Genomic DNA, 57,671 nt, shown 5'->3' with positions numbered 1-57,671 from the left:
TCCGAAAAGGCAACATTGGCAAAACGTGCTGTTGAAATGTTGATAAACTGACTTTGCCGCATCAAAAACATTTCCATGATACGCTTAGAGCCCCCCATCATATTTACAGGATTGGCGGCTTTATCGGTAGAAACACAGAAGTATTTTTTCACCCCTTTTCCTATACTCTGTTGGATGGTTTTTTCGGTATTGAAAATATTCACCTCAATCATCCGCATTAGGGTGTAAGGATCTTTCTCGCTGCGTACATGTTTCAGTGCTGATAAGTTCAACACATAATCGTATTGACCATCCTGCTCAAAAAAAGCATTATATTGCCAAGAGCCAATATCTAAGGCAAAGGTTTTGAATTCGCCATCTATATAGCCAAAAGAACTGCGTATATCACGCACCAATTCTACCAGATTATTCTCGGAGACATCAACCACATGCAGCTTCTTGGGGTTCCGCTTGAAGATTTCTTTGGTTACTGCTTGGCCTATGGAGCCGGCTGCGCCTAGTACGAGAAAACGTGACGCTCTGACTTCATTAGCTAGAGACTCATGGAATTGGGTTTTATCTTCTTTGAATAATTCGTTTAATCTACCTATCAGTTTAAGCATTACTATTTTCTTACGGTTACTTGATGATCAACAACCCCAAGTTCTTGATTAGGTAATCCTAGGTTTTCAAAGAAATATTGAGGAGGCTCCATGCTCTGGCTTTAAATAATTATTCTATAATTCTTGTAATTCGACCATTCGCTTGAACACATGGGATTTCTCCAACAGTTCTTCGTAACTCCCTATGTTTTCAATTTGACCTTCCTTCATCACGACTACCCGGTCGACATTCTTGATTGTAGATAATCGGTGGGCAATAATGAGCATGGTGTATTGCCCTTTTAATTCATCAATATTTTCTTGAATAGCTTTTTCTGTCTCAGAGTCTAAAGCAGAGGTTGCCTCATCCATGAATAGAAAATCTACTTGCTTGTACAACTCCCTTGCAATTGAGATTCGTTGTTTTTGCCCTCCGCTTAGACTAATTCCATTATTGCCTAAACGCGTATTTTCCTGATGCTCGAGTCCATGCACAAACGCTAAAACATGGGCTTTTCTCAAGGCGTCTTCAAAGCGTCCTAAATTGGTTTTATTGTGTTCGGCCCAAAAGGTGACATTGTTAAAGAAGGTATCATCAAAGATGACTGGGTCTTGGGTAATGTACCCGATGTGCTTTTGCAGGGATTGGATATCTAAATCGTTGACCGGTAGACCGTCTATGAGGTACACCCCTGATTCAGGGCGAATAAGTCCGGTAATGATATTCAATAAAGTCGTTTTCCCCGATCCACTTTCTCCTACAAAAGCTACCGATTCATTCTTCTCAATGGTTAAATTGATCGCTTGAAGTATAGGTCTATTTTTCTGATACGAAAAACCAATGTTTTTTAATTCCAAGCTATGTTCAAAAGCCGTAAAAGGTTGCCTTCCTGGTGTGTTAGCATGGGCTACAAGCTCATTAAAAAAAGAACTCATATTATCTAAAGAACCCGAATACCCCAAAAACTGATTATAGGAAGTTTGCAATGCAGTCAAAGATGTTAAACCTCTGTAGAAAAAAAGCAAACTCAAAATAATAGTACTCAAGCCTCCTCCCAGAACATTAACTTGAATTAAGATAACACTCACCACTATCCCAATCATCAGGGGTTCTCTTAACCCCATCATGATACTATTCAATACACCCATTTTACGGTTGGTCGCTTCAATATCTAAGACTTTAAGTCTAAGAAATTCCGAATAACCCTGCATGGCTGCCGTAGCTTTAAGGTATTTAAAGAAAGCCACTGCTTGAATGATATAGCCCTGAAAAGTATGATTACGCTTCACCAGTTCGCTTGAAAGTATTTTTGTTTTCCGATATAACGCACTAAATAAAAAGTTAGAAAACACGCCACCAATAACAATTAGAACAGCAAACTCAGGGCTAGCCAGAAAAGCCAATGCCGCATAGGTGAGAATCATTACTAGTTGCTGTAGCATAGTGCTGTAGGTTCGGAATGCCTGCATAACGCGTTCCACTTCACCACTCATGGTATTTTGAATAGCTCCGGCATCAGCATGCACAAAGGCATTATAACTGTAGTTAGATAATGCCTGGATATTATCTAATCGAATTTTGGCAATAAAGAATTGCTGGTACACGACCCTCATGTAGCGCTCAAAAAAGGTAGCTATCCCTTTAAAAATAAAAAAAACTAGCATGGTGAGTAAGACTACATTCAAGTTGAGGTTTAAACCAAGTGTTCTTAGTCCATCTAATAAAAAAGCTAAGTTTCCTAATTTTTCTGAGGATGCCTGAGCATTCGGATCGGCGATAAGCTCTAGCAAGGGGAGAAACATAGTTAGTCCCAAGCCATCCAGAAGACCGACGAAAATACTGGTGATTAGCAGCACAGACATTCTATACCTCAGATGGTGATAGAAGTACGCTAAGTGCGGCAAGAAGTTTTTAAGAAGTCTTTTCATTGGCTTTTAAGCAGTCGACAAACATCAAAGTAATGATAGAAATAAGATAGGGCATAATAGAAACTGACCTACAAAGCATTATGATGAAGTAATCAAGTGAAATGGTCAACGACTAAACCACTTACGGCTTTTATCCTCTTCATAGTAGCCATACCCATTTCCATAACCGTATCCATAACCGTATCCATTCCCTTTGCCCTCCTTTACCCCATTCAAGACAATGGCCGGCTTCTTCAACTTACCTGCTGTTCTCATTCCATCTAGCCCGATCAGCATTTCCCGTTCTGTTTTTGCGTAGCGAACCGCAAAAATAGAAATATCGGTATAAGGAGCCAATAAAAAAGCATCCGCGACCAAGCCGATAGGGNCCGTATCAACAATGATATAATCGAAATGCTCCTTGAGATAGACAAACAATTCTTTCGTTTTGGGGCTACTCAGTAACTCTGCCGGATTAGGAGGTATTGGGCCACTGGGGATGATAAACAAGTTATCATGTACATAAGAAGATTGGATAATCTCTTCAATAGGAGATTCCCCGATCAAAAAATTGGTAACCCCAAGGCTTTCATGGTCCAAGTTCGAGGTCAGATATTCCGATAATTTAGGCTTGCGTAAATCCATCCCAACTACTACGACACGCTTATTGGTAAAGGCCAAGCTTAAGCTCAGATTGACCGCAATAAAGGTTTTCCCATCACCGCTTACCCCTGAAGTAATTAAAATACATTGCTTTGCTTCTCCCGTAGACAAATAAGTCAAATTGGTCCTCAGTAAACGAAACATCTCCGCAATAGCCGTACGACTATTCGCCTTTACCACCAGGCGATCGCCGTCTTTATTTTGCGCTATCGTACCTAAAACCGGCACCGTCGTATATTTATTGATGTCGCTCTCGCTGTAAATCTTATTGTCCAGCAATTCCCTGATAAAGATGATGCCTACTGGCAAGCTAAACCCGAGCATGAGGAATATCGCATAAATTTGCAGAGGCTTANGCTCTATTGGAGCAGGACTCGTGATGGCTGGATCAATCACCCGCGCATTGGGTACGGTGATGGCTGCGGATAAGGCCGTCTCTTCCTTTTTTTGTAGTAAAAACAGGTAGAGCGCTTCTTTGATATTTTGCTGGCGCTTAATCTCCAGTAACTCTCGCTCTTGTCGAGGAATTTGGTTGATCCGCTTTTGCAATTCGTTTAGCTTGCTCTGCGTTTCCCGAATGGACAATTGCAGGTTTTGTCGCAAAGCCTGTACACTTTGCGTGATGTTATTGCGCATCTCGCCCAGCTCCTGATTCAAACTCAATAACTGGGGGTTCTCCGAGGCGGCAGAGCGTTGCAAGCGCTCTCGGGTGAGAAGTAAATTATTATAAACTGTGATTTGCTCGTCCAGGCCTCCCGCATCTTCCAGAACAATGTTCGCAGGAATCAGATCGTAACTATCCGGGTTGGCGGTAAACATCTTCTCTACCGAGTTTAGCAATTCCAGTTTTATTTCCTGGCGCGTCAGTTCGTTGTCGTACTGGCTAATTTCACTCAAAATAAAATCCACCGCCGTAATCGCTTCCCCAGGAATACTGTTACGTTCTTTGTAGGTCTCCAAACCTCCTTCCACTATACTTAGTTCGGAAGTAAGCAAGCGTAGTCTTTCGTCAATAAAATCAAGCGTCTTTTTCGCTACCTGGTTTTTATCGTCAATAGCCGCCTGATTATACACTTCAATGAGGGTATTGATGATGTCAGAAGCTCTTTCCGGTACTGGATCTTCCATTTGAATCCGCAAGACACTCGAGTAATCTCCAATCGTTTTCACCTCTAGCTTCAACAGGTACTTCCCAGGACTGCCACCAATTCGAATATTGATGATACCACTGCTATTTATCTCACTTGCATTGTGACTCAGCCATAATGTATCCTTTTTCACCAGCAAGGGTTCGGCAAAATTATGGATAGTTGCCACTCCTTCCCCATCAAACAAAGTATAGGAGTGATCGTCCAGCAACTGTACTTCTAGTTGAATGCCTCTTTTCCCATCTTGCCAAGCTATCGAATCTACTAAAACAGGCGACGTTTGCCCGTAATATTCCGTGTCTTTGATTCTCCCAATCCCTGAATATCTTATTTCTAAATTCAGTTTATCCATCACCTCCTGCATGAGGCTGCTGGATTTCAGGATTTGAATTTCATTGTTGATGTTATTACCCGGCTTTAGTATCCCTATTTCCTGGAGTACAGCTTCTTCGGAGAGCCCTCCAATATCGCCGCCTCCCTCTTTATCTTTGATCAGAATAGTCCCTGAGGCCCGATAAATTGGAATACTGTAACGCAAGTTCAAACGGGCCAAAAAAAATGCCAGAATGACACACAGGGCGATCCAGTACCAGTTGCGTAAAATACTCATGACGAGTTCTTTTACGTCGATGGGGTCTAGTTCTTGCGAAGCAGGGTTAGGGTTAGGAGAATGTTGAGAGGTGTCCAATTTTTTTGTTCGTGGGTTACTTATACAAATAGGTAAAACGCCAATTAGTTACAATCGGCTTAAAGTGAGCGCCAAGGTCGTCAGGGAAGTTATCGCCGACAACCACGGTAATAAACGCTGCGATTGATCCCGAATAGAGGCCGTCTTTACTTTCAAGGGTTCTACATAGACCACATCGTTCTGTTGAAGGTAGAAAAACGGCGAAGCAAAGATATTCCTATCCTGGAGGTTTAAGCGAGCGGTCTGCCGTTGCCCATTTTGTTCGCGGATCACCAGTACATTGGTTCGATTGCCGTAGGAGGTAATGTCCCCTGCTTGCCCGAGGGCATCAAGGATGGTCATCCGTTCATTAGCTACAAAAAAAGTATTAGGGTTACCAACTTCTCCTAGTACTGTGATTCTAAAATTCAGGAACCGTACCATCACGACCGGGTCGTTCAGAAAAGGCACCAATTTTTCCTTTAAGGTATCGCGCAGCTCATCCGTGGTCAACCCAATTACATCAATCGTACCCAACATTGGAAAATCGATGGTTCCTTCTCTGGTCACCAAATAGCCGATCAAAGGGCGCATTCCACTACCTGCATTGAGGTTGGTCATTCCCGGCGGATCTACATTAAACGGCTCTACCGCCGAAAGCTCCAGGGCTTTTACACGAATAGATAGCAGGTCATCCGGCTGGATCTGCAATTGCGGCAAATTCGTAATATCTACGGGGGTTGCCGAAAAGGCTTCTCCCTGGTTGAAATTCAGTAGTTCTTCGTGCGTAACACAAGAAGCCAAGAGCAAAGGGAGTAGGAGGAGATAGAAGAGTTTTTTCATAAGCTGGGTTAGCTCGTTGGATGGTTCGTTGGTTGGATGGTGTAAAGGTGTAAATGTTGGGTTATCAAATACTTCTGACTTTTGATTTGGTTGGATTGTTCATGGTTCGAGGGTTCGATCGTTGGATGGTTGCGGCTGTTTATTAATGTGTGTTTGACTAAAACCATTTCAAACGTATCTACCTGATAACTCGTTTAAAAATTTCTGCGGGACTGTCTGCTACCAGGTAGGCTTTGACGGCGCTGCGCGAGTCACCTAATTTTGAACAAGCTCGCTACTAGGGAAAATCAAAACAACGCTTACACTTTTACACCTTGTAAAACATCTTATACCAATCAATAAACGCCTTAATCCCATCTTTAATCGGCGTTTCTGGCTTATAGCCCAAATCATCCATTAAATCATGAACATCAGCGTAGGTGGCGGGGACATCTCCCGGTTGCAGATCCATCATTATCTTTTTGGCCTCAATACCCAACTCCTCTTCGATAGCGGAAATAAAGTCCATCAACGTCACCGGGTCATTATTGCCGATGTTGTAGACTTTGTAAGGGGCTTTCGAGGTAGAGGGGTCCGGTTTTGCGCCCGTCCACTCTTGATTGCCTTGTGGTGGATGCTGGATAACTCGCACGATACCCTCCACAATATCGTCGATATAGGTAAAATCACGGACCATTTTGCCGTGGTTGAACACCTTAATGGGCTCCCCCTTCAGCATAGCGTCGGTGAAGAGGAAGAGGGCCATATCCGGGCGCCCCCAGGGGCCGTAGACGGTAAAGAAACGTAAGCCAGTAGTCGCCAATCCAAACAAATGGCTGTAGGTGTGGGCCATCAGCTCGTTGCTTTTCTTGCTGGCAGCATATAGCGAGATAGGGTGATCCACATTATCGCTAGTCGACAGCGGCATCTTCTCGTTCAGGCCATATACGCTGGAGCTAGAGGCATAAGCCAGATGCTTGACACCATTGTGGCGGCAGCATTCCAGGATATTGGTAAAGCCAATAATATTGCTATCGATATAGGCTTGTGGGTTGATTAAACTGTAACGAACCCCTGCCTGGGCAGCTAGGTTCACGACGGCATCGAATTGCTCGGTAGCAAAAAGCTTGTCCATCCCAGCACGGTCTACCAAATCCAATTGGATGAAGCGGTAATTGGGGTGGGTTGTATTTTGTACAAGTTCTCCTACCTTAATCGCATTCTTTGGAATTCCCGCACGTTCCAACCTACCGTACTTCACGTTTACATCGTAGTAATCGTTGATGATATCAAGGCCTACAATCTGGTGGCCATCGGCGATCAGGCGGTTCGCTAAGTGAGAGCCGATAAAGCCGGCGGTTCCAGTAATTAGAATTTTCAAGCCAACTTATTTTTTTACGTAGTTGAAACTACTTTCTTAAAATATTCATAGGTCTTACGAATTCCTTCTGCTCGATCTACCGTAGGTGCCCAATTTAATATGGATCTTGCTTTCGACAGGTCCGGCTGGCGTATTTTTGGGTCATCCTGAGGCAGTGGGCGGTAGACAATATGCGCTTTGGGGTTGTCCACCAACCGAAGTACTTCTTTCGCAAATTCCAAAATGGTCGTTTCGGCATCATTACCGATGTTCACTGGCTCAGCGCAGTCACTCATCAATAAACGATAAATACCTTCGACCAGATCATCTACGTAACAAAAGGAACGCGTCTGAGATCCATCGCCAAAAACGGTAAGTCCTTCTCCCCGAATAGCTTGGGAGAAAAACGCGGGTAATGCTCGACCATCATCTACACGCATTCGGGGCCCGTAGGTATTAAAAATACGGACGATGCGGGTCTCCAAGCCGTGGTAGGTATGATAAGCCATGGTAATGGCCTCCTGAAACCGCTTAGCTTCATCATAAACGCCCCGTGGTCCAATCGGGTTGACGTTCCCCCAGTAGGATTCTGGCTGGGGGTGAATCAATGGATCACCATATACTTCAGAAGTAGAGGCAATGAGCATGCGCGCTTTCTTGGCCTTGGCCAAGCCTAACAGGTTATGTGTTCCTAATGACCCTACTTTTAGCGTCTGGATCGGCATCTTCAAATAGTCGATCGGACTAGCAGGCGAAGCGAAGTGCAGGATGTAATCCAAATTACCCGGTACATGGACAAACTTACTAACATCATGGTGATAAAACTCAAAATGAGGATTAGGAAACAGATGTTCAATATTGGCAATATTTCCAGTCAACAGATTGNCCATACCTATCACATGGAAGCCTTCCAAAAGGAAGCGATCACAGAGGTGAGAGCCTAAAAACCCGGCAGCACCGGTAATTAATACCTTTTTCAATTCGATCTAATTGTTAATGAAAGTAATAGGTTATCGCGCAAACGGATGCTTCACCAACGGCAACTTCGCCAGCGGGTGATAATCGCCCTGCAAGCCCAATGGTTGCTGATGGCGGATAGCGTGTACCGCCTCAATGGCCGGACGAGCTGCATCTAACGGGAAACCCTCGCCAGCCAGAATCGCTTCATAACTACGGGTATGCAAAGCCTCAAAACCGCCACTAAACTCAAACTCCTCCCCTTCTATGGTTAAAGAACGATAAGTTCGGGCGCCGGCAGCTTGAACCGCTGCTGGGATAGTATCATAGTTTATACTGAGAAACCAGCGTACGCGGGCTTGCTCCAACTCCAGGAACCCTGCTGCACGATCGTGGGTGTGTATATGCACTTTACTCTCCTGGATATCTCCAAAAATCCATTGCAGCATATCGAAGAAGTGGACCCCGATATTGGTAGCGATACCACCCGATTTTTCCTCATCGCCCTTCCAACTGGTGTAGTACCAGTGACCGCGAGAGGTTAGGTAAGTCAGATCGATATCAAATTTATGGCCCTTGGGGGCTTTTTGCACGCGTTCTTTCAGCGCAATCACGCTGGGGTGCAGCCTCAACTGCAATATATTGTAGACCTCTTTTCCTGTCTCGCGGCAGATTTCCTGTAGGGCATCTACATTCCAGGGATTCAACACCAATGGCTTTTCGCAAATGGCATCGGCTCCCTGCCGTAAGGCAAAGCGGATGTGCGCATCGTGCAAGTAGTTCGGAGAACAAACGCTGACGTAATCTATCGGTGTTCCTTTTCGCTTTAATTTATCGAGATGCCGATCAAAGCGTTCGAATTCCACAAAGAAATCGGCCTTAGGGAAATAACGATCCATCACCCCTACCGAGTCACTCTTATCGTAAGCTGCTAGCAGCTCGTTCCCTGTAGCATGAATGGCCTCCAAATGGCGAGGAGCTACGTAGCCTGCGGCCCCGATGAGGGCGAAAGACTTAGTCGTTAGATGGTTTGGGGGTTGGATGGTTTGGGGGTTAGTGTAAGGGTGTAAGGGTGTAAGGGTGTAAGGGTGTAAGGGTGTAAGGGTGTAATTTAAAATTTCAAGCCCTTATAATCCCTTTTATGTACTTATATGGTTCAAAAAAAACACCATGCTAAAACAGGAATCCCAAGACGAAACGACGCCCCTATCATGCCTTCCTCCCTCCGTGAGGGAGGACCGAGGAGGGAGCTTGTGCCTATGTGGTTCAAAAAACTAGATTTCTGCATTTTTCATCCCCGGCAGGTATTTCCCCAATAAGCGGTTCAGTTTGCGATCAGCGAGTAGGCGTTCGAGGTTATCGGCGTGGCGCTCATGGTGGAGGTCGGAGCCGAGATAGTCGATCATCCCTGCTTTTAGCAGTGCCTTGGCATTATCCTGGGTTGGTTTTCCGTAGTAGCCCACCAGCGATAAAAGGTTAAGTTGAAATTCGACACCTCGGTCTTTCAACTCTTTGTATTTTTTAAAATTATCCCGAAAAAAGAGATACCGTTCAGGGTGTGCCAATAGCACTTTATAGCCCTTGGTTTGCAGCTGAAAAATATGCTGCCCCAAGTTTGGTGGTGCTGAAACGAATGACATTTCTACGAGTACCCGATTTCCCGGCAAAGTAAGCAAGGAACCTGTTTTTATTTTTTCCCCAAATGCTTCATCCATCAAATATTCTGCTGCTGCACCAATGGGTATATTTAGGCCAACTTCCTTCATCGCCGCGCGTACTTCTGTTAGCTTTTCGCGGATGATTTCCGGCGTATTCGGGTACATATCTGCCATGATATGTGGTGTGGTAAATAACCGTGTAAACCCCATCCCTTGCAAGCGCCGAATCAGTGCCAAGCTATGGCCCACATCTTTTGCTCCGTCATCAATCCCGGGGAGGAGGTGGGAATGGAGGTCCAGGGCGAGGGTGCCGTAGGAGGGGATTTGGGGATGTTTACGGAATAGGTTGAGCAAGCGGTAGATATTTCAAAGTCGGAAGTGGGAAAGCGGAAATCGGAAGTATTTTTTATCCGCTAGTGGCATTTATCAGCCCTCTAGCTATACAAAATACACGTGCCCCATTAATTTCGACTTCCCACTTTGAGAAAAGCATTATTTTAAGGATTCTTTTTTGCGTTTCATCATAGAAACAATAATCGCAGTCAACTGATCAGCTTCTTGATAAAGTTGATTTGCCTCCTTATGGATAGGCTCCCATTTTTTGTAAAAACGCGCCAAATCCAACCAATAACAGGTTTCGTCCCCTTCTTCTTCGGCTATTCCTAATTTTGCCAAGTATTCTTTATCAGAACGAGCGCGAAAAGCTGCCCTAAAGTTTGCGCCAGTAGAAGAAGCTGATTTCGTCAGCTGAAATACAACATTCCTTCCAGTAGAGGTATTAGGAACTTTCTCACAAAATGCCCATACATTCAACACGAATTCCTTAAAGCGTTCAGTGAGTCCATACCGTGCTTCTTGATCTTCTACTAAATTCGGTTCACTCATTCCTATACCCTAAGGACCTACGCGTGCCCCATTAATTCCGAATTCCCACTTCCGCTTTCCGACTTCAAAAAACGGCTTCGCCCTCCATAAGTCGCAAGGGCTTGTGGTCTAAAGGAGCTATGAGCGTAATCGCGCTGCATATTATCTACGGTGCTTTTGACGGTACCTTGTGGGTAAGTCACAGGGAACACCAGCCCTGTTATCTAGTCGCTAGACAGCGAATGTTTCTAACTCAGACTACCTGGCTGTAATTTGCGCAAGTGGCCAGGGTTGACTTCCATCAGCAAGTCATACCCCAGGGTTTTCAGTTCGACAACCAATTTTTGGCGGCCCAGTTTTTCTACCAACACCCCTTTTAGACCTGTCAGCTGACCGGCGATGACTTCTACTTCATCACCTTTATGCAAACCGACAGGATCAATTTCGACATTGGTGACCTCCCCTACGATACGCCTGAGCAGATCAATTTCTGCCTCCGGAATAGCGAGGAGGTTACGGCGAATCTTCAAAAAGCGTTGTACAAATTGGGTTTCCAAAACGGGAACGTACTGTGCTTGTGTAATATTTACAAACACGTAGCAGCTGATGAGTGGGAGCTCTACCTGACGGGTTTTTCGTGTATAATGCCGAGTCAGTTGTTGAAGTGGAACGTAGGCCGTGATACCTTTCTTGCTAAGTAGCTCCACGACCTTTTTTTCACGCTTATAACCCGTATACACTGCAAACCATCGCGCCTCCGTGAGGTGCAAGTGGTTTTCATATTCTTGCTCTGCAGATAGTATTTTAGTTTTCAAGCTCTTAGTCATGGGGTTAACGGGATTGTTCCAATTAACTGCCCAAAGGTATTGTTTATTTGGTTTTTGACCTACTTTAGGCTAACTAATCTAATACTCACGGCCTCTCTTAACAATCAATTTATATTAACCCCAAGCCACAAGCAAACGAGTTTAGAGTCGCCAATAGGTAAGAGGTGAACCCGTGGCCGGATAAGTATATAACGATTTGAGATCAAACAGGATAGGCTCTTCCTTCATCATACTCGTAAAATGTGCCTCATCCAACTCCTGGTATTCCTTGTGAGAAACCGCCACTATGATGGCATCGTAATCATCAGAAACTTGATCTACCAAAGTCATTTTATACTCGTGCGCCAGCTCATTAGGCGACGCATAGGGATCACTAAGATGTACATGAACGGAGTATTCCATCAACTCGCGTGCCACCTCTATCACTTTTGAATTACGAATGTCTGCTACGTTCTCTTTAAAGGTAGCCCCCATGATCAACACCTTTGTATTCTTAGGGTTTTTACCTTTCTGAATTAACAGTTGAACCATCTTTTTAGCGATAAACGCCGGCATAGCATCATTTACCCGACGGCCACTAAGAATAACTTGAGGATCATAGCCTAACTCTTTGCTTTTGTGCAAAAGGTAGTAAGGATCTACACTGATACAGTGTCCCCCCACCAAGCCGGGTGTAAAACGCAAAAAATTCCATTTAGTCCCGGCAGCTGCTAATACTTCTGTGGTATCAATGTCCATCTTATCAAAGATCATGGACAGTTCGTTCATGAAACTGATATTGATATCTCGTTGGGTATTTTCAATAACTTTTGCGGCTTCTGCTACCTTGATAGAAGCTGCACGGTAGATACCAGCAGTGATCACGGCACCATAGACTTGAGCAATTTCTTCCAAAGCTTCGGCGTCCGAGCCACTAACAATCTTGAGGATTTTGTCTACGGTATGCTCTTTATCTCCTGGATTGATTCGTTCAGGAGAATAACCCAATTTGAAATCACCAGCAGCAAAATTCAGACCGCTTTCTTTTTCGAGGATAGGAAGACAGTCTTCTTCTGTAGCTCCAGGATAGACGGTGGATTCGTAAATAACATAGTCCCCTTTTTTGAGGGCGCGCCCAACAGTTGTAGAAGACTTGATCAGCGCCGTCAGGTCAGGAACGCGATGCTCATCCACCGGTGTTGGGACTGCTACAATATGAAAGTGAGCATTTTCTAAGTCGACAGGATCACAAGAGAACTGAATGTCTTTATCAAGGAAAGCATCCGCAGTCAATTCCTCCGATGGGTCTATACCATTCTTCATCATATTGACCCGCTCTTCGCTGATATCAAAGCCAATTACTTTGAACTTCTTGGCCAATTCCAGTGCCAAAGGAAGCCCTACATAACCCAGGCCTATCACTGAAATACTTTTCTCTTTGCTAGCTAGTGCTGCGTACATGCTTCATCAGTTTTTGAGGAGCCGCAAAGGTAAGAGGTTGTTTGGGAAAATGCCCTAACTGGTTCTTATTATTTGATTTTGGATAGGTGAGTGCGGTAAGGTGCGGTAGGGTGCGGGGTGCGAACTTTTACACCTTTACACTTTTTCAACCTTTACACCTTTTTGGTGCGGGGTGCGGAAACGTGCTTGGTACGGGGTAACTTCTGAATTCCGATTTCTTACTTCCGAATTTGAGGTGCGGGGGACATTGGGTTTTACTTCAAATGCAAACCACTGAACTCCAAAAACTTACAGTCTTGGCATAAAAAAACATTTACGTATATCGTGGATTTTTCAGGGATTATGACTCCTTATATATAGAACCTTAAACAATAGTAATGGGAAAAGTAAGTCGTTTTGAAGAATTGAAGTGTTGGCAAAATGCTAGGCTATTTGTTAAACAAGCATACGAAATCAAAGGGCCCTTAGATAAAGACTATGACGCTCGACGACAGTTTAGGCGAGCTGCTCTCTCGGGAATGAACAACATAGCGGAGGGCTTTGGTTGTTTTTCCCGGAAGGAATTTATTCGCTTTTTGGAGATCAGTCAGCGCTCAATTATGGAATGTAAAAGCATGCTATATGTCTTTGAAGACTTGGGCTATCTGGAGCAATCATACCTTCTGCAACTGCATGGAGATGTAGACATCTTACGCAAACAAGTTATGGGACTGATAAGGTCTTTACGGTAATAGACTGCAGAGCTTTACGTCCGGGGGGTGTTTTTTTGTGCGGGGTGTTTTTTTGTGCGAGGTGCGAGGTGCGGGGTGCGAGCGGTCGCACATCGCACCCCGCACCTAAATAGCACCTCGCACCCAGCACAAAAAAACACCCCGCACCTAGCGTCCTTAGACGCTAAAACCCTCTAATCTCCCCAGCCAAATTACTGCGAGTATATTTTTCTTGTGGGTCGCCAGAATATTGGATGCGCCCACCTGTATTGGCGACGGCATCAAGGTGTTCGTTGGCAACGACGCGAGCTAAGCCACCGGTGTTGGACTTCACTTCTGTATGATCTGAAGAAAGGCGGGAAGCGTCGTATTCCCCACCGGTATTAGCGGTTGCATATTGGTTTTTCACCGTTCCGGAGAGTTCCATATTAGCGCCTTCTGTGGCGGCGGCTTCGAGGGTGTGTACCTCCAGTTGGAGGTCTACCTCAGCGCCACTACCGGCCTTGAGTTCCAATCGATCGGCAGTCAGAATTTCCCGGCTGCTGAGTGCTGCTCCTGCGAGGACACGGATTTCGTCAAGGTTACGATATTGTACACGTAAGCGCAGACGGCGATCACCCTTGATCCAGCCATCCACCAAGCTCAGCTTGAGGGTACTTCCTTTTAGACTGATGTTGAGTTCGCCTTCTGGGTAATCCGTACTTTCGATAATTATCTGGTCGGTTTCTCCGTGTTCGAGGTAAACTTCCAGTTTTCCACTGACAACCAAGCCGGTGAAAGGCCCAATTTGGCGGGTTTCCTGAGCTTGAGCATAGGTAATCTGGGTCGCAAGTAAAAAGACAAATAGTAGGTATCTCATATTTCTTTTGGTTTTTTGTGGTTGCTTTACTAGCTTCTTACAATGGATAGATGTAACTGATGAAGAGGGCCCCCTATTGTATGTGGTAAAAAAGTGGAAGGGAGGAAAGGTGTAAGAGTTCCTTAATGGTTGGATGGTTGGATGGTTCGATCGTTGGATGGTTCGACTTTAAAAGGGAGTCGAAGGTTTGCTTGCAAATTTTAGAAACGGCAGACCGGAACCGAACAGGTGGAGGCGGCGCCCGGAGGGTGCAAGGACCAAGGATGGGCGGACCGCAGGGACAGACAGCCTGGTGCCGAGGGACGACGGCAGGGCCCCTAATTGTTATTAAAATAGGAAATGGGAAGTGGGAAGTGGGAAGTATTCTAATCTATTCTGACTGGATGATAGCGGAAACACGCCGTGCTCTGAGGGCGGGTAAAACCGAAGCCAGCGCGCCAATAGTACCAACGGTAAGCGCGACTAACGGGAAGTCAAACCATCGCAAACTCACGGGGTAAGCGTCGATGAGCATGCCCCCCGGGAGGGTGATAATGCCTACGGTAATTTGAAGAACATAAACGATTGTGGCAAGGATAAAACCCAGCAAGATGCCGGCACCACACATGAGTAGGCCTTCATAAAGGAAAAGGCGGTACACCCCTTTTTCCGTCATTCCCATAGATTTAAGAATGGCAATATCGGGTTGTTTTTCCAATACGATCATCCACAGTGCCCCAATAAGATTGAAGCTCACCAGGAGCATCATCAGGCCAACGATGGCAAAGCTCAACCATTTTTCTACCCGCATCAAGCGCAGGAAAGAAGCTTCTTGTTGATAACGATTCTTGACTTCCATTTCCGGGCCGACAATGGTACTAATCTCATCATATATCCCTGTGTTTTCGAAACCATCCTTAAGGTCGATTTCCAGCGAAGTACAGGCATCGGGCCGATCCAATAACTCCCGCGCCAGCTTTAGCGACGTAAGCACATATTGGTTTTCAAAGTCTTGCTGCACCAAAAAAGTACCTACAGGCTGTACCTGAACCGACTTGAAAGGGCGAGTATCAAAAGGACCACCTCGTTTTCTTTTAGGCCAGTAGACGGTAAGAGGATTGAAGGGATCATCTACATCAATGCCCAATTTATTGCGAATCCCCTGCCCTATTACGGCCATGCCCACTCCTTCTTCTTCCAAGCTGTAGAAACCTTCCCGAACAGTAGAATCAATACCCGTAACTTGCTTGTAGTATTCGTCGACACCTTTGAGGAGGCCAAAATCTCTGTTGTCTTTGTATTCAAAGAGTGCCTTTTCTTCCAGGGTCTGCGAGATTACGTTTACCCCTTCGAGGACATAAAGCTCCTCCATCATAACAGAATCTGCCGCAAAGGTTTTACCCTGCGCCGGGGTCACCGTCACATCAGGATTAAAGCTATTATAAAGCGTGAGAAAAAGGTCTTCGAAACCGTTAAAAACCGAAAGAATCAGAATTAGGGCCGCTGTACCAATAGCTACGCCAAAAACCGCGATACCAGTAATGATATTGATGGCATTGGTGGAACGCCGGGCAAATAGATAACGACGAGCTATTTTGAGGGGTAAATTCATGGACAGCAAAGGTACAATTTGTGTATGGGTTTTGGGGTGTTTTTTTATTCGCTTCGCTCATGGGGGTACTCGTTCGAGTTATCGGAAGAGCACCTCCGCGAACGAAGTGAGCTACTCCAAGCCCTGCAAAGCTACCAGTTTCCGGTATTCACCGCCCTGCTCCAATAACCCCAGGTGAGTGCCTCGCTCGACGATGCGGCCTTCGCGCATCACGATGATCTCATCGGCATGCTGAATGGTGCTCAGGCGGTGGGCAATCACTATAGCAGTACGGCCTTCCATCAGTTTCGTAAGGGCATCTTGTACCAGTCGTTCGCTCTCGGAATCGAGGGCAGAAGTCGCTTCGTCCAGAATAAGGATAGGTGGATTACGTAAGATCGCTCGGGCAATAGTGAGCCGTTGCCGCTGGCCACCAGAAAGCTTATTGCCACGATCGCCAATATTGGTACCATAGCCGTTCTCCGTAGCAATAATAAAGTCGTGGGCGTTTGCTATCCGAGCAGCTTCTTCCACCGCTTGCTGCGTTACTCCATCCAAGCCAAAAACAATGTTATTATAAATGGTATCATTGAAAAGAATAGCCTCCTGGCTAACAATGCCCAGTAGTCTCCTCAAGTCGCGGCGGCGTAGCTGACGAACGTCTACCCCGTCAATAAAAATGCCTCCTTCGGTGACATCATAAAAGCGAGGGAGCAAATCTACAAGGGTGCTTTTACCCGCCCCCGATGCACCTACCAGCGCCACAACTTTGCCTTTAGGGATTTCCAGGTCAATATTTTGAAGGACCGGCCCTTCTACATCCCGATAACGAAAACCTACCTGACGGTAGCTTATGCCCTGACCAAAGGTGCTTATTGTCTTCGCATCAGGTGCTTCTGGCAGATTGTTTACGGCGTCCAGCAGTTGCTCAATGCGTTCAAAGGCACCTATACCGCGCTGGATATTGGAGGTCGCTTTCGCGATATTCTTGGCTGGATCAATGACATTATAGAACGCAAAAATGAAGGTGATAAAGGTTTCCGCATCCAAAACGCCACTAAATACCTGCCGGGAACCATACCACAAAAGGGCTGCTACGGTAGCGATACCCAAAAATTCAGATAAAGGCGAGGCCAGATCCCGACGACGCAGGAGTTTTGTCAGTAGGTTGCGGTAGTCATTATTTGCGGTGGAGAATTTGTTACGCTGATAATCTTCCGCGGCAAACCCCTTGATGATCCGAAGGCCACCTAAGCCTTCTTCGACCAGGCTCAACAGGTGCCCCAGGCGATCCTGCACCTGCGTAGAGGTGCGCTTGAGGCGCTTCCCCAAACCACCAATCACCACCCCGGTGAAGATGATCAAAAGAAATACAAACACCGTCAACCCAGGACTTACATAGATCATAAACGCCAGAGCGCCCGTAATGATGAGGGGCTCTCGAAAGACGACTTCCAGCATATTCAGAATTGAAGATTCTACTTCTTGCACATCGCTGGTGAGACGAGACAACAAGTCACCTTTGCGTTCTTCCCCAAAATAAGACAAAGGCAAGGTCAGCACTTGCTCAAACATTTCATCACGAAGATCACGGATCACACCGTTGCGAACAGGAGCCATGAAATACAAAGCCAAATACCTAAAAATATTACGTAAAAAATAGACTATTACAATGGCCACACAGACATACGCCAGCGCCGTTTCCTGCCCCTGAGTGGTGATCAACTCCGTAAACTCGTAGTTGATATACTCCGGAATATTGGTCAAACCCATAGGCTCAGATGGTGGCGCTTCCGCCATCTCCGTCCGGTCAAATAATATCTGAAAAAAGGGAATCAGCATCGGGATACTTATCACCGTAAAAACAGCGGTAAGGATATTACACCCAATCGCCGCAACGACCAGTGATTGGTAGCGACTCAAATAACGAAGTAAACGCCAGAAACTTTTCATGCCGCAAAGGTAATAGTAATTGTAAGGAAGCAATGTATTACGTCGAAAAGGAAAACCAATTGAGGGCCTGATAAGTTGTAATCAGCTATTTTTAGAGAGCACCGTCGCTAGTGGTCTACTTTTTATTGGTAGCAGGGGCCTCCCTTTGGGCGCTACGCTTCGCAGCTCGTTATTCACTCGGCCCCAGGAAACCTGGGTCTGCCGCAACGGCGGCACTGCTGCGCATCGCTAGGCCAAGTACCCATAAGAGCTTGTTGGGAAATTTAATTTGGTGAAAAGGAAATAGTTAAAGTATTCGACGGAAATAGGTTGGTGCTTCCTGATTTCCCAACAAGCTCTAACAAGTTGACAATGACCATATCCGTTAATCGTACAACATTTCTTTGATCACCCGCCGCAGGTCATTAATTTCCGTTCGGCGCAAGCGATCACCGGTTTTAGAGATTCGGCGTTTGTCGATAGTACGAATTTGTTCCAGCATCACGTAGCCGCGTTGTTTATTTACATTGACAGGTACGCGGGTGGGATAGCCTTTATTTCGGCTGGTGAGGGGAGCTACAATAACGGTCCGCAAGTGTTCATTCATCTCATTAGGGGAGATGATCACACAAGGGCGTACTTTACGGGTTTCGCTACCTAGCGTCGGTTCAAGATTGACAACGACAACCTGGTATTGGAGGTAAGTTGGAGGCTTAGACATGGAAAGGGAACGAGGAAAGTTTGAAGGTTAGATGGTTCGTTTGTTCGATGGTTGATGGTTGATGGTTGATGGGCAAGGTGGACCCTCATAGGTTGAATTCACGAATTCAACAGCGGAAAAGATAACCTGAAACGATCACGTGTATCAAGCCTCCCTTCCCCTGCAAAATAGCCCCAGGAACAAAGCCATTCTAGCCAATGGGATGGGCCGGGACTAAGGGGCTAAGGGTTAGATGGTTTGTTTGTTAGATGGTTTTGACCAATGTATGGGTTGAAAATCTGACATCTGGAATTTTACATCTGAAACCCTTGGAAGGGTGTAAGAGGAAGGTGAAAATTTATATTTCTATCAAATCATCTCCGATCAACTCATCCAAGAGTTCTTCATCTTCGGGGAAGACATCTGGCATAACGAGCTGATCATCTTCTTGGGCGGCCATTTCCATAAAGGCATCGCCCCAGCCGACGCGTACATCGGGGCTAGGCTTGAGGACAATACAATCGTCCTTGAATTCCATCTCGACGTTTTCACCAAGGTGATAGCGATCCAATACCTTCTTAGGAATGCGGATACCGCGAGAATTGCCAATTTTTACGATAGGTATATTCACTGTAATTACTTTGTAGGTACAAAATTAGTGTTTTCTTACCGAAAAAACAAACATAAGTCATCCCGAATTTTGGCTAAGGCCAAAATCCAGCCTGACTTTAACTTAGAAAGAGTCCGTAATTACCTAAAAAGAGTGATTTATTCGACTTTTTGTAGAAAACCCCATGATTTCATTAGTAGAAATCATGGGGCTTCGTCTTTAACGATAGGTTTTGCAGTTGGTCAGCACGGATTTTGATGACAATCAAAATTCGGGATGACTCATCTTCCCAATTTCATATATTTAATTTCTTCTACCGATCTTCCAGATCGAAATCATTCAGGAAGCCGGTGTTAAAGTCACCTGCCCGAAATTTCGGATCTTTCATTAAGCGTTGGTGGAAAGGGACCGTAGTTTTGATACCTTCGATGATAAATTCATCTAGTGCTCGTTCCATTTTGGTGATACACTCCTCGCGGGTACGGGCCCGACAGATGAGTTTAGCAATCATGGAATCGTAATACGGAGGAATCATATAGCCAGCATAGACCGCTGTATCTACTCGCACACCATGGCCTTTTGAGCTGTGAAAAGACTTTATCATCCCTGGACTCGGGCGGAAGTCATTGAACGGATCTTCCGCATTGATACGGCATTCCATAGCATGACCTGAGGGGAGATAATTACCTCCTACGATAGGTTGGCCCGCAGCGATTTTGATCTGTTCTTTGATCAAATCATGATCAATAACCTCTTCCGTTACGGGGTGTTCTACCTGGATACGGGTATTCATCTCCATGAAGTAGAAATTGCGGTATTTGTCTACCAGAAACTCTACTGTACCTACACCTTCATACTTGATGAATTCTCCGGCACGCACAGCTGCCTCCCCCATTTTTTCACGTAGCTCATCGGTCATGAATGGAGAAGGACATTCTTCTACCAGCTTTTGGTGACGACGCTGAATAGAACAATCGCGTTCCGAAAGGTGAACAACTTTGCCAAACTGGTCTCCTACAATCTGGAACTCAATGTGGCGAGGTTCTTCAACAAATTTTTCGATATAGATACCGTCATTACCGAACGAAGCCTTGGCCTCCTGCCGAGCAGAATTCCAATTTTTCTCAAAATCTTCGGCTTTGGGTACAATTCGCATTCCTTTACCACCGCCACCAGCCGTAGCTTTGATCATGACAGGGTAACCAATTTCGGCAGCTACTTTCTGCCCATCGGCCAAGTCTTTTATAAGACCATCAGATCCAGGAACAACAGGAACGCCGGCTTTGATCATAGTTTCTTTAGCCGTCACCTTGTCGCCCATCTTACGCATGTGGTCAGGTTCAGGGCCAATAAACTTGATCCCGTATTCTTTACACACTTCTGCAAAATCGGCATTCTCTGACAGGAATCCGTAGCCAGGATGGATAGCATCGGCATTGGTAATTTCTACCGCTGCCATAATCTTAGGAATATTGAGGTAGGATTCCGCTGAAGCGGGAGGTCCTATACAAACGGCTTCATCGGCAAAACGCACGTGCAGGCTTTCGCGATCTGCGGTAGAATAGACGGCAACCGTCTTGATATTCATTTCCCGGCAGGTACGAATGATACGCAACGCGATCTCTCCCCGATTAGCTATGAGGATTTTCTTAAACATAGTCGCATAAGCTTAACTTAGGAAAAAGGCAGTAAAGTCTTGGCCAGTCTACCCCTTGGGGTCTACCAGGAAGAGCACTTGGTCATACTCGACCGGCTGCGCATCTTCTACCAATACTTTCACAATTTTACCACTCACTTCAGACTCTACTTCATTGAAGAGCTTCATCGCTTCAATGATACATACGGTATCACCACTAGCGATTGTATCCCCTATTTTCACATAGATTGGCTTATCAGGTGAAGGAGAACGGTAAAAGGTTCCTACCATAGGAGACTTTACAGCCAAATAGTTGGATTCATCATCCACTGGAGCCTCCTCCTTTTTACTAGGGGCAGGAGCTGACGGAGCTGCGGCAGCTACAGGAGCTGGCGGAGCGTAGGTAGGTGTAGCCGCTGGCATAGGCATCAAAGGAGCTGAGGTTCCAGCAGAAGCTTGACTGCTTTCTCCTGCAACAAAATGCTTGGTACGGACGGAAAGAGAAAATTCACCCTCTTTCATTTTGAATTCCGATAGCTCCAGCTTACTGACCAGCTTTAGGAGGTCTTGTATTTCTTTGGTTGACATAGCGTCAGGAATTGGTTGGTTTGCAGCCTAAGATAATGAAAAAGTTCAATCCTGGCGTGCAATTGCAATTACAGAAATAATCAAAAGCAGATGGCACCTATGGCACCATCTAATAACTTATGATTTAACCCGTTCCACGTAGGAACCAGAACGAGTATCGATTTTAATTTTGTCCCCCTGATTTACAAACAGAGGCACCCTTACTTCAGCACCAGTCTCTACCGTTGCTGGCTTGAGGGTGTTGGTGGCTGTATCACCTTTTACACCAGGTTCGGTGTAGGTAATTTCCATTTCAACATATTGAGGCATTTCCATTGTTAATGGAACTTCGTTGTTGGTATCGTACAATACGTCTACCTCCATGCCTTCCTTCAGCAAATTTTTACGATCGATCAGTGCTTCGGGTAAAGCCAACTGCTCAAAAGTTTCTGAATTCATAAAGTGTACGCCCATATCATCCTCGTAGAGGTATTGAAATTTACGGCGTTCTACGCGGATCTCCTCTACCTTGTGTCCGGCTGAGAAGGTGTGATCAAGTAGCCGACCACTCGTCAAACTCTTGATTTTAGTACGCACGAAGGCGGCGCCTTTGCCTGGCTTCACATGCTGAAATTCAACGACTGTGTATTTATCATTGTTCAGCGCTAAGCACATCCCGTTGCGAATATCCGAGGTATTTGCCATCGTTTTTTTATTATTTTTCTTTCAAAAGCGGGGCAAAGATAGGCATACTCCTACACATTGCGGGGCTTTGGTTCCTCAAAAATTTAAGCGACAGCCGTTCTCTGTCTTTGCATATAGAAGTACAGGCCGCCAAAAAGCACAATCAAGACCGCTGGAAATAAGACCAGCGAGCCCAGCGTCATTTGTCCCGCAACCAGTTCGGCAGCGTCTCCTACCAAACCGTCAGCAAGTGCTTTAGCACGATTGGTATCCAGCCATCCGCCAATAATTGGATTCCAGATAGACATGGCAAACATACCTGCACCACCTACTAAGGATAAGCCCAGGGCACCTGTTTTAGGAATATACTCACTGGTAAACCCGAGCATTGTTGGCCAAAAGTAACAAATACCAATTGCAAACAGTACAGCTGCTACGTAAATCATAGGCCCTGTCACCACACTCATCATGTAGATACCCAAGGTAGCAATGACCGCTGACCCCCATAGCACCCCCGTAGGGTTGAGACGGTGTACCAGACCACCAGCAAAATAACGGCCGATAGCCATGAGCCCCGTCACCAAAGCTAGAATCAACATCGGCTGTGCGCCAGCGTTGCCAAGAATACGCTCTACCCACTGTGTGGTCCCAAATTCGGTGGAAGCCGTAAGCGTCATACAAATGGCAATAAAGATAAAGAGTGGATTAGCCAGCCCTTTGATGTTTTCTTTGGTAGAGGATTCAATATGCTCTGACTGAGGAAAGGTTTGCCCAAAAATCAGGTAAGCATAAACCAAGGTAGGCAATAGCATGATACCGATTTGCGCCTGCCAGCCCATTCCGCTCATCAACTGTGCGACCAAACTACCAATCACGATCCCTCCGGGGAACCAGACGTGAAACTTATTCAGCATAGTCGTCTTATTATCGTGGTACATATCTGCAATCATAGGATTACACGCTGCTTCCACACAACCGTTGGCAAAACCAATAAAGAAAGTAGAAATCAATAGCCCCCAAAAACCTCCGGCCATAATCGTAAGCACCAAACCTAATAAATGACTAAAAAAAGCAGCGTACATCATTCGCTTTGGGCCTACTTCATTGTAAAGTAATCCGCCAATGATCATCGCAACAGGAAAGCCCAAAAAGGCCATCGAGTTTACCCAGCCCAGTTGTTGGTCACTAAGGGTAAACTGTTGCGACAATTCGGTAAGAATGCCTGCCCGTATTGCAAAAGTCATTGCCGTTACGACCAGCGCCACGCAACAGGCGAGAAATAAGCGGTTTTTACTAATTTGTTCCATGATTGTTCGTTTTGTTTTATGCTTTGACAAAAGAGCTTACAGCTCCCGGATTTTTATATTCCTAAACCACACGCGATCGCCATGATCCTGTAATGAAATATGGCCTTTACGCGCCTGACCAAAGCCTTCCATATCCTTGAATTTACTACCGGCGATCATTTTTTGCCAGCCATTGGTAAACAACTCTGTGCTGACCACTTTGCGGCCGTTGAGCCAATGCTCCAGTTGGCCGTCTTTGATACGGATGCGTGCTCGATTCCATTCTCCTGCCGGGCGTACTGTTTCAGGAACAGCAGAAATCATATCGTACAAATCTCCTGCACGGTGCTTGATAATCATCGCATCAGGGTGGCAGGTATTGTCAAGTACCTGCATTTCCGGGCCCGTTTGCCAGGGGTAATCGTAGTCTTTCGAATCCACTACATTAAACATAATACCGCTGTTGCCGCAAGGAGCTATTTTCCATTCTATCTGAAATTCGAAATTTTCAAATTCTCCGGCACTTACGATATCACCACCATCGGCGGCTTGCCAGCCACCATCTTCCCGGGCCACTACATCTAGCATTAGCGCTCCATCTTGTACTTTCCAGCTGGCACCAATACTTTGTTTACCAAAATTGCGCCAGCCATTGGTTGTTTGGCCATCAAAAAGTAGCTTCCAACCTGCTTCGCGCTCGGCAGCAGTGAGCTGGTTAGGCGTAGGAGGTAAGCTCGCAGGGTTGATAAACCCTACTTCATCAGCAGGAATGTTATTCAGCGTATACCAGGCTTCCGTGGTCCACAAGCTATTTCCGTCGATACTGGTCCAATAACTGGGTAGTTGCAGGTGGATCACATGCTCTGTTTCCATGCCGTTCAATTCCAAGAAAATGCGTTTACGATCGTTGCTAATATGAATCGACTGCACCGGCAGGCGGCGATCATCAAGCTTGGGGCCACCATATTCATTGGTAGGCAAATAGTACCATTGGCGTACCTTGAAATCTTTAAGATCAGCACCAAAAGCAGGGTCTAGTGGTTGAGTCAATTCAATTTCAACACCATTACTCTTGGCGCGTACCGCCAACATCTCAAAAACTGGTTTTTCGTTGTACTTCAGGCGCTGTAGGCCATACCATAACCCTCCGCTATGCTGCCAGTTACCGGTAGAACCAATCCCTCCAACATAAAGCGCGCCATCGGGCCCCCAAACCATACGGTTTACCCCTGCTTCCAATCCTTGCACAAAGCGGAAGACACAGCCTTGGTATTCACCAGCCACTTTCTCTACAAATACTCGCTTGACGCCACCGTGGGTGACCTCGCCATGAATCATTTGCCCTTTATAAGGCCCATCATTGAGGTAAAGGGGCGTACTCGGAGAGTTGCCAATTTCGTCTTGTGGCAACCATACAACGGGAGGTTTCATCTTGAGTTGGGCCACTCTGCTGCTATCTACTGCACGTGAGCCAAAGAAAGCCCCCTTGGAAACGTGCAGAATTTTACTGGCAGGTAGCCAATCGCCTTGGTTGTCTGCAATAAATATTTCGTCATCAACGCCAATACCGACACCATTCGGAGTACGTAAACCTTCTGCTACAATCTCCAAATCGCCGGTGATTTCATGAATACGTACTGCCTTGCCACGAGATTTTGGCTGATTAGGGGCACTCGCGCCACCCGGAAGAATGCCAATCGCCAATGCACCATAGAAATAAGGGGCCTTGTATGCCAAACCGAAAGCAAATTCGTGGAAATTAGCCGATACCAACCAATCATTGGACACCGTACGGTATTCGTCTGTTAGTTCATCACCATCGTGATCAATGAGTTCGGTGAGTTCCTGTTTTTGCAGGACGAAGATAGCGCCATCAACCACCTTTAAGCCCAATGGTTCGGCCAGGCCGGTAGCTATTCTTTTGTAAGACATTTGGCCAGGGTCGCCAGTGCTTACACCTTCCACTATATAAACGCTTCCTTCCGCATCCCAGGTGCTAATGACCAAGCGCCCATCAGGCAGAAAATCCATCCCACCTACTTTTGGCGAAAAGCCGTCGGGGCGAGCCTGGGTGAGGGTATAGGCCGGGTGTACCCCCGTGAGGGAAGCTCCATCGCCAGGAATAATGGTGCTTGTATTCAGTGCGGAACTTACCACTGCGGGCTGTGCCTCGCGCGTGTGCATCAAAACGGAAGAAGGCACCGGCTCGAAACGGTTGGTCTCGAAAGAGCGCCAAGTCAGCCGGAAAGTGCGGCCACCTTTACCTTGCATATACAGTATACGTACCGGATGGTAGCCTTCCGCCAACACCACTTCTCCATCAACAGCCTGATCGCCATGAGGGCCATCATTGTTGATCATTAGCTGATCGTCGATATACATCTGAGAGCCATCATCACTGATAAGTCGGAAGGTATAATTGTTGGTTTTCGGAATCCGAAGGTATCCCGTCACTTCGAGGGCAAAGTCTTCTTCGAGTTCGCCAAAATCTGCGGCGTAGAACGCTACTTTAGGTAAAATACCTGCAAAAAGAGGCTCCTGCTTGTAATTAACCTCCAATACCGACCGTAGCCCGCTATTGATGGTGAATGCTTTTACGATGCCTCCTGGCAAAAAGTCTTCTCCTGCCACCTCGGCAGCTGGCTGCGCAGCGGCTAGATCAATACCTTCGTCTGTTTCGATTGCAGCCAAGGCGTTTTCCTCTTCTTCATCCAGCGACATGATGTACGCGACCATAGCCTGTGCCTGATGAGGCGGCAGATCGGGATGAGGAGTCATCGCGGCTTCGCCCCAATTCCCAGCGCCCCCTTGCATGACCTTACTAACGAGCATGCTTACGTTTTCTTCGGTATTCTTGTAGCGGCGAGCTACATCCGTATAAGAAGGGCCAATGGTTTGAAGGTAAGTATTGTGACAAGAGCGGCAGTCGCTTCGCGCAATAAGACGGTAGCCCAGTGGGCGGCGTTCTTCTTCCTCGGCACCTACTACTTTATTTTCATTTTCGATGGTTGGCTTGCGCGTAAAGAGGGCCTTTATCGTAGTCGCTGAATTGGTATTGAGCTTTAGCACCCCATCAAAGGCTACGCTGCTTAGGCGACTATTACCTTTGAGCTCTTCTTCTTGAGACACCCATTCACCATCAGTCTGGAGATTATCGGCCGTGGGTAAGCTTTCATAATGCAGCATAAACAAAACCTGTGCATCAGCGGGCACCCCCTCTGTGACGAAAATCCGCTGCAAGCCGGTTTGCCCATAGTCATTGGTATAATATTCGGGTTGCTCTTTGATATCGATAGCGGTGCCATCGGCGAGACGCAGCTGGTATTTTATCCAAACCTGCCCGTCTTCAAAGTGATGACCACCATACTGAATCACCGGGCGCTCTTCTTTATCACCTCGCAATACTCTCCAAGGTTGCTCATAAGGGTTTTGGAGCCAAATATCACCTAAGGAGCTAGGCTGAGGCCCGTGTACGGTGGTATAAACCGCCCCATCGAAATTGACACCACCGCTCCAAGCTTTGGACAGTGCTCCTGTTTGGGCAGAATAAGCCAGCCACAAATTGTCATGCAGTGCAACGGTCAGCATCCGAGGTTGAGCATCTAGCACCGACCGAAAAACCCAGGGTGCATGCGGGCGTTCGGTAATATTATTTTTCTCTGATTGGCAAGCAACAAATAGCAGGCTCAGCACAGCCAGCAACGACAGACGATTAAGGATCATACAGCTATAAGTATTCGAGCTAAAAAAGATGATCTGATTTATTCCAAGGTTTAGTAAGGAAAAGAACGCAGCTTTCTTTTAGTCAGTTGCTTATCTTTTTTTACTAAACCCAAATTGGATCACCTTATTTTTATACGCTCACTAATTGGATTTCCAAAAACTTTGGCTTCCTTGGGGAGGATTGCACAAAAAAAGCAAATAATTTGGAGAAAGCTGTCTTTTAGAAAGGTTATTCTGTCTATAAAACAAATAAAGCTGCAGATGCTTTTCAATGTATCGTCTAGGATGTGAAAAAGGAAGTCGGAGATGGTCATTATACAAGACAAGACTTAAACTATACGAGGCATATAAGTACCTTTCGTAGGTAGTTTAAAACCTAAACACACTAAAATGATACGTTCTACCCTCCCTTTGACGCTCTTTTTACTTGCTATCAACGGCTTGTTCGCCCAACAAGAAGATCGCTTTTCTTATGGGTTGTACCTGACCCCAAAAACAGCCTTCGTCTTTTTTGAAGACAATGACCTGGGCGAATACAGCCAAAATATCGGTCTGAATACCCAGTTTGTCGTCCACTATCAATGGAGTGATAAATTTGCGATAAGCACCGGTATAAAATACACCATAGACCGGTTCTCTACCATTGACTATTCACCCACACTCGGTTGTGATTTCAATGGCAATGGCTTTGACATTTACAACTCCTGGTTCACCAACGAATTCACGATTCAATACCTCGGGGTTCCACTAGAAGGCCGATACTACTTCAAACGACAAGGCAATCGACTCTATGTAAAACTGGGTTACGAGTACTTTTTCAAAACCGGGGAATCGCGCGATGCGTTCCTGGTAGAATGTGGCGGCAACGAAATTTCCGTATCCAGTGAAATCGGTGATGAAGCAAAAAATTACGGTACAAAAATCAACTTAGGCCTCGGTTGGGAAATTGCTAGTAGTAGCAAGTCCGTCCTCACCCTGGAGCCAGAAGCCGCCTACTCTACCCTACCTGTTTATGAACAAGCAGGCATAATTAGCGACCTTACCAATAATGTGAGATTGCTTGATTTGGGACTGCGGCTGGGGGTGACATTTTGATGCGTTATGTAATATACTATTTACACATCAAAGCTTCAATTAAATACCTTTTCCAAGTAGACTTATCTAACGCTGCAGCCTCTGTACTCATTAACTGATCACACATTACAGCAGTCTGATCAGAAGATGCTCCTAAAAGTCTATATTTCCTGAGTATTTCATATCTATCTAGCGAGCTATTCTTTGACAAAAGTTCTAATACCTCTTCATGATACATCAAAGTGATGCTCTCCAATACGCTTAAGGATAGTTCCTCAACAGTATTTTCCGTTTCACAAGAATGGTGAATAGTGGCTAAGTATTCAGCAATTTCAGCTAGAGAAAGGTTTTGAATATTCGCTGACGTCCTTTCAATCAAAACCTCATTGCATATATAGTTACGGTATGACTCTTCTATTGTAACCGAAACCGAATTTGGCTTTAATGCTACAGGAACAAAACAAATAGGAAAATCATCAACATCCTTTATAACTGAATCCATTTTCGCCATGTATAATGTATCAAACCCAACAACATAAAACATTGACTTAATCGAATCTAAAGTGGCTTCATTCAATGATTCACCTGCATATAAAATTGGTCGAATTTTTCTTTTTAAATCAAGTGGTAATTTCACTTTATGCTGTTCATATCTGATATAAAAATCTTGAAAATCAGCCAATTTAACATCTGCCCCATTTAAGTGATATTCATTCATATCAGCATAACCCTCCATTTCTTCTATAACCAACTCTAACCGAAACTGAGGTTCAATAATTTCACATAAATCACTATCATGTCTGAGTGGCAAATCAATATCAATACTAGAATTGAGGTAAGCCATTATTTTCGATTCCCTCGTAGTGCGAATTTTATGAATTACAAACTTCTCGTCAGAATGATCTTTAGAGCTAAAGATCATTGTATCACTATCATATCTAACAAGGTTATAATGCTTTACCTCATACCCTGTAGAGACAAAAACTTCTCTCGTGTTTTTAAATATCCTCCCTTCGGCAACATCAAAATAACTTCTATAGATAGAGATTAGAACTGAGTCATTTTCTATTCTAAACCTCTTTATTGGTGCGTCAATAACTGAATTGATGCTATTGCCTATCATTTCCCAGTCTCCATTCAAATCTATTTCATCAGAACTCGTACAGGATAGACCCAACAATAGGACACTGAGAAATATTAGCACATATCTATTTTTCATGAAATGGTGCTTTTTAAGCACTTCATCGCCCCCCAATCGTACCAGTGCGATCATACGTTCAGCATCAAAATCGGAAGCACTCCCCCGCACCCCGCACAAAACCGCACTCCGCACAAAAAATCGGAAGTGGAAAGTCTGAATTCGGAGTATTTGCCCGCACAAAGCACTCCGCACCCAAACCCTACCCCAGCACCCGCAAAATATCCGAAGCGGCCTTCGCTATCTTGGTGCCAGGACCAAAAATCCCAGCAACGCCTTGCTCGTAAAGGAAGTCGTAATCCTGGTGAGGAATAACGCCACCAACCACTACGTAAATGTCATCACGGCCCAGCTTGGCCAGCTCGGCGATGGTTTCGGGCACGAGTGTTTTGTGCCCCGCGGCCAGCGAGGATATTCCTAGTATATGTACATCATTCTCGGTAGCCTGCCGCGCAGCCTCGGCTGGGGTTTGAAACAGTGGGCCAATGTCCACATCAAAGCCCAGGTCAGCAAAGCTCGTAGCAATCACTTTAGCCCCCCGGTCGTGGCCATCTTGCCCCAATTTGGCAATCATAATCCGGGGGCGGCGGCCTTCTTGCTTGGCAAATTCGTCGGCCAGCTCGCGGGCGGCACGAAAGTCTTCGTCTTGGTTCGTCACTTCTCCGGCATATACGCCGCTGATGGTACGGTGCGTCGCCTGATAACGACCATATTGCCGTTCCAGCGCGGCGCTGATTTCGCCCAGGGTAGCCTGCACGCGCGCGGCGGCTACCGCAAGGTCCAATAGGTTTCCTGTTTCATTTTTGGCGGCCTCATACAAGGCTTCCAAGGCCGCACCTACGGCAGCCTCATCACGGTTCGCTTTCAATTCATTCAGTCGCTGCACCTGCGATTCCCGCACAGCAGTATTATCTACTTCCAGAATATCAATCTGCGAAGTTTCTGTCGTTTGGAAAATATTGACGCCCACAATTTTCTCGCGGCCACTATCTATCCGGGCTTGTTTACGAGCAGCAGCTTCCTCAATCCGCAGTTTGGGCAAGCCTTTCTCTATAGCTTTCGCCATTCCACCCAGCTCTTCCACTTCCTGCATCAGTTCCCAGGCGCGGTTGACCAGCTCTCCGGTCAGGTATTCTACATAATGACTACCGCCCCAAGGGTCGACAACGCGAGTGATATCGGTTTCTTTCTGTAGGTAAAGCTGTGTATCTCGTGCCACTTTCGCCGAGAAATCGGTGGGCAAAGCAATGGCTTCATCCAAGGCATTGGTGTGCAATGATTGCGTACCGCCCAAGGTGGCCGCCAACGCTTCAATCGCCGTACGCGCCACATTATTGTAAGGATCTTGTTCCGTTAGGCTGTACCCCGACGTTTGGCAATGCGTACGCAGCGCCATGCTCTTGACGTTCTGTGGATCAAACTCCTTCACGATCTTGGCCCACAACAGGCGACCCGCCCGTAGTTTGGCAATCTCCATAAAGTGGTTCATCCCAATCCCCCAGAAGAAAGATAGCCGTGGGGCAAAATCATCAATTTTCAAGCCTGCAGCCAGCCCCGTACGAATATATTCCAAACCATCCGCCAAGGTGTAAGCCAGCTCTAAATCGGCTGGTGCTCCCGCCTCGTGCATGTGATAACCACTGATGCTAATGCTATTGAACCGAGGCATATTGGCCGCTGTATAGGCAAAAATANCACCAATAATGCGCATACTCGGCAGCGGTGGATAGATGTACGTATTGCGCACCATAAACTCCTTGAGGATGTCATTCTGGATGGTGCCACTCAGTTGTTCCGGCTTCACGCCTTGCTCTTCGGCCGCTACTATATAAAACGCCATGATGGGAATAACAGCCCCATTCATCGTCATCGACACCGACATTTTGTCTAGCGGAATCTGGTCAAAAAGCATCTTCATGTCCTCCACCGTATCTATCGCCACACCCGCTTTGCCCACATCACCACGCACCCGTTCATGATCGCTATCATAGCCCCGGTGGGTCGCCAAATCAAAAGCCACACTCAGTCCTTTTTGGCCCTGCGCCAGGTTGCGACGATAAAAAGCATTGCTCTCCTCCGCCGTAGAAAACCCCGCATATTGGCGAATCGTCCAAGGGCGTATTGCGTACATGCTACTGTAGGGGCCACGCAAATAAGGCGGCAAACCAGCAACAAAATCCAAATGGTCATACGCCGCCGTATCGGCTGCCGAGAAGCTGTTCTTCAGCGTAATCTGTTCAGGGGTCACCACCGGCGTCGGCGCACCGTCAGCAGCATTCCGCAGGTTGGGCAAATCGTAGACTAAAACTTGGTTGGTAAAATCTGGTCGGGCCATGCAAAGGTTTTTTCTTCAAAGGGTAAAATACGCCTTCTGCGGGATTTGTCGTAGTGGGAGGAGCAAAAAACCAACTACAGGGCAAATTCATGAATTTGCCCTGTAGTTGGTTTTCGGTGGCCAGGTTCGTCAACATATAGACCAGTTAACCAATCTAGTCGGTTTTTAGTTGGGGCCGTAGCCGCGCTGCGCTGGCTACCGCTTGTTCCGCTCTTAGTGCTTGCTGCGCAGCGCACTACCGCTTCACCAGCTCGTCCTTAGTCGCTCCGCGCCTCGCGCTTCAGCCTCCGGCTTGCGCACTTAAGCCACCAGTAGCAAAATGTGTCCCGCTGGCAGAACCGATCCGTAGAATTCAGTAAGGGCTGGGTGGGTCCTAAAACGCCGCAAGAAAAACAAAAACATATCAACACACCTATTTTCAGTTACTTAAATGACCTTACATGCCTTATATGGTTCAAATCAACCTCCAAGAGAAAGCCTTCATTGAATACGGATTTCTCCTACAATTTCCCCAAAACCTTCCGTACCTTTGCCAACTTTGTTAGTTGACGGAAATTAACCTCCCAATTTTCTCCGAAGATTTTGTAAATTTTCCACACCAGCTCCTCCCAGTCAATGGTTTAGAAAACTTTACAAAATCGAAAATTGTACACTTAATTTTTTCTCCGTCTCTCAAATTCAAGGATTACACGATGAGTAAGTTTCTCGAAGAACTGGCCAAGCGCCGCACTTTTGGTATTGTTGCCCACCCGGATGCCGGTAAAACCACCCTCACGGAGAAGCTACTCCTCTTTGGGGGCGCTATCCAATCGGCAGGTGCGGTAAAGAGCAATAAGATCAAAAAAAGTACGACGTCCGACTTTATGGAGATCGAACGCCAGCGGGGTATCTCCGTTGCGACCTCGGTCATGGCCTTCGAATACCGTGACTTGCAAATCAACATCCTGGATACACCTGGTCACAAAGATTTTGCAGAAGACACTTATCGCACCCTCACTGCCGTCGATTCCGTTATTGTAGTCATCGACGTAGCCAAAGGGGTCGAGGAACAAACGGAAAAACTGGTGGAGGTTTGCCGTATGCGCAAAACACCCGTCATCGTGTTTGTCAACAAGATGGACCGTCCCGGTAAGGAAGCTTTCGACCTTATTGATGAAATAGAACAGAAACTACACCTCAATGCTCGCCCGCTAAGCTGGCCCATCGGTATGGGAGATCGCTTCAAGGGGGTTTACAATCTTTTCGAGCAACAGCTCGTCCTCTTCCGCCCCGACAACAAGCAGGGCCGCCCGGAAGAAACCATCAAGTTTGATAACCTCAACGACCCCGAACTCGTAGAAATGGTAGGCGAAGCCGCCGCCGAAGAACTTCGTGCCGAAGTCAACATGATCAACGAAGTGTATCCGCCCTTTGAGAAAGAAGAATACCTCAGCGGTGACCTTAGCCCCGTTTTCTTTGGCTCTGCTGTCAATAACTTTGGCGTAAAGGAACTGCTTGACTGTTTTGTTGAGATTGCTCCTACTCCGAGGTCGAGAGTCACTGAGGAGCGGGTTGTCATGCCTACCGAAAAAGAATTTTCTGGTTTCGTTTTCAAGATTCACGCCAACATGGACCCTCGCCACCGCGACCGAATCGCCTTTATGCGCATCTGCTCGGGCACTTTTGAGCGAAACACCAACTACCTCCACGTTCGCCAGGGCAAGAAGATGAAATTCAGCAACCCTACCAGCTTCATGGCCTCCAAGAAGACGGTGGTAGACGAAGCTTACCCCGGCGATGTAGTAGGTCTCTACGATTCTGGCAACTTCAAAATTGGTGACACCCTCACCGAAGGCGAGGAGCTTCGTTTTAAAGGCATCCCACGCTTTAGTCCCGAGCAATTCCGGGTGGTTCTCAATGCTGATCCGCTTAAAACCAAGCAACTCAACAAAGGCCTGGACCAACTGATGGACGAGGGTGTGGCACAGTTGTTTATCCGTGATTTTGACCAGGCCAAAATTATCGGTACGGTCGGAGCCCTCCAGTTCGACGTTATCCAGTACCGCCTCGAACACGAATACGGCGCGATGTGCCGCTACGAACCGCTCAATCTACACAAAGCCTGTTGGGTAACCAGCGACGATGAGGCCGCCATGAAGGAATTTCTCCAACGCCGCAAGCGCGACCTAGGCACAGATAAAGACGGCGAAGTGGTCTACCTCGCCGAGAGCGCCTGGAGCCTCAAAATGGCGCAAGACAATCATCCTGAAATCACGTTCCACTTCCTGAGCGAGAATTAACAGCTTGGTCATAGTCGTTTCTCATATCTGATCATCCCATCCTCGTGGAGGGTTTGCTCCCAATTATTTTTGGTGAAAAATCGCTGAGCAGGTTCATTAAATATTTCTACGAAAGTGGCCCAATATTGATGCTGTTCTAAGGGAACTCTAGCCGTTATCTTTTCAAGAAACAAAGACCCTATTCCTCTTCCAGCGTATGCAGGGTTGATAGCTAAATTAGTAATCACATAAAAAGGGTTTTGCTCATTGGCAAAACTTACACCAGCGACTCCCATTAACTGATCTTCTCTCAGCATAACATATTCTGCCCCGGTCTCATCGGCTAGTACATAGGCTAGCCACTCTTCATCTACATGACCCAAAGCTCGTTGAATAGCTGGGTCTGTAAACCAAGTTTGGTAGGCGAGAAAGTCTTCCTTTCTAAAGGTCCGAATGGTATACATTTTTCCTTATTAGATTTCAATTAAGGTGGTCTAAATTTTCGCTCCGCTACTAACTATGGAACGTAAAGTTTGGTACTGATCGCTTGATTTTCAACAGCAATACACCATTTACGATCTCTCCGAGGTCGAATATAATACCTCCAATTTCACGTTATGGAACTAAACCGCTGCTTCTTAAGGTTATTGACTCGGAATATATTTTTCATCAAAAACATTTTATTATGCCTCCTCGAGTCGGCATTATTGGTTTACACCAAGCAGAATTTCAAGAAGTAAAAGCACAATTATTTGGTCCTGTCATTTGGCACGAGATGCTGCCAAAGATAAGAGTAGAGGGAAAAACCCTCTGGATGGAACGCACCAATAGGAATGGCTTTCTCCCTGTTGACCACGTGGTTTATCACGGAATTTATCAGGACGACCTTGACTTTCTCTCTGCATTAGCGCTTTGGGGTGGGTCCTGCTATCCCAACCCTTACGCGATGATGAATGCCCGACTCAAACTCCCTTGTTTGGTAAGGGCGCTGCGCCATACTCATTTCCCCATCCTAACGCGTGGATATGCGAGTGAGGGCGTTTCGCTCAACAATCCCGGTGAGTGGGTTGCCAAGTGGGGCAACTGGCACTGTGGTGAAAACAAAGAGCGATTTACACAATCCTATGCAGTGCAACAGCCTTCCATCATTGAACCCTTTATTGATGGGGAGGCAATTAGAGTAATTGCTATTGGCGAACGCTACTGGCAGATACACATGGACGGAGAAAATTGGCTAAAATCGATTCATTCTCCCAAGGCTGGGTTTATGCCCATCAATAAAGATTTACTCGACGATACCCTGCGAATTAGACAAGGTATGGAATTGGACCTTATCGCCAATGATTACCTGGTTGATTCACAGGGGCAAGCCTATTTATTGGAAGTCAATCATATCCCCAATGTTACGCAGTTTCCGGAATTATGGGAGGCTTTCCGAGATCATGTAGTGGAGTGGTTGGGTCGGCAGCCAGCCTGATTTTCTTCGATCAAGCGGACTATCTCAGGCAAGGTTCGGCTATCTAAAGTAAACAGAGAGCTTTGCCCATTATCGACGAAAGCTCGGGAATAGAGAGATGTGCTGCCTGGCTCGTCTAACGACTGGTCAGGCAGTCTATTCTATTCGATCCAGTCAACTTATTTATAATTTCCAACGAATCTTTTGGGTTAAATTCTAATGATGCATAATTCGCTTTTTGCCAATTGGTCTACCGTTTTCATAAATTGAAAGTATTAAAATCCCCCTGGGTGCGTGTTCTAAATTAACCGTTACTTGATTACCACTCAATGTACCTCTTATACATTTTTGCCCGACAAGATTATGTATCTCGTACGCCATACTGTTAAAAGTACCGCCACCATCATTGCTTATTGTTAGTTCGTCTGCAACTGGATTAGGATAACATACGATATTATCAATTTGACTCAATTGTTCTACACTTACCACATCTTCACAGCTTACTCCAGTATTACCGTAATTAAGCATAAACACGTACTGAGTACACTCGGGAATTATTCCCCACCAAATACTGCCTAAACCTTCGTAATAGCTAAAAACGGAGTTACTTAGTTCAAAATATTTGTATTGCTGGCCATTCTCATATATTTTCATGTAAATAGAATCTACGCGCACAGGAACTCCCCAACCAGGAATCCAGACAGAGTCGCCAATAGATACACTAAAATCAAAAAGTAAAACATCTTCGTCGTAATATGGACTATCTTCCATAGCAGATCGATAATAGACTCTTTTTTCTTCCAAATCCTCTCGAAGGTAACCTATTTGGGCTTCACACTGATAACTACTCCCTCCAATATCAAGCACCCGATAGGTAAGACTGTCAATAACTATTGAATCGCAGGTTAATTCTGAAGTAAAAAGAGACCATGACCCCATACCTTCATTTCTCCCCATCGACCATCTTCCGCCATCTCTCAAGGTCGGTAAATAATCTTGTGCAAACATAACTTCGGTTATTCCAGTACTAGCAAATATCAATAGTAATTTAATCAAAATAGAACGACAGCGTGGCGGTGGATTAATCATTTTTTTCTCAGTTTTAATGGAATACTGTCACGATAGCTAAATCAATAATACAAAGTTCTGTAATCAGTATTTTTAAAAGAGTGAATAAATATTACGCTTTGTCATTGTGATTGCCACTTATCATTAAATTGGCTTTTCCCGAAAACCGGAGAGTGTTCAAAATTGTGTATCTCGCGCAGAGCCGCAGAGCCGCAGAGTTTTTTTTATTACTGGTTATCAAGTAGATACATTTCGGCAATTATTCATCAGACACACATTAATGAACATTTTCAAAAACCCGAGCCTTGACTCGTTATCCGATTAAATATGCTTTTCACAATCCACCTTTGATTTAATAACAAGGCACCTAATACACAGCATTAAGTGATTTTAGCTCCATCAGAATAGGTCACATTGATAATGTTTACTCGCTGCCGGAACCGAACATAGGTGGAGGCCGTGCCCAGAGGGCGCAAGGACCAGGGGTAGTAGCGGTACGAAGTATAGCGGATGACCCGGTGCCAAGGCACGCAGGCAGGGCCCATAATAATGATCTTAGATCGTGGGTTCGCCTGTTTCTTCTTCCAAGACAGGTTCGTCTTCAGGATCTTTCTTGAAGGCAAAAGGGAGCATGATGCCCAAGCCTACCATAATGGAAACATCTGCGAAATTGAAGATGCCCGTACGAAGGCCAAACAGGCCCATATTCATAAAGTCGGTCACGGCGGAATAGAGGATACGATCGTAGACATTGCTGATACCGCCACCAATGATAAAGCTCATGCCTACAATTTGCCACTTATTGAGTGCTTTGGAAAACATGGCATAGAGCGTGAGTGCGGCTAAAAGAACAGCAGGAAAAAGGTGAAGCACGAGGGTTCGAACCCAATCAGAGAGGTCGGAACCGAGGCTAAGAAAAGCGCCTTTGTTTTCGACATAAATCAGGCGAAAAAAATCATTCCAGTAGGATTCCATTGGTCGAAACTGCAATGTAGTTCGAGCCCATACTTTTGTCCATTGATCCAAGCCAATGTTGGCGGCAATAATGCCCAGCACGAGGAGGATACGTGTCCATTTCTTATTCATGCGGTAAAGATAGGAAAAGAGAATTTAGTGACTGCTTATTGCGCAAAAAACAAGTTGAGCCTTCTCTAAGGTTTTCCAAATAGCTAACACGCTTTAAGTGAACCACTTAGTCATCTATTTGAAAAACGAAGGCTCAACTTGTTTTTGTGCTGTTCCTTAAACCAATTGCTCCAGCAAAAGATTCCTCCAGCGGGGGAAACCGTCAACAAAATTGGAGCCGGCATGTCGGTGGTTGATGGCACGAAAAGCAAAATGATCAGACAAATGGTTGTTGTTGCGGTATTCCTGTCGTCCGTGAATTTTGATGAAGTTGAGAATTTTCTCCAGCTCTGGGAACCGCTGCTGAGCGGGCAGTTCTTGAGGGTCAAAACTCCAAAGGTAGGTGGCGTGGCTATTGAGCAACTCCCAGATAAAATGCTGCTGCCGCTCGCCTTGGGCCAGAAAAATAAAACCGAAGAGGGGCGTGAGGGTGAAACGTAGTTTTTCGCCTGGAGCGTGTACTTTGCCGGCCAGAAACTGGAGCTGTTTGGCGTTGCGTACTTTTTTTAGCGATAGTATTTGGGCCAATATTTCTTCTCCGGGGCTGCGCAGGGCATCTCCCCAGGAGCCATCTTCGGTGTATTGGTCGTACATTTCATCTGCGGTAAACAGGCTCTTGTCTACATCGGCCTCAAATTTTGGCTTTTTCAACAGGCGTCCGACGGCTTGCGAGCGTACCAATACCAGCAGGCGTTCGTCGATATTTTGTAGGATGGGGCTGCGGGCGGGTACGGACTTTCCGATGGCATCGGCCAAGGTCGTTTTTATTTCGATGGAAACGCGGCGTTGCTTGAGGGCTTTAGCGACGTAACTTTTGACGTAATCGAACTCCGGAATAATAAAATCATTGACAATTTCGTAATCGATAGTAATGCCCCATTCTTCTACGTAATGCGTGCCCTTGATCATGCCCAACGAAAAGCTCAAATCCTGAATCCGTTCTTGAAAATGGAGATGAATATTAGCTAGTTTTTCCAGCGGCGGAGGGGAGGGATCGGTTGGTTGCCTGTGCATTTCGATTTCCCATCCCTCTCGCGGCTTGGTCCAAATCGCTTTGGGAGCTGGTGGTTCAGGCTCCGTATTGGCCAGTATCGTCGCCAGCCGGAGGCCATCATAATAGGAGAGATTGGCCTTGAAGGCCTGCGGTGACAATGGACGAAACTGCAAGGCACTAATCGGTTGTCTGGGGCTTTGTTTTTCAAAACCTTCCATAAAAGCCGCCTCATAATCCAGCACCTCTACTTCCAGAAGTTGTGTTTCCTTTTGGTAGGCACACATACTGACACGCCAGTAGATCGGCTCGTGTTCCCTAAAACGGAAAGCTCCGACAGGTAGGTTGGTTGATGCCCAGGCAAGCCCCTCGGTAGGATTGTAATATACCCCTTGGTTGTTGACCCTGAGCAAGATGGTTTTCATTTCTCTGTTCCTTACATTCTGTTTTTCAACTGCTGCTCCAGCCTTTGGCGTTCCTCTTCATTCATGCCATAGAGCTGCACCAGCTCGGCAAGCTGAGGTCTAAAATAGAGAAAAATGACCATTCCGACACAAAAATAAAGCATAGGCGTAAGACTGCCTTCCAGTAGTGCAAGGATCAGACAGAAGAGATTTCCGGCCTCTACCATGGCCGAACGCATGATGACCGAGGTACGGTAATGCAACAGTTTGCCATCATGGTTGAAGCGGAGTTTAGGCAACTGGTCTTTACGGAGTTTGTTGACGAACCAAGCTGCTCCGGCTGCCAAAAAGACGACTAACAAACCCAGGAAAGGATAATCAGAACCCTCTTTTAGATCACGGTCCGGCTGTGTAATTAGAAAAATGATGAACAAGCTGAATACCACCTGCCCCAGCGTCAAGGCCACATAAATGAGAAATGTAGACCGAAAAAGGGTGCGAGAGGATCGATGATTGGATAACATAACAATGGATTTAAAGCAGCTTATTTACCACCAAAAATACGAAAAAGCACACTCGCTTGAGCAGTGAAGCCCTGGCTATTGGAAAAGATAAATCGATTATCTGAGGAAGAGAAAATGCCACCGAGCGAAGAGCGGTATCTACCATCTAACTGTAGCGTTAAACGATCCAGAAACACTTCTAGCCCTAGGCCGCCAGCCAAGCCGTATTGGAGACGCTCGGGGAGCAGTTCTTGGTAGTAATCCTGGTAAAGGCTGGCATCCAAACTGGCAGGGATGGTCTCTGTTTGCCCAATAGGATAACTCAGATAAGACCCCAGCAATACAAGTGGCCTGACGGTGCCGTTGCCAATACTTATGTGCGAAAAGGCTGCAAACTCGAGGTAATCAATCTCTCTGGTGTAGTCGGTCGCCAGACCTTCCAGCGTTTCGGCCCAGCCTCGTTGATCGTAAGCTACCTCCAGTTGTATCCCCAGGTGAGCCTGTCCTACATAGCGAAACACCGCACCAATGCGGTTGGCCACCAGCGTCGCCTGGTCTATTTGGGGGGAAAACATAACCGTGTTCCAATTCATCCCATATTGAACACCGAAGTAGGTTTGTGGCCTAAAAGCAGTACTGTCTTCTTGAGCCACGAGTGTGGTACTCAGCAATAAAAACACCCACAAAAAAATGGTACTAACACCTTGCCAACAAGCCTTGATTAGCATTCAGAAAAGATTTATTTATTCAACATATTCCTGACGAATGACCAAAGTCAGGTAGCCATTTTCCCGTTCGGTATAACCCTGGTCGTACACAAACCGGTATACTGTCCCTTTTCGAGTCACATATTCGTTGGTAAAATACCGAAAATTAAAGCCATTTTCCAGCAACTTATCCCGGTGTAAAGAGGCTTTTCCTTCTGGGTTTAGGCTAGCGAGAATGCGTCGATTTTTTCGCAAAACACCGTTCACTTTACGCACAAAGTTGGTCTGACTACTATTCTGGCGATTATGGTAGGTACTACGACAATTATCGGAGCAGAAGCGTTTATCCTGCCGGCCCGTCATTTCATCCCCACAAACGATACAGTGTTTCTTCTCAGAGGCAGCCATGCGGATTAATTTTATAGCAATGCTCAAAAATAGGCAATCTAGGGCGCTATGTTGTAAAAAACAAGTCGTGATTTGGGGGTTTACCACATAGACACATAAATTTATGTTAGTAGATGGGCTATTTCTTTGAAAAACCTTTAGCCTTTGTGATAAAATAGGTTAGCTCTCAAATACAGCTTCCTTGTTGCTCACCAGCATGTAGTTGCCGCCGACATCGAGGCAATATCCTTCAGGGAAGACTTTTAGGAATGTATCTTCAAAGAATTGCTTGCTCAGTTGTTCGTCCTTTGGGTTGGCAGCCAAGCGGTTGAAGAGCAACACGCCACCGGGGCGAAGCAGGGCTTTTACATTTTCTAGAAAGGTGATCGTCTCGAATACTTCCGGGACAAGGTCATCATCAAATATATCAACACACAGTAAGTCGTAGCTCTCGTCTGGCAGTTGCTGCACGACGATGGCTGCATCTGCGACGATCATTTGCTGAGGGTTTTGCAATTCACCCAAAACATAGCGCTCGGCCAGATCCACGACCACTTCGTCAATTTCTACTGCTGTAATTTGGCACAACTGGCCATGCGTTTGCTCCAAAATCACCGGAATACTCCCCAAGCCTAGCCCTAAAATTAGCACTTCGTCTACGGGGTACTGTTCCCAGTTCCAGCGGGCAAAGGTACGGGCAAAGTTGGTATAAAGATCACCGTAAGAGTATACCGCATTGGCAGTACTGAGCTGGTAGCGCCCGCGTCGGAGGCTTACGTATAGGTAGGGATTGTAATCACTTTCGGCACTCTCCACGTGGAGTTCCAGCAGGTAGCTTAACCAGATTTTCCAGCGTGGTATTTTTTCCATCTTAGTCTTTCTTTTCCCAGCGACGGTACTTGGCGGTATCTTCATAAACGCGCAACAAAATCAGGCGATCCTGTACGGTCAAGTCTACGCCTCGGCGCTCCAGCACCCGTTCCATCATTTCGAAAGCCTTACTCGTGCGGTAAGTGGAATAACCACTGGCGCCACCCCAAGCAAACGAAGGGATAAAGTTGCGTGGAAATCCGTCGCCAAAGATGTTGGCGGCTACGCCTACCACCGTTCCGGTATTAAACATGGTATTGATGCCTACCTTGGTGTGATCACCCATGATCAGGCCACAAAACTGCAGGCCTGTTTTCACAAAACGCTCTTCGAGGTAGTTCCACAGTTTTATTTCCTCGTAAGTATTCTTGAGGTTTGAGCAATTGGTATCGGCACCGATATTACACCACTGCCCAATCACTGAGTTCCCCAAGTAGCCATCGTGGCCTTTATTGGCATCAGCCTGAAATACTACGTTGTTTACCTCGCCGCCTACCTTACACCCTGGCCCGAGGGTGGTAGCGCCATAGATTTTAGCACCCATTTTAAGGACTGCCCCCTCTCCCATCGCGAAGGCTCCTCTAATCATACTGCCTTCCATGACCAGGGCATTACGACCAATGTAAATGGGGCCGTTTTGGGTATTTAAGATAGCGCACTCTACAGTCGCTCCTTTTTCTATAAAAAGCTGATCAGCAGGCCCCACTAAACGGTTGGTGTCTGACAAGGGTGCAGAGGTACGTCCTTCTGTCAGAAGTGTAAAATCGGCCTCAATAGCGGCCTGATTAAGATGAAAAATATCGTAGACACCTCTTAGTTTGAGGATATCTGTATTCTTGGCTTCGTAGCCTGAAAGTTCACCAAAATCTTCATCCTTAATGAGCTGTTCTATCTGTTCCCCTCGGAGCTTAGTGGCCAGCAGCTCCCCGTCTAGCAAGATAGCTTCGCTATAATCCAGCTGCTTGATGAGGCGTACCATCTGTGGGGTCGGTAACAAGGAACCGTTGACGAGGTAGTTTTCTTCGCCATAATCCATCTCAAATTTCTCGCTGAGATAATCCTGAGTAAGAAAAGATACAGGACAAGCCATCACTCGTTCCCATTTTTCATTAATGGTGAGAATACCTACTCGCAATGCTCCTACCGGCCGCGTATACGTCAGCGGTAAAAGATGATCACGGGTTTCGTTATCAAACAGAATGAGGTGTGCCATAGGGATGGGATGTTTAAAATTTTCGCCTAGGAATCTTATGCATTGTAACGCGTATTTCCTTAGCGACATTGCAAAATTAAAAAAGTCCTAAGCAGCACAATGGCTGATCAGGACTTTTTCTTTCAAGCCAGATAATTATCGAAGCCTTACTTCTTAGCAAATTTGGCAAATTTCTTATTGAACTTGTCGATACGACCAGCCGTATCTACAAACTTCATCTTACCCGTGAAAAACGGATGAGACTCACTAGAAATTTCCACTTTTACTAGTGGGTATTCTTTGCCATCTTCCCACTCTACGGTGTCTCTGGTAGGAGCGCAAGAGTGCGACAACCAAGATTTGTCAACCGAGATGTCACGGAAAACAACGAGGCGGTAATTATCGGGATGGATATCTTTCTTCATGGCGGTAATATTTCCTATTCAAATTCGGACGGCAAAGATAGACTTATTTTTTGTAAAACCAATTACTAGTCAATTATTTCCGTCACTTTTTAGCCTCTTTCTTATTTTACGGCCTCACAAGCATCTCTATCAATGGTAGAACCAAAGAATATAGCGTTTGCCAAGAGCTTACTCGTTCCAAACCAAAAAGCACGGAAAGCAGGCTCTTGCATCATTGAAATGGTGCGTCCGCGGCCACGGCCACTTACCAGGATAGCTGCCGATCCTTCCAAAGCATCCAGGCTAGAAGGGTGCACATAACCACTCAGCAGTGGGTCACTCGTAAATCGTATTGGTGTAGCGTAAGGGTTCTTACTCACTTCATAAAACAAGTTGCCACGCTGAAAAACGGGAAATTCCGTTCGCGTAAAACCATAGAGCAATGGATGCGTGAGGTCTACTTCTGTATTGAAAATAGCACCACCCAGTACTCGGCCACCTCCGTCGCGGTCAATTTTGCCGTAAGGGCGTTGGTCTCTTTTATCGCCATCCATTTTAATCGAATTCAATTCCGCCAATTTATTCGAAGCACACCAGCGGTTGGCCCCTTTTTGGGCAATCAGTGTACCACCAGCACTGACCCAATCCTGGATTTTCGCCGTCTCATTGGCACCAAAGCGGTAATAGCCATTTGGTAAAATGATAACATTGTAGCGGCTGAGGTCTGCACGCCCCATATTTTCCGTTGTCAATTTGGTAACAGGAATATGGTAGCGTTGGTCTAGCAGATGCCAGTTGGTACCTGCTTCGTAGCTGGTCACGCCCTCTCCTACTATAATGGCCACTTTAGGCATTTCCAAGGTATGATACTTTCTACTTCCCAGATCTGGCCCGGCCGAACTGAGGCCGGTATTCACCGGTATCATTTCTACACCTGTTTCTGTTACTCCTTCTTTCACTAATGCATGAATCTCCTCGGCGGAATAATCGCCTTGGTTGACCACCGGAAGAACAACAGTGCCCGCAGCATAAATATTTCCGCCTACATCCGATGGTTCGGTCGTCACTTTCAGGCGCAAGCCTTTGTCCATTAAATAATATGCCAAGCGTGGAGCATAAAAATCGTTCCAGGGCAAAAGGTAGGCGTAAGTGCTACTGGTAGGTATCGGCGGCGATAGCGTTGGCACTGCTGTCAAAGCGTCTCCTACCGAAGGGGTGCTACTCAAACTAGCGTACGGCAGATTACAAGCCATCGGCAACGTCCAGGTGGAAATATCGTAGAAGAGACTGTCTTCAAATTCCATAATAGGGTCAAAAACCGCTTTGATAAAGCGATACTGATCTTGATTCATAGGCACCACATAGGCCTCTCCGGCTTGGAAGGTCTTTCCATCAGCACGCGCATCCTTCTCAAGCGGATGAACAGCTATTTTGTGTGTAAGCAGTATATCAATCAAATGGTTAGCTCTACTAGGATCGCCATCCGTCCCAAAAACATACCCAAATCGGCTATCAGCCTTCGCTTCATTCCGGGCATTCTTGTAAAAATCGCGCTGGTAAGTCAAGATGTCTGTCTTCAGCCCTACAACTGCAGCGTGCGTACTCAGGGCAGTACGAACCTGATTACGGATAGTAAAAGGAAAAGTGAGCAAACCATTGTCACTTTCCTGTAAATGCCCGCGTGAGCTGGCCTGTTCAAACAGGATACCGATACAACCATTCACATCCGGATAGGTAGAGCCTTTTCCTATGTAGTAATCATCGTACCCTTCTTCCGAATAGTAGAGCGATCCAATATCGTCCAGCGCTTTGGCATGATAGTTACCAATAGCGCCCGTCAGTTGTTGATTCTTACCTGGGGTCAATGGGTGTACGCGGCTCGGCTCACCAGGCATAAAGAAGAAGGTAGCGTTGGTTCCCATTTCGTGGTGGTCTGTCAGCACGTTGGGTTTCCAATCATGAAAAGTCACTACCCGTCCACGGCCCTCCGGGTGTTGCACAGGTAGCCAATCGCGGTTTAGGTCAAACCAATAATGATTGGTACGGCCACCGGGCCAGCTTTCATCATACTCGCGATCGGCAGGGTCAGCGGTCAGATTCAGGTTCTTGTGCATATTCGCCCAAGTGCTAAAACGGGTAAAGCCATCGGGGTTATAACATGGATCAAAAAGAATGATCGTATTATCCAGCAAAGCATCTATTTCGGCACCCTGCCCGGCAGCGAGGTAATAAGCCACCAATGGCGCTGCATTTCCTCCGCTGGGTTCATTACCGTGGATACTAAACCCTTGGTACAGAACCAGTGGGGTCTTCCCTATATCCACCCGGCCAGAAGCTTCAGAATTGCTCAAGGCAACATGCCTTTCTTTTAGTGTCGGCAAATCAGCGTGGTTGGCCTCACTGGTAATTGTCAGATACACCAAAGGGCGCTGCTCATGCGTACGGGCATACTCGGTAAGCGTGATTCGCGGCGAAGCCGCTGCCAACATCCGCATATAAGCCAGCTGCTGATCGTGACTGATATGCCATTCACCAATCTGCCAGCCCAAAAATTCTTCCGGCGTAGGTATTGCAGGATCGTAGGCAATGTCAGGTAGATAATAGGTAAGCTCTTGCTTCTGGGCTTGCGCACCTATAAACAACAAGCCACAAAATAATAGTAAGAATAAGCGATTAGTCATATTAGTCTGATTCGTAGTTAGCATTCTGGTAAAAATAACAAGAAACCCAAACTATATCCCCCATGTGGTAAAACTAATCCAAACACCTTTTTATCACATAGACACAGAGGAGCTTTCTTAGAACAAGTCAAGCCTCCCAAAAAACAAACTATGTCCCTATGTGATGAAAAAAAATCTCTCTGAAAAGTGACAATTACTTTGTTTCTGCCTATTTGTAATCAAAAAAATTACATTATGCTATTTTAACATTTTTTAGTTGATAAAGTCAAAAAAATAACGTATTTTGAAAAAGATTTGAGAAAACACATTTAGGTATTGCGCAGAAAATAACGTGTGTTTTTATCAAGTTTTCCAAATAGTTAAAACGCTTGAAATGAAGCGCTTATTCAACTATTGTGAAAACAAAAGCACACGTTATTTTCGTGCTGTTCCTAGCGGCCAGACGCGACCAAAAACCTGTCCTCTATGATTACTTTTCTGAAAAAACTCTTTGAAAACGACGCTTCGCCAGAAGAAGAAAACGAAACGGGTAGCGTTCACTTTTCAGGAATCAAAACCTGTGACACCTTTGGGCGGGCACTGTCCAGTTATTTGGAGCAGTTTCCTTCTGCCGAATTAAACAAGGTACTTCCTGCGCTTTTTGAGTTGGGTCGCAGTTCTCATCCGGTAGATGATTGGCACCAGTTTAAGAAATTTGCACACTGGCCTCAGCATGATCATAGTCTGCGTAATATACTTGATGACTGGTGGCATGTATTGCAGACGGTCATCACGCAGGCGCGGCACACCTCCCGCAATGGGCATACGGTGTCGGCAGATTGTTGCCCGCTTCTTCGTTACCATTTACCATTAGCGCGGGCCATCGTTTGGCTCCAGATTCATCACCAGGGCAAGCGGATGATGCCCGATCTGTTGCCTTTTATGGTTGATTGCCTCGCGCAGTACCCTTACTGTCCAGAGATCACGCAACAGTTGGCCCAAAGCACGGCCAATATGTTGGTGAAAGAAGACTATTTTCCACGCTGGCAGCAAAGAATTACGTACCAGTACCCTGAATTGATGCGCGGCAGGATCGGCCAAAGAATGAAGCAGGGTATGCGGCGTGCGTCGTAATTCGCGTATGCTAATTTCCTTTAAACCCGAGAAATAAAAAAACCGGTGGGCAAGTTTTTTAGTCTTGTTTTAATATTGCTAACTATCGTGATTGGATTGGACCTTCGTAAACCAGTACTGTCTACTACAGTGGCTGTGGATGAGGAGGTTGCGTTAATTGCAAATCTGGAAGTACCCTTTACAACAGCATTTGATTACGGCTATAAATTAGAGTTGTCATTAATAAAAGGAGCGACCCCAGCAGGTGGCAGCCTGAAGGCAGTATTGGTTAAAAAAGGAGATGAGAACACGATTAATCTTTTGGATGAAGAGACATCATTATCTTCAGAAGGGATTTTAATTGAACAGTATTTTGTGGCTCAACGAGGAGATCAATTTCTCTTTAAGATAATAGATATTGATAGCGTACTTATAGGTAGGTCTGTGTTACTTTATGCCGATGTCACTGGTGGAGCTCCTTCTGTAGGCCTAGCCTTGCAGCGGGAATTTAGACCGCACTTTAGGGTGCTTTTTGTAGTTCTCTTGACATTTACATTTGCTACGGTGTATTTGGCTTGTAGAAACAAAGGCAGACCAACCTGCTCCTGTTAGTTTCCTAACTAACAGGCTATATGTCGCTCGTCTCCCGACGAGCAGTAGGAAAGCGGCCTTATTTCAAACCATCATTTCAATGGCATCTCTTGCTCTTTTTCCAATAAAAGCACGATAGATTTATTTAGAATAAATTTTTTGTTTCAAAAACAAGATTTTCGTACTTTTGCTGAGAATATTTATCTTCGAGCTTTTTAAGCATTTTGTCAGTTCTAAGCAGGACCTTTAGACTATCTGCGGAGATTTGAAGAATAGATTGAAGTCAGGACTAAAATAATAGAATGAGCCAAGCGCAGGACCCCAATAAAGACGACCGCAGACCACCAGGTGATGAAGATAACATCGTTACCCTCAAAGGAATGTATCAAGATTACTTTCTGGATTACGCCAGTTATGTAATTCTTGAACGTGCGGTGCCGGCAGTATTGGACGGTCTAAAGCCGGTACAACGCCGTATTCTGCATACGATGAAGCAGATGGACGATGGGCGTTACCACAAGGTTGCCAACATCATTGGCCAAACCATGCAGTACCACCCTCACGGTGATGCCGCTATTGGTGATGCACTTGTGAATCTTGGGCAAAAAGACCTGCTTATTGACCCGCAGGGGAACTGGGGTGATTCCCGTACTGGTGACCGGGCGGCAGCCTCTCGTTACATAGAGGCACGCCTGACCAAGTTTGCGCTTGAAGTGGTCTTTAATCCACAAACGACGGATTGGCAGTTTTCCTATGATGGTCGTAAAAAAGAACCTATCCACTTACCGGTGAAGTTTCCTTTGGTACTGAGCCAAGGCGCAGAAGGTATTGCGGTAGGTTTGAGTACGAAAATCTTGCCTCATAACTTTAACGAGCTGATCAAAGCCTCTATCAAAATTTTGGAAGGCAAGCGCGTTAAGATTTATCCTGATTTTGAGACCGGCGGCATGATCGATGTCACCGATTATCAAGGCGGTAAACGAGGGGGCAAAGTGAAGGTGCGTTGTCGGATTGAAAAGGTGGATAACAAGAACCTGGTTATCCGTGAACTGCCTTTTGGTATTACCACCACTTCTCTGATTGACAGCATCATTAAAGCCAACGACAAAGGCAAAATAAAAATCAAGAAGGTCGTTGATAATACGGCTGCTGAAGTTGAAATAGCCATTGAGTTGGCAACGGGCGTATCTCCTGATCTTACAATTGACGCGCTTTATGCCTTTAGCTATTGCGAGATGTCGATTTCCCCCAATGCCTGTGTCATTATCGACGATAAGCCGCACTTTCTTACGGTGGAAGAGATGCTTTATATCTCTACTGAAAACACCAAGGGACTACTGCGTAAGGAGCTGGAAATTCGGCAAAAAGAGCTGGAGGAAAAACTCCACTTTGCTAGTCTGGAAAAGATATTCATCGAGCAGCGTGTCTACCGCGATATCGAAGAAGCTGAAACCTGGGAAGCAGTATTGGAGCTTATTGATAAAGGTTTGCGGAAATACATTCGGGTACCCGGCGAAAAAGCGGGGCCTAAGGATGATCGCCTACTATTAATTCGCGACATCACCGAAGACGATATTGTTCGCCTGACGGAAATAAAGATCAAGCGAATTTCCAAGTTCAATACCTTCAAGGCAGACGAGCTTATTGCTAAACTTGAGGAAGAGCTCAAGCAAGTAAAGCACGACTTGGCTCACCTTACGGAATATGCAATTGCCTTTTTTGAGCACTTGCTAACGAAGTATGGTAAAGACCAAAACCGGAAAACGGAAATTACCACTTTTGATAAGGTACAGCCTGCACAGGTAGTGGTAAACAATGCCAAGCTTTACGCCGATTTGAAGGAAGGTTTTGTTGGGATGGGATTAAAAAAAGACACCTTTATTACCGACTGTTCGGATATTGACGATGTCATTGTTTTCCGTCGTGATGGAAAATTCATGGTAACCAGAATTGATGATAAAACCTTCGTGGGTAAAGACCTTCTTCATGTTGATGTTTGGAAGAAAGGTGATGATCGAACTACGTATAATTTGGTTTACGTAGATGCGAAAACGGGCCGTTCGATGATCAAGCGCTTTAATGTAACCGCTATTACCCGAGATCGAGAATATGATCTGACGACGGGGCATAAGCTCAACAAAGTACTTTACTTCAGTGCTAACCCGAATGGTGAAGCAGAAGTGATCAATGTGCAGCTTACGCAAAATGCCAAAGCAAGAATCAAGAATTTTGACGTTGATTTTGGAGAAATTGATATCAAAGGACGTGGTTCAAAGGGCAATATCATGACCCGCTACGGGGTCCGCAAGATTACGCTCAAAGAAGTAGGTAAATCTACCCTGGGAGCTATGAAAATGTGGATGGATAATGTGAGTGGCCGACTCAATACCGACGAACGCGGCCTTTACTTGGGAGCCTTTGATACCGGCGATCAGTTGATGGCACTTTATACCGATGGTTCGTACGAATTGATGGATTTGGATATCAACAAGCGTTTTGAACCCAAGGAACTATTCTTCTTAGGAAAATACCATGAAGACATGGTGATTAGTGCCGTTTACTATGAAGGAGAACGTAAATGGACGGTAGTCAAACGCTTTAAAGTAGAGACATCGAGTACAGGGCAGCGCTTCCCTTATATTACAGAGCATAACCAGTCCAAGCTCTTTTATGCGAGTGCTGCTGAGCAGCCTGTTCTTCCGTACAGCATTCGTACAAAAGAAGGTAAGGAGGAAAAATCGATAAATTTGGCTGAGTTTATTGATGTAAAGGGCTGGAAATCTGTTGGTAATAAGCTGGAAGATGTGAAGATCAGTCTCTCTAAAAAACTACTGGAAACACAGGGGCCTCCTTTGGCTAAAGCAAAGGAGCCTAAAGCAAAAGCAGAGAGCAAGGGAAACAAAAAATTATCTGCTGGAGACAGCATAGAATTTGATCTAGACGACAACGGACAGGCCAAAATGTTCTAGTATGGTCAAATACACAGCTGTTCAAAATGATCAGGATTTGGAGGGTATCCTTGCACTTCAAGCTATAAATCTACCAGGGAGTATCAGTCCAAAAGAAGCACTGGAGCAAGGCTTCTTGACGGTGGTTCATGACATGGATTTATTACGGGATATGAACCGTCCTTTTGCGCATACCATAGCAAAAGAAGGTGATGATGTAGTTGGTTATGCGCTCTCGATGACAGAGGATTTTAAAGAACGTGTTCCTGTACTGGTTCCTTTCATAGAAAGAATTCATGAAATGGAATGGCAAGGCCAGCCAGTGTCGGCGTTTCGTTATATTTTGATGGGGCAAGTTTGTGTGGCAAAAAATTACCGTGGACAAGGTGTTTTTAAAGGCCTATATCAAAAAATGCAGGAACGAATGGCACCTCATTTTGATCTGATTCTAACCGAAATATCTCAACGGAACCCCCGTTCAATACGTGCCCATGAAAAGGTAGGTTTTGTGGAAGTGATCCGGTATCAGGTACCTGGTGGAGAACCTTGGGTAGTCGTAGGCTTGGAATGCCAAACCGCGGCAGTGGATTGAGGCTATACCTAACACGAGGTGGTTTTTAAATGCAAATTTCGATTCTAATTCAATTAATGCTTACCTTGTCAACTTACTAAATTTTTAATCTGTTCCCTTATGAAAGCTGTCATTCCCGTTGCGGGAGCAGGAAAACGCCTGAGACCTCTCACTTATACCCAGCCCAAGCCACTGATTCCAGTAGCAGGAAAGCCTATTATTTCTTTTATTGTAGACCAACTGCTGGGAGCAGGGGTTGAAGAATTTATCTTCATCGTTGGTTACCTGGGCGAGAAAATTGAAAGCTATATCCAGGATAAATATCCTGATTTAAAAGCGACATTTGTTACACAGACGGATCGCTTGGGTTCTGGCCATGCCCTCTGGATTGCGCGGGAGCATTTCGCTGATGCAGAAGAAATCATTATCTTTTTTGGTGATGTGATTATTGATGCCAAGATTGAAGAAATCGTTCATAATCAGCATTCCTGCCTGGCCGTAAAGAAGGTCGCTGATCCACGTCAGTTTGGTGTTGTTGAATTAAGGGGCAGCCAAAAAGTACATCGTCTGGTGGAAAAACCCCGGATACCGAGGTCAGACCTGGCCATGGTTGGCATCTACAAAATCAAGGAAGTACCACTATTGATCGATGCGCTGTCTTTCAATATTAGTAGAGAGATAAAAACCAATGAACAATTTCCGCTGACAGATGCGCTGATGCGGATGTTGGAAAAAGATGTTCATTTCGACATCTATCCTGTAGATAACTGGTTCGACTGTGGGCAGCGTGAGGTATTATTGGAAACAAATGCTATCTTTCTAGATAGAGAAGGCTTCGCCTCAGAGGATATCCCTAACCTTGAGAATTCGATCATCATCCATCCCGTAAGTATCGGCAAGGATTGCCGTATCTCTAACAGCATCATAGGCCCTCATGTGACGGTAGGTTCTAATGTGATGATCAATAACGCCATCCTCAAGGAATCTATTATTGGTAATTATACCAGTATCAAAGAGGTTATCCTCCAGCGTTCAGTGGTGGGCAATGATACGTCGATCACAGGGTTGCGCCAGAGTTTGAACATTGGTGATAATACGGAGATAGATTTTAGTAATGGGTAAAATGATCAACCCGGATTTTGCTTGTCGCAAAATCCGGGTTGATGAGACATAGATAAAAGAAATTTAGTCTTACTGTTTGATGATTTTGTAAACGGATGACTCGGTACCGTTACTAATGCTCAAAAAGTAAATGCCATTGTCAAAATTACTAAAGTCAATATTCTGACGTTGATTCCCCTCCTCTAAATACGGTTGACTTTCGCTGATTGTCTGGCCTACCATATTGGTCACTGTAATGGTGTAGGTATCTGTATCTGGCGTAAAGAAATCTATATTTACCAGATCACTTGTTGGATTTGGGGCAATACTGATCATTTCTATTTTATCCGTTTTGCGCTGCAATAGAAGAATATCAGAGTATTCGGTATAACCGCCAAAATCAACAGATTTTAGCCGATAGTAAGCCACGGGAAGAGGATGCTCATCCTTTAGACTATAATTGATCGTCTCTGAGGAATTGCCCGCAGCAGTTACTTCGCCTACCATTTTCCAGCTATCTCTGCNGTTAATAGAGCGTTCAATTTGGTGCATTTCGGTATTTGCCTCGGAGGTGGTTTTCCAGCTTAGGAGGTTGTAATCGTTCCTGGTTTCGCCCTCAAATGAGGCGAGTTCTACGGGGAGGATAGCCATGGTATTGATTGTGAATTCATAGTTTCCGGTTGAGCCGCTATGCCCATCAACATAAATGTAATAATCGACAGGGGCAAAGTTAGCACTGGATTCCCAACAGAATATAGAGTTAAATCCTGCCCCACTGTCATCATCTCCTCCCACACAAGTAAGTCCTCCACAAGCGCCTTGATAAACAATAATCTCTGTATCAAAATTAGTACTTGCATTATCAGTAGAAACTATAATCGTTTCGCTGGAACCAGAGGTGTATTTAAACCAGACTCCTGCCGAAAAGTCGGTTGTGCCCTGGCCTGTACCACTACAGTTTTGGCCACCTCCGCCGTTTTGACAGGGTGTAAGTGCCTCTACGTTAGTAGCAGTTGTAGTACTTCCTGTAATTGTCTCTCCATCATTTACTAGTTCGGCGTTGATACATTCGTTGTTTGACGGAGTGGTGCATTCTACTTCCCAATTCCATTGAGAGGTACAACAACTTGACCCCGAGCCACAAGATACAGAACCATCAGAGCTCATCTTCATAAATAGATTCGGTCCAGTAGAAGTGACAGTAAGGCCTGATAAATTTCCGCCATTGTCTCCTGTGAATAAGACAGGACCAGTATTATCCGAACCGTCATAGATAGTGATGTCATCGTAAGTAGTTTCGATACCGCCCGTATTGAATGTTAACGTTAATGTTCTGGCATTATCTGAGGCAGTGTATCCCCAACTACTATTATCGTTATCGCCATAGCAATAAGTATCATTAGTGATGGAACCGCAGGTTACTGTTGTAGTACTACTAGCACAAAAGACGTCCCAGTCCCATTGAGAGGTGCAACATCCTGAGCCACTGACGCAGGATACAGAACCATCTGAGCTCATCTGCATGAAAATATCAGGTCCGGTAGAAGTTACGGTAAGGCCTGCCAAATTTCCACCATTATTTCCTGAATACAAGACTGCACCTGTATTGTCCGAACCATCATAAATGGTTACATTGTCACAACAGGATTCGATACCACCAGCATTAAAAGATAAAGTTAAGGTACGTGCGCCATCCGAGGCCGTGTATCCCCAGCTACTATTATCGTTATCGCCATAGCAATAAGTATCAGTTACCCCTCCGCTAGAGCAGTTTACATTTGTCGTAATCGCTACATAATTTACGGTTACCACCCACGTTCCGTCATCTACTTTCTGAACAGCTGTATTACACCCGGAAGTACCCTCCCAAGTACGATATGCCTGTAATTCAAATGTAAGATCTCCAGTTTGCAGGCCATTAGCAATATTTAGACCAGTACGGGAATAACTAAAGGTTCCTCCTAAACTTCCTGAACCAGACGCAAAAGTTGCTTCCGATGAGCTGGTCTCTTGGCAAGCTAACCTACTGCGTTGCTCTGACATCCAACCACCGCCTGTGGCAGTCATATCGTACGTAACGTCAACACCAGTAACGATCCACATACCAGCAGGTAGACTTACTACTAGTGGGGTAGCAGCCCCACTACAGGTGGCATCATAAGAAGAAAAAGTAGTTGGAATGTCTCCCGATGAATAGGTCGCGCTTACTGTTTGAGCTACAAGAAGATAAGCGGGGAGTAATTGTATAAACAAGAGTAAAATTCGCTTCATAAAATTGTTTTTTTTAACTGGGTAAATAGTAAATTTCCTTACTGTTGTTACAATAAGGAATAGCTTTAGCGCGGTAAGACAAGGTTGTCGTTAGGAAAATTACAAATGCTCGGCTCTAGTAAGGAGCACTAGTTTCAGTACAGCAAATTGTTTTTGAGATAAATAAACATAGCATAAATATTGAAATTGACAAAACTATATTGGTTATAATTTTGGCATAAATTAAATTCTGGTAATTTTCTTTTCAGCAACCTGACTTTTTGCAAAATTAGGTTTGCTAAAACCCCTAAATGGTGGTACTTTCATAAAAGTGAAATTGGCCTATTTTTGTCTTTACAATAAAACACAACTCTTATGAACCGAAAGAAACTAAACACCAATAAGAAATTGCCAACAGCATTAAGCGCTGAGGCACTGAAGCAAGTAAAAGGCGGTTACCGCGAAATGCCGGGTACTGTCAGAGGATCGCTTACCGTGCGTTGGGATGAGATCACTATTCGTATTCGTGATGATAAAGGCACTAAAGGACTTGTTTCAAGTGGGGTGAGTGCTACACGGCCATCTGTCACCGGTAGTGGTATGCAGGAAATTATGCCTTAGTATTGTACTTTAGTTTGTACGTATTTATTTTAGCTTGATTTGATCCGAATTGGATAGGTCAAGCTAAACTATTTTTAGCCCTGATGACTTCAGAAAAGGGGGTGCGAGTAGCTTTGCTTTTCAGCCAGCTTTCAAAATCAAAGAAGCGGAGGGTCGCTCGATCCCGAGCAGTGAGCTGCTGGGTTTCTAATTTTTTTAAATACTCCTTGAATACTTTTTGCTGTTCCCGGTAGGCGGGTAGCTGATTTGCTTGTTTTAAGCATTGGATGAACAGTTGTTCAAAAGCATTGTAGCGCCCTTTCTTTTGGAGGTTACGTTGTGTAGATCGTAATAAAGAGGTGAGTAGAATAGTATTCCCTACTTCAAAATGTACCACCAGGTTTAACAAGCGAGCAAGGTGCTGGAGGTCTTGCTGATCCACACTTCGGGGTAGGTTCAACCATTCATTAAGATAATTCAAAGCCTGGTCGTAATCTTCAACACCAAAGTAAATATAGAAGTACTGAAAGTAGAAGCTACGGTGTTCAAAGAGAGAGTTGTCTATCTTCTTAACATCCTGCAAATGGCGCTTTAATACCTTGAGGCCTTCCTCGAAACTGCCAGTATTGATACATAAGCCGAAGTAGTTGTTGTAATACTGTCGATGTATTTTGAGCTGATCATCAATGGTTTGGGGCTTTACTTTGCGAAGTTTTTCCAAAACATCCCTCATTTCCTGGTAAGCCCCCTCGTAGCCGCAACTGGCAGCCAAGTTGCTAAGCGCTGCAATGTACTGTGTACTGTCCTCTTTTAGTATCGAAGGCTCGCTTTCCATGAGTTCAATGAGTGCTTTGCAAGAGGTGTAAAATGCTTCCATCCTCCGGAATTGGTAGTGTAGGATAGAGTGGATACGGTAGAAGAGAATTTTGGCTCGAAAGGATAAGCATTGATCTTCGGAAATCAATAGTGGATGTTTGGCTAATGTTTCTACTTCATGTTTGCCTTCCTGCGAACGAACCGTGTTCTTTTGTACCATCAAATAAAGACGGTAGAACAATCCTTGGTAGATTTTAATATTGGCCATTTTAGCCAAACAAGATTGTTCTTCTTCCTGAAGCAGGGCAAGGTTGTTGTCTAGATAATCAACATCGACACTGGCGTAAGCCAACTGTTTTTCCCAATCCAAAACTTCCAATATCACACTAAAGCGTTCATACTTTTGTGCGATTTTTTTTGTACGCTTCAATAGGTATTTACAATCATCAAATAACCAGCGACGATGCAATGAGCGTATGCCCATCAGCAGGTGCTTGAGTTGATAATCAACCGATGTTTGTTCATCGTATTGTTGTAGACTTTTTAGGAGCAGATCGTAGAGGTAGGCTTTGAGCTCGGAGTATTTACGACTTTGGACGGGTGTTTTTCCATAAACTTCTTGCTGTAGCAGTACTTCGTTAAAGGTTTCCTGAGACTCAATGGCATTGAATAGCAGCCAGTATTTACTACCACTATCAGAACGGTTGGCCACTTTAAAGTAGCGCTTTTCGGGGCCTGATAACGATTTGATCAACGCAAATAAGCGCTTGGAGGGTGTTTTGGACATTTTTAGAAAGTCGGTTGAAAGCGGATGACATCGCCTTCAATTTAAGGAATATTGAAGTAAGAACCCAGACAAAGGTGTATTTGTTCAAAAAACAGAAACCTGACTTTTAGCTTGTTTTCGGTTTGTATTGCCCTTGTAATTGACCTAATATGCAGAAGAATTAATACTATTATTATGACTGCTATCTCCGGACAACAACCAACACTTACTAAGGCATCACGTACACTGCCGCTAACGATTAGTAACCCAAAAATAGCTTTGCCTATTACAGATGGATTGCGCTTTGAGCCCATCAAAAACATCTGTTATCTTGAAGCTGCGGGCAATTATACCTTTCTTCACTTTAAGGACGGAGAACGCCTACTCGTCTGTCGAACCTTGCAGGATATGCAGAATAGGCTTGCTGCCCCTTATCAGTTTATAAGGATACATCGTTCCTACCTTATCAATATTGATTATCTGGATCGTTATGTCCGTGGTAAAGGTGGCTATGTGATCTTGGAAGGCGGGGCCAGCCTTGCGGTATCTTCTACTCGTCGGCAGGATTTCCTCACTCGGTTAGAGCGGTATTTTCGGTAAGGAGAAATCAGATACGAAAAATACCCCCAAACCCCTATCTTCGCGGCATGCGTATTGCCGTAAATACCCGCTTGCTGTTAACTGGTCGCCTGGAAGGCATTGGGCGCTTCACACATGAAGTTGCCCGTCGCCTTGTTGAACGACATCCGCAACACGAATTTCTCTTTCTTTTTGATCGACCGTATGACGATGAATTCGTCTATGCAGATAATGTAAAACCACTAGTGCTACCTCCGCCAGCCCGGCGAGGATGGTTATGGCACTTGTGGTTTGAATGGGCCATTCCCGTGGTACTCAAGTGGTATAAAGCAGATGTTTTTCTGAGTATGGACGGCTATTGTTCCCTGCGTAGCAAGGTGCCCACTGTGATGGTAAGCCATGATATAGCTCATGTCCATTATCCGGAACAAATTCCAGCTTGGGCCCTTCGTTTTTACCATAAATACGTGCCGCTTTACCTAAAGCGTGCCGAAAAAGTGGTGACGGTCTCTGAATTCTGTCGACAGGACAT

49 protein-coding genes (2 of these 49 cut by a window edge) are annotated in these 57,671 nt (G+C 45.5%); 12 read left to right on the top strand and 37 right to left on the bottom strand.

The window, feature by feature from the left end:
• The 11 genes from A3EU_RS0110495 to A3EU_RS0110445 form a co-directional block, all read right to left on the bottom strand.
• Positions 1-602 carry the 5' portion of a UDP-N-acetylglucosamine 4,6-dehydratase gene (locus tag A3EU_RS0110495; RefSeq protein WP_020536117.1) on the bottom strand. Its footprint begins 580 nt before the window's first position, so 602 of the gene's 1,182 nt are visible here — the first part of the coding sequence; its start codon is at positions 600-602; its stop codon lies beyond the left edge, outside the window.
• Positions 603-716: 114 nt separating this feature from the next.
• The gene (locus A3EU_RS0110490) at positions 717-2,510 is read right to left on the bottom strand and encodes an ABC transporter ATP-binding protein (protein ID WP_026211327.1); all 1,794 of its coding nucleotides are present in this window, start codon (positions 2,508-2,510) and stop codon (positions 717-719) included.
• A 105-nt stretch (positions 2,511-2,615) separates the two neighbouring features.
• Complete coding sequence (locus tag A3EU_RS30030; protein WP_020536115.1) at positions 2,616-4,988, bottom strand: GumC family protein; 2,373 nt, start codon at positions 4,986-4,988, stop codon at positions 2,616-2,618.
• A gap of 48 nt (positions 4,989-5,036) precedes the next feature.
• The gene (locus tag A3EU_RS0110480; protein ID WP_020536114.1) at positions 5,037-5,810 is read right to left on the bottom strand and encodes a polysaccharide biosynthesis/export family protein; all 774 of its coding nucleotides are present in this window, start codon (positions 5,808-5,810) and stop codon (positions 5,037-5,039) included.
• A gap of 307 nt (positions 5,811-6,117) precedes the next feature.
• The gene (locus A3EU_RS0110475) at positions 6,118-7,170 is read right to left on the bottom strand and encodes an NAD-dependent epimerase (protein WP_020536113.1); all 1,053 of its coding nucleotides are present in this window, start codon (positions 7,168-7,170) and stop codon (positions 6,118-6,120) included.
• A 14-nt stretch (positions 7,171-7,184) separates the two neighbouring features.
• Positions 7,185-8,129, bottom strand: a complete 945-nt coding sequence (locus A3EU_RS0110470; protein WP_020536112.1) for a UDP-glucuronic acid decarboxylase family protein — start codon at positions 8,127-8,129, stop codon at positions 7,185-7,187.
• Positions 8,130-8,159: 30 nt separating this feature from the next.
• Positions 8,160-9,149: a Gfo/Idh/MocA family oxidoreductase gene (locus A3EU_RS0110465; RefSeq protein ID WP_044085682.1), complete on the bottom strand. Its 990-nt coding sequence runs from the start codon at positions 9,147-9,149 to the stop codon at positions 8,160-8,162.
• A 231-nt stretch (positions 9,150-9,380) separates the two neighbouring features.
• Positions 9,381-10,118 carry a tyrosine-protein phosphatase gene (locus A3EU_RS0110460; protein ID WP_020536110.1) on the bottom strand — a complete coding sequence of 246 codons (738 nt, stop codon included), beginning with the start codon at positions 10,116-10,118 and terminating at the stop codon, positions 9,381-9,383.
• A 138-nt stretch (positions 10,119-10,256) separates the two neighbouring features.
• A complete protein-coding gene (locus A3EU_RS30025) occupies positions 10,257-10,649 on the bottom strand; it encodes a four helix bundle protein (protein WP_020536109.1) in 393 nt (130 codons plus the stop codon).
• A 227-nt stretch (positions 10,650-10,876) separates the two neighbouring features.
• Positions 10,877-11,455 carry a UpxY family transcription antiterminator gene (locus tag A3EU_RS0110450; protein ID WP_020536108.1) on the bottom strand — a complete coding sequence of 193 codons (579 nt, stop codon included), beginning with the start codon at positions 11,453-11,455 and terminating at the stop codon, positions 10,877-10,879.
• 141 nt (positions 11,456-11,596) lie between these two features.
• Positions 11,597-12,895: a nucleotide sugar dehydrogenase gene (locus A3EU_RS0110445; protein ID WP_020536107.1), complete on the bottom strand. Its 1,299-nt coding sequence runs from the start codon at positions 12,893-12,895 to the stop codon at positions 11,597-11,599.
• A 377-nt stretch (positions 12,896-13,272) separates the two neighbouring features.
• On the opposite strand from A3EU_RS0110445, the gene A3EU_RS0110440 reads away from it, so the two are divergent.
• On the top strand, positions 13,273-13,626 hold the full coding sequence (locus A3EU_RS0110440; RefSeq protein ID WP_020536106.1) for a four helix bundle protein: 354 nt from the start codon (positions 13,273-13,275) through the stop codon (positions 13,624-13,626).
• Between the two features lie 163 nt (positions 13,627-13,789).
• Here A3EU_RS0110440 and A3EU_RS0110435 read toward each other — a convergent pair whose 3' ends face one another.
• The 10 genes from A3EU_RS0110435 to A3EU_RS0110390 all read right to left on the bottom strand — a co-directional run bounded on the left by A3EU_RS0110435 (position 13,790) and on the right by A3EU_RS0110390 (position 27,172).
• Entirely contained in the window at positions 13,790-14,464 is a 675-nt protein-coding gene (locus A3EU_RS0110435) for a head GIN domain-containing protein (protein ID WP_020536105.1), read from the bottom strand.
• Between the two features lie 370 nt (positions 14,465-14,834).
• On the bottom strand, positions 14,835-16,055 hold the full coding sequence (locus tag A3EU_RS0110430) for an FtsX-like permease family protein (protein WP_020536104.1): 1,221 nt from the start codon (positions 16,053-16,055) through the stop codon (positions 14,835-14,837).
• Positions 16,056-16,166: 111 nt separating this feature from the next.
• On the bottom strand, positions 16,167-17,987 hold the full coding sequence (locus A3EU_RS0110425; protein WP_020536103.1) for an ABC transporter ATP-binding protein: 1,821 nt from the start codon (positions 17,985-17,987) through the stop codon (positions 16,167-16,169).
• A 364-nt stretch (positions 17,988-18,351) separates the two neighbouring features.
• On the bottom strand, positions 18,352-18,687 hold the full coding sequence (locus A3EU_RS0110420) for a type II toxin-antitoxin system PemK/MazF family toxin (RefSeq protein ID WP_020536102.1): 336 nt from the start codon (positions 18,685-18,687) through the stop codon (positions 18,352-18,354).
• Between the two features lie 337 nt (positions 18,688-19,024).
• Positions 19,025-19,297, bottom strand: a complete 273-nt coding sequence (locus A3EU_RS0110415; RefSeq protein WP_020536101.1) for an AbrB/MazE/SpoVT family DNA-binding domain-containing protein — start codon at positions 19,295-19,297, stop codon at positions 19,025-19,027.
• A 292-nt stretch (positions 19,298-19,589) separates the two neighbouring features.
• Positions 19,590-20,933, bottom strand: a complete 1,344-nt coding sequence (gene accC, locus A3EU_RS0110410; protein WP_020536100.1) for an acetyl-CoA carboxylase biotin carboxylase subunit — start codon at positions 20,931-20,933, stop codon at positions 19,590-19,592.
• A 48-nt stretch (positions 20,934-20,981) separates the two neighbouring features.
• Positions 20,982-21,500 carry an acetyl-CoA carboxylase biotin carboxyl carrier protein gene (gene accB, locus A3EU_RS0110405; RefSeq protein WP_020536099.1) on the bottom strand — a complete coding sequence of 173 codons (519 nt, stop codon included), beginning with the start codon at positions 21,498-21,500 and terminating at the stop codon, positions 20,982-20,984.
• A gap of 117 nt (positions 21,501-21,617) precedes the next feature.
• Positions 21,618-22,184 carry an elongation factor P gene (gene efp / locus A3EU_RS0110400; RefSeq protein ID WP_020536098.1) on the bottom strand — a complete coding sequence of 189 codons (567 nt, stop codon included), beginning with the start codon at positions 22,182-22,184 and terminating at the stop codon, positions 21,618-21,620.
• Between the two features lie 83 nt (positions 22,185-22,267).
• On the bottom strand, positions 22,268-23,470 hold the full coding sequence (locus A3EU_RS0110395; RefSeq protein WP_020536097.1) for an MFS transporter: 1,203 nt from the start codon (positions 23,468-23,470) through the stop codon (positions 22,268-22,270).
• 36 nt (positions 23,471-23,506) lie between these two features.
• Positions 23,507-27,172 carry a 3-keto-alpha-glucoside-1,2-lyase-like domain-containing protein gene (locus A3EU_RS0110390; protein WP_020536096.1) on the bottom strand — a complete coding sequence of 1,222 codons (3,666 nt, stop codon included), beginning with the start codon at positions 27,170-27,172 and terminating at the stop codon, positions 23,507-23,509.
• A gap of 390 nt (positions 27,173-27,562) precedes the next feature.
• Here A3EU_RS0110390 and A3EU_RS0110380 point away from each other — a divergent pair, with 390 nt between their 5' ends.
• Positions 27,563-28,267, top strand: a complete 705-nt coding sequence (locus tag A3EU_RS0110380; RefSeq protein ID WP_020536094.1) for an outer membrane beta-barrel protein — start codon at positions 27,563-27,565, stop codon at positions 28,265-28,267.
• A 16-nt stretch (positions 28,268-28,283) separates the two neighbouring features.
• Here the strand turns inward: A3EU_RS0110380 and A3EU_RS0110375 are convergent, their stop codons facing one another.
• Positions 28,284-29,465: a hypothetical protein gene (locus A3EU_RS0110375; protein ID WP_020536093.1), complete on the bottom strand. Its 1,182-nt coding sequence runs from the start codon at positions 29,463-29,465 to the stop codon at positions 28,284-28,286.
• 181 nt (positions 29,466-29,646) lie between these two features.
• Positions 29,647-31,779 carry a methylmalonyl-CoA mutase gene (gene scpA / locus A3EU_RS0110370; protein WP_020536092.1) on the bottom strand — a complete coding sequence of 711 codons (2,133 nt, stop codon included), beginning with the start codon at positions 31,777-31,779 and terminating at the stop codon, positions 29,647-29,649.
• Positions 31,780-32,471: 692 nt separating this feature from the next.
• Here scpA and A3EU_RS0110360 point away from each other — a divergent pair.
• Positions 32,472-34,058 (top strand): peptide chain release factor 3, encoded by a 1,587-nt coding sequence (locus tag A3EU_RS0110360; RefSeq protein ID WP_026211325.1) that lies wholly within the window; start codon positions 32,472-32,474, stop codon positions 34,056-34,058.
• An 8-nt stretch (positions 34,059-34,066) separates the two neighbouring features.
• On the opposite strand, the gene A3EU_RS0110355 is transcribed toward A3EU_RS0110360, so the two are convergent.
• The gene (locus A3EU_RS0110355) at positions 34,067-34,501 is read right to left on the bottom strand and encodes a GNAT family N-acetyltransferase (RefSeq protein ID WP_020536089.1); all 435 of its coding nucleotides are present in this window, start codon (positions 34,499-34,501) and stop codon (positions 34,067-34,069) included.
• Positions 34,502-34,722: 221 nt separating this feature from the next.
• On the opposite strand from A3EU_RS0110355, the gene A3EU_RS0110350 reads away from it, so the two are divergent.
• Positions 34,723-35,514 carry an ATP-grasp domain-containing protein gene (locus A3EU_RS0110350; protein WP_020536088.1) on the top strand — a complete coding sequence of 264 codons (792 nt, stop codon included), beginning with the start codon at positions 34,723-34,725 and terminating at the stop codon, positions 35,512-35,514.
• 195 nt (positions 35,515-35,709) lie between these two features.
• Here the strand turns inward: A3EU_RS0110350 and A3EU_RS0110345 are convergent, their stop codons facing one another.
• The 11 genes from A3EU_RS0110345 to A3EU_RS0110295 form a co-directional block, all read right to left on the bottom strand.
• Positions 35,710-36,582, bottom strand: coding sequence for a T9SS type A sorting domain-containing protein (locus tag A3EU_RS0110345; RefSeq protein ID WP_020536087.1), 873 nt, complete (start codon positions 36,580-36,582; stop codon positions 35,710-35,712).
• 359 nt (positions 36,583-36,941) lie between these two features.
• Complete coding sequence (locus A3EU_RS34220) at positions 36,942-37,106, bottom strand: hypothetical protein (RefSeq protein ID WP_020536086.1); 165 nt, start codon at positions 37,104-37,106, stop codon at positions 36,942-36,944.
• A gap of 10 nt (positions 37,107-37,116) precedes the next feature.
• On the bottom strand, positions 37,117-37,647 hold the full coding sequence (gene lspA / locus A3EU_RS30020; RefSeq protein WP_020536085.1) for a signal peptidase II: 531 nt from the start codon (positions 37,645-37,647) through the stop codon (positions 37,117-37,119).
• Between the two features lie 156 nt (positions 37,648-37,803).
• Positions 37,804-39,102: a hypothetical protein gene (locus tag A3EU_RS0110330; protein ID WP_020536084.1), complete on the bottom strand. Its 1,299-nt coding sequence runs from the start codon at positions 39,100-39,102 to the stop codon at positions 37,804-37,806.
• 11 nt (positions 39,103-39,113) lie between these two features.
• Positions 39,114-39,605, bottom strand: a complete 492-nt coding sequence (locus A3EU_RS0110325; protein ID WP_020536083.1) for a hypothetical protein — start codon at positions 39,603-39,605, stop codon at positions 39,114-39,116.
• 20 nt (positions 39,606-39,625) lie between these two features.
• The gene (locus A3EU_RS0110320; protein ID WP_020536082.1) at positions 39,626-40,312 is read right to left on the bottom strand and encodes a porin family protein; all 687 of its coding nucleotides are present in this window, start codon (positions 40,310-40,312) and stop codon (positions 39,626-39,628) included.
• 15 nt (positions 40,313-40,327) lie between these two features.
• Complete coding sequence (locus tag A3EU_RS0110315; RefSeq protein ID WP_020536081.1) at positions 40,328-40,699, bottom strand: DUF2116 family Zn-ribbon domain-containing protein; 372 nt, start codon at positions 40,697-40,699, stop codon at positions 40,328-40,330.
• Between the two features lie 159 nt (positions 40,700-40,858).
• Positions 40,859-41,548, bottom strand: coding sequence for a spermidine synthase (locus tag A3EU_RS0110310; protein WP_020536080.1), 690 nt, complete (start codon positions 41,546-41,548; stop codon positions 40,859-40,861).
• A 1-nt stretch (position 41,549) separates the two neighbouring features.
• Positions 41,550-42,761, bottom strand: coding sequence for a GlmU family protein (locus A3EU_RS0110305; RefSeq protein ID WP_020536079.1), 1,212 nt, complete (start codon positions 42,759-42,761; stop codon positions 41,550-41,552).
• A 146-nt stretch (positions 42,762-42,907) separates the two neighbouring features.
• Positions 42,908-43,165: a type B 50S ribosomal protein L31 gene (locus A3EU_RS0110300; RefSeq protein ID WP_020536078.1), complete on the bottom strand. Its 258-nt coding sequence runs from the start codon at positions 43,163-43,165 to the stop codon at positions 42,908-42,910.
• Between the two features lie 101 nt (positions 43,166-43,266).
• Entirely contained in the window at positions 43,267-45,825 is a 2,559-nt protein-coding gene (locus tag A3EU_RS0110295; RefSeq protein WP_020536077.1) for a M14 family metallopeptidase, read from the bottom strand.
• 465 nt (positions 45,826-46,290) lie between these two features.
• Between A3EU_RS0110295 and A3EU_RS0110290 the strand changes: the two genes are divergently transcribed.
• From A3EU_RS0110290 to A3EU_RS0110270, 5 genes are all read left to right on the top strand, one after another.
• Complete coding sequence (locus A3EU_RS0110290) at positions 46,291-46,938, top strand: hypothetical protein (RefSeq protein ID WP_020536076.1); 648 nt, start codon at positions 46,291-46,293, stop codon at positions 46,936-46,938.
• 45 nt (positions 46,939-46,983) lie between these two features.
• Complete coding sequence (locus A3EU_RS0110285; protein ID WP_020536075.1) at positions 46,984-47,529, top strand: hypothetical protein; 546 nt, start codon at positions 46,984-46,986, stop codon at positions 47,527-47,529.
• A gap of 281 nt (positions 47,530-47,810) precedes the next feature.
• Positions 47,811-50,477, top strand: coding sequence for a DNA gyrase/topoisomerase IV subunit A (locus tag A3EU_RS0110280; protein ID WP_020536074.1), 2,667 nt, complete (start codon positions 47,811-47,813; stop codon positions 50,475-50,477).
• Position 50,478: 1 nt separating this feature from the next.
• Positions 50,479-51,048, top strand: a complete 570-nt coding sequence (locus tag A3EU_RS0110275) for a GNAT family N-acetyltransferase (RefSeq protein ID WP_020536073.1) — start codon at positions 50,479-50,481, stop codon at positions 51,046-51,048.
• Positions 51,049-51,147: 99 nt separating this feature from the next.
• A complete protein-coding gene (locus A3EU_RS0110270; protein ID WP_020536072.1) occupies positions 51,148-52,149 on the top strand; it encodes a sugar phosphate nucleotidyltransferase in 1,002 nt (333 codons plus the stop codon).
• Between the two features lie 69 nt (positions 52,150-52,218).
• Here the strand turns inward: A3EU_RS0110270 and A3EU_RS35490 are convergent, their stop codons facing one another.
• A complete protein-coding gene (locus tag A3EU_RS35490; RefSeq protein ID WP_425412675.1) occupies positions 52,219-52,464 on the bottom strand; it encodes a T9SS type A sorting domain-containing protein in 246 nt (81 codons plus the stop codon).
• Between the two features lie 2,289 nt (positions 52,465-54,753).
• On the opposite strand from A3EU_RS35490, the gene A3EU_RS0110255 reads away from it, so the two are divergent.
• On the top strand, positions 54,754-54,999 hold the full coding sequence (locus A3EU_RS0110255; protein WP_020536069.1) for a hypothetical protein: 246 nt from the start codon (positions 54,754-54,756) through the stop codon (positions 54,997-54,999).
• A gap of 58 nt (positions 55,000-55,057) precedes the next feature.
• On the opposite strand, the gene A3EU_RS0110250 is transcribed toward A3EU_RS0110255, so the two are convergent.
• Positions 55,058-56,581: a hypothetical protein gene (locus A3EU_RS0110250; RefSeq protein ID WP_044085677.1), complete on the bottom strand. Its 1,524-nt coding sequence runs from the start codon at positions 56,579-56,581 to the stop codon at positions 55,058-55,060.
• A gap of 174 nt (positions 56,582-56,755) precedes the next feature.
• Between A3EU_RS0110250 and A3EU_RS0110245 the strand changes: the two genes are divergently transcribed.
• Both A3EU_RS0110245 and A3EU_RS0110240 read left to right on the top strand, forming a co-directional pair.
• Positions 56,756-57,160: a LytR/AlgR family response regulator transcription factor gene (locus tag A3EU_RS0110245; RefSeq protein ID WP_052331294.1), complete on the top strand. Its 405-nt coding sequence runs from the start codon at positions 56,756-56,758 to the stop codon at positions 57,158-57,160.
• Positions 57,161-57,207: 47 nt separating this feature from the next.
• A protein-coding gene (locus tag A3EU_RS0110240; RefSeq protein ID WP_020536066.1) for a glycosyltransferase family 4 protein crosses the window boundary here: on the top strand, positions 57,208-57,671 show its 5' portion. Its footprint extends 652 nt past the window's final position; the window shows 464 of its 1,116 coding nt (coding positions 1-464); its start codon is at positions 57,208-57,210; the stop codon falls past the right edge of the window.

It is taken from the genome of Lewinella cohaerens DSM 23179 (assembly GCF_000379805.1).
GTDB lineage: Bacteria > Bacteroidota > Bacteroidia > Chitinophagales > Saprospiraceae > Lewinella > Lewinella cohaerens.
Note: the sequence above shows the minus strand (reverse complement) of the source record. Positions and strands in the feature narration are given on the sequence as shown.

Coding starts and splice junctions, on each gene's coding strand:
- A3EU_RS0110490 (WP_026211327.1), bottom strand. CDS start 2,510: ATGAAAAGACTTCTTAAAAACTTCTTGCCGCACTTAGCGTACTTCTAT.
- A3EU_RS0110480 (WP_020536114.1), bottom strand. CDS start 5,810: ATGAAAAAACTCTTCTATCTCCTCCTACTCCCTTTGCTCTTGGCTTCT.
- A3EU_RS30025 (WP_020536109.1), bottom strand. CDS start 10,649: ATGAGTGAACCGAATTTAGTAGAAGATCAAGAAGCACGGTATGGACTC.
- A3EU_RS0110450 (WP_020536108.1), bottom strand. CDS start 11,455: ATGACTAAGAGCTTGAAAACTAAAATACTATCTGCAGAGCAAGAATAT.
- A3EU_RS0110445 (WP_020536107.1), bottom strand. CDS start 12,895: ATGTACGCAGCACTAGCTAGCAAAGAGAAAAGTATTTCAGTGATAGGC.
- A3EU_RS0110440 (WP_020536106.1), top strand. CDS start 13,273: ATGGGAAAAGTAAGTCGTTTTGAAGAATTGAAGTGTTGGCAAAATGCT.
- A3EU_RS0110435 (WP_020536105.1), bottom strand. CDS start 14,464: ATGAGATACCTACTATTTGTCTTTTTACTTGCGACCCAGATTACCTAT.
- A3EU_RS0110430 (WP_020536104.1), bottom strand. CDS start 16,055: ATGAATTTACCCCTCAAAATAGCTCGTCGTTATCTATTTGCCCGGCGT.
- A3EU_RS0110425 (WP_020536103.1), bottom strand. CDS start 17,987: ATGAAAAGTTTCTGGCGTTTACTTCGTTATTTGAGTCGCTACCAATCA.
- A3EU_RS0110420 (WP_020536102.1), bottom strand. CDS start 18,687: ATGTCTAAGCCTCCAACTTACCTCCAATACCAGGTTGTCGTTGTCAAT.
- accC (WP_020536100.1), bottom strand. CDS start 20,933: ATGTTTAAGAAAATCCTCATAGCTAATCGGGGAGAGATCGCGTTGCGT.
- accB (WP_020536099.1), bottom strand. CDS start 21,500: ATGTCAACCAAAGAAATACAAGACCTCCTAAAGCTGGTCAGTAAGCTG.
- efp (WP_020536098.1), bottom strand. CDS start 22,184: ATGGCAAATACCTCGGATATTCGCAACGGGATGTGCTTAGCGCTGAAC.
- A3EU_RS0110395 (WP_020536097.1), bottom strand. CDS start 23,470: ATGGAACAAATTAGTAAAAACCGCTTATTTCTCGCCTGTTGCGTGGCG.
- A3EU_RS0110390 (WP_020536096.1), bottom strand. CDS start 27,172: ATGATCCTTAATCGTCTGTCGTTGCTGGCTGTGCTGAGCCTGCTATTT.
- A3EU_RS0110380 (WP_020536094.1), top strand. CDS start 27,563: ATGATACGTTCTACCCTCCCTTTGACGCTCTTTTTACTTGCTATCAAC.
- A3EU_RS0110375 (WP_020536093.1), bottom strand. CDS start 29,465: ATGAAAAATAGATATGTGCTAATATTTCTCAGTGTCCTATTGTTGGGT.
- A3EU_RS0110360 (WP_026211325.1), top strand. CDS start 32,472: ATGAGTAAGTTTCTCGAAGAACTGGCCAAGCGCCGCACTTTTGGTATT.
- A3EU_RS0110355 (WP_020536089.1), bottom strand. CDS start 34,501: ATGTATACCATTCGGACCTTTAGAAAGGAAGACTTTCTCGCCTACCAA.
- A3EU_RS0110350 (WP_020536088.1), top strand. CDS start 34,723: ATGCCTCCTCGAGTCGGCATTATTGGTTTACACCAAGCAGAATTTCAA.
- A3EU_RS0110345 (WP_020536087.1), bottom strand. CDS start 36,582: ATGATTAATCCACCGCCACGCTGTCGTTCTATTTTGATTAAATTACTA.
- A3EU_RS34220 (WP_020536086.1), bottom strand. CDS start 37,106: ATGGGCCCTGCCTGCGTGCCTTGGCACCGGGTCATCCGCTATACTTCG.
- lspA (WP_020536085.1), bottom strand. CDS start 37,647: ATGAATAAGAAATGGACACGTATCCTCCTCGTGCTGGGCATTATTGCC.
- A3EU_RS0110330 (WP_020536084.1), bottom strand. CDS start 39,102: ATGAAAACCATCTTGCTCAGGGTCAACAACCAAGGGGTATATTACAAT.
- A3EU_RS0110325 (WP_020536083.1), bottom strand. CDS start 39,605: ATGTTATCCAATCATCGATCCTCTCGCACCCTTTTTCGGTCTACATTT.
- A3EU_RS0110320 (WP_020536082.1), bottom strand. CDS start 40,312: ATGCTAATCAAGGCTTGTTGGCAAGGTGTTAGTACCATTTTTTTGTGG.
- A3EU_RS0110315 (WP_020536081.1), bottom strand. CDS start 40,699: ATGGCTGCCTCTGAGAAGAAACACTGTATCGTTTGTGGGGATGAAATG.
- A3EU_RS0110310 (WP_020536080.1), bottom strand. CDS start 41,548: ATGGAAAAAATACCACGCTGGAAAATCTGGTTAAGCTACCTGCTGGAA.
- A3EU_RS0110305 (WP_020536079.1), bottom strand. CDS start 42,761: ATGGCACACCTCATTCTGTTTGATAACGAAACCCGTGATCATCTTTTA.
- A3EU_RS0110300 (WP_020536078.1), bottom strand. CDS start 43,165: ATGAAGAAAGATATCCATCCCGATAATTACCGCCTCGTTGTTTTCCGT.
- A3EU_RS0110295 (WP_020536077.1), bottom strand. CDS start 45,825: ATGACTAATCGCTTATTCTTACTATTATTTTGTGGCTTGTTGTTTATA.
- A3EU_RS0110290 (WP_020536076.1), top strand. CDS start 46,291: ATGATTACTTTTCTGAAAAAACTCTTTGAAAACGACGCTTCGCCAGAA.
- A3EU_RS0110280 (WP_020536074.1), top strand. CDS start 47,811: ATGAGCCAAGCGCAGGACCCCAATAAAGACGACCGCAGACCACCAGGT.
- A3EU_RS0110275 (WP_020536073.1), top strand. CDS start 50,479: ATGGTCAAATACACAGCTGTTCAAAATGATCAGGATTTGGAGGGTATC.
- A3EU_RS0110270 (WP_020536072.1), top strand. CDS start 51,148: ATGAAAGCTGTCATTCCCGTTGCGGGAGCAGGAAAACGCCTGAGACCT.
- A3EU_RS35490 (WP_425412675.1), bottom strand. CDS start 52,464: ATGATCAGTATTGCCCCAAATCCAACAAGTGATCTGGTAAATATAGAT.
- A3EU_RS0110255 (WP_020536069.1), top strand. CDS start 54,754: ATGAACCGAAAGAAACTAAACACCAATAAGAAATTGCCAACAGCATTA.
- A3EU_RS0110250 (WP_044085677.1), bottom strand. CDS start 56,581: ATGTCCAAAACACCCTCCAAGCGCTTATTTGCGTTGATCAAATCGTTA.
- A3EU_RS0110245 (WP_052331294.1), top strand. CDS start 56,756: ATGACTGCTATCTCCGGACAACAACCAACACTTACTAAGGCATCACGT.